At 59.6% G+C, this 42,375-nt stretch carries 36 protein-coding genes, 1 tRNA gene and 1 pseudogene; 18 read left to right on the top strand and 20 right to left on the bottom strand.

What is annotated here, in order from left to right:
* Both EXQ56_08515 and hpnH read right to left on the bottom strand, forming a co-directional pair.
* The coding region (locus tag EXQ56_08515) for an NAD-dependent epimerase/dehydratase family protein (protein MSO20492.1) at positions 1–402 on the bottom strand (402 nt) is incomplete at its 3' end.
* A gap of 152 nt (positions 403–554) precedes the next feature.
* Complete coding sequence (gene hpnH / locus EXQ56_08510; protein MSO20491.1) at positions 555–1,559, bottom strand: adenosyl-hopene transferase HpnH; 1,005 nt, start codon at positions 1,557–1,559, stop codon at positions 555–557.
* Positions 1,560–1,818: 259 nt separating this feature from the next.
* On the opposite strand from hpnH, the gene EXQ56_08505 reads away from it, so the two are divergent.
* Both EXQ56_08505 and EXQ56_08500 read left to right on the top strand, forming a co-directional pair.
* Positions 1,819–2,052: an acyl carrier protein gene (locus tag EXQ56_08505; protein ID MSO20490.1), complete on the top strand. Its 234-nt coding sequence runs from the start codon at positions 1,819–1,821 to the stop codon at positions 2,050–2,052.
* A 38-nt stretch (positions 2,053–2,090) separates the two neighbouring features.
* On the top strand, positions 2,091–3,026 hold the full coding sequence (locus tag EXQ56_08500) for a ketoacyl-ACP synthase III (protein MSO20489.1): 936 nt from the start codon (positions 2,091–2,093) through the stop codon (positions 3,024–3,026).
* Between the two features lie 60 nt (positions 3,027–3,086).
* Here the strand turns inward: EXQ56_08500 and EXQ56_08495 are convergent, their stop codons facing one another.
* From EXQ56_08495 to EXQ56_08470, 6 genes are all read right to left on the bottom strand, one after another.
* Positions 3,087–4,274: a hypothetical protein gene (locus EXQ56_08495; GenBank protein MSO20488.1), complete on the bottom strand. Its 1,188-nt coding sequence runs from the start codon at positions 4,272–4,274 to the stop codon at positions 3,087–3,089.
* A 14-nt stretch (positions 4,275–4,288) separates the two neighbouring features.
* Complete coding sequence (locus tag EXQ56_08490) at positions 4,289–5,767, bottom strand: MBOAT family protein (protein MSO20487.1); 1,479 nt, start codon at positions 5,765–5,767, stop codon at positions 4,289–4,291.
* The gene (locus EXQ56_08485) at positions 5,768–6,298 is read right to left on the bottom strand and encodes a hypothetical protein (protein ID MSO20486.1); all 531 of its coding nucleotides are present in this window, start codon (positions 6,296–6,298) and stop codon (positions 5,768–5,770) included.
* 9 nt (positions 6,299–6,307) lie between these two features.
* Positions 6,308–6,997, bottom strand: a complete 690-nt coding sequence (locus EXQ56_08480) for a hypothetical protein (protein ID MSO20485.1) — start codon at positions 6,995–6,997, stop codon at positions 6,308–6,310.
* Positions 6,998–7,112: 115 nt separating this feature from the next.
* A complete protein-coding gene (locus EXQ56_08475) occupies positions 7,113–7,472 on the bottom strand; it encodes a cupin (protein MSO20484.1) in 360 nt (119 codons plus the stop codon).
* 237 nt (positions 7,473–7,709) lie between these two features.
* Entirely contained in the window at positions 7,710–8,756 is a 1,047-nt protein-coding gene (locus tag EXQ56_08470; protein ID MSO20483.1) for a radical SAM protein, read from the bottom strand.
* Between the two features lie 184 nt (positions 8,757–8,940).
* Here EXQ56_08470 and EXQ56_08465 point away from each other — a divergent pair, with 184 nt between their 5' ends.
* Positions 8,941–10,116 carry a tetratricopeptide repeat protein gene (locus EXQ56_08465; GenBank protein ID MSO20482.1) on the top strand — a complete coding sequence of 392 codons (1,176 nt, stop codon included), beginning with the start codon at positions 8,941–8,943 and terminating at the stop codon, positions 10,114–10,116.
* Positions 10,117–10,137: 21 nt separating this feature from the next.
* On the opposite strand, the gene EXQ56_08460 is transcribed toward EXQ56_08465, so the two are convergent.
* Positions 10,138–12,471 (bottom strand): LPS-assembly protein LptD, encoded by a 2,334-nt coding sequence (locus EXQ56_08460; protein MSO20481.1) that lies wholly within the window; start codon positions 12,469–12,471, stop codon positions 10,138–10,140.
* Positions 12,472–12,607: 136 nt separating this feature from the next.
* Here EXQ56_08460 and EXQ56_08455 point away from each other — a divergent pair, with 136 nt between their 5' ends.
* Together EXQ56_08455 and EXQ56_08450 are read left to right on the top strand one after the other, a co-directional pair.
* On the top strand, positions 12,608–13,729 hold the full coding sequence (locus tag EXQ56_08455) for an RDD family protein (protein ID MSO20480.1): 1,122 nt from the start codon (positions 12,608–12,610) through the stop codon (positions 13,727–13,729).
* A 52-nt stretch (positions 13,730–13,781) separates the two neighbouring features.
* Positions 13,782–15,998, top strand: coding sequence for a glycoside hydrolase (locus EXQ56_08450; protein MSO20479.1), 2,217 nt, complete (start codon positions 13,782–13,784; stop codon positions 15,996–15,998).
* Positions 15,999–16,016: 18 nt separating this feature from the next.
* On the opposite strand, the gene EXQ56_08445 is transcribed toward EXQ56_08450, so the two are convergent.
* Together EXQ56_08445 and EXQ56_08440 are read right to left on the bottom strand one after the other, a co-directional pair.
* Positions 16,017–17,210, bottom strand: a complete 1,194-nt coding sequence (locus EXQ56_08445; protein MSO20478.1) for a hypothetical protein — start codon at positions 17,208–17,210, stop codon at positions 16,017–16,019.
* A 110-nt stretch (positions 17,211–17,320) separates the two neighbouring features.
* On the bottom strand, positions 17,321–17,599 hold the full coding sequence (locus EXQ56_08440) for a hypothetical protein (protein ID MSO20477.1): 279 nt from the start codon (positions 17,597–17,599) through the stop codon (positions 17,321–17,323).
* 299 nt (positions 17,600–17,898) lie between these two features.
* Between EXQ56_08440 and EXQ56_08435 the strand changes: the two genes are divergently transcribed.
* The 10 genes and pseudogenes from EXQ56_08435 to EXQ56_08390 all read left to right on the top strand — a co-directional run bounded on the left by EXQ56_08435 (position 17,899) and on the right by EXQ56_08390 (position 29,478).
* Positions 17,899–20,301 (top strand): hypothetical protein, encoded by a 2,403-nt coding sequence (locus EXQ56_08435; protein MSO20476.1) that lies wholly within the window; start codon positions 17,899–17,901, stop codon positions 20,299–20,301.
* The gene (locus tag EXQ56_08430; protein ID MSO20475.1) at positions 20,286–21,449 is read left to right on the top strand and encodes an NAD-dependent epimerase/dehydratase family protein; all 1,164 of its coding nucleotides are present in this window, start codon (positions 20,286–20,288) and stop codon (positions 21,447–21,449) included. The genes EXQ56_08435 and EXQ56_08430 overlap by 16 nt, the downstream gene beginning before the upstream one ends.
* Entirely contained in the window at positions 21,446–22,861 is a 1,416-nt protein-coding gene (locus tag EXQ56_08425; protein ID MSO20474.1) for a hypothetical protein, read from the top strand. Before EXQ56_08430 ends, EXQ56_08425 begins: the two co-directional genes overlap by 4 nt.
* Positions 22,858–24,519 carry a hypothetical protein gene (locus EXQ56_08420; protein MSO20473.1) on the top strand — a complete coding sequence of 554 codons (1,662 nt, stop codon included), beginning with the start codon at positions 22,858–22,860 and terminating at the stop codon, positions 24,517–24,519. Before EXQ56_08425 ends, EXQ56_08420 begins: the two co-directional genes overlap by 4 nt.
* Positions 24,516–25,316 (top strand): enoyl-CoA hydratase/isomerase family protein, encoded by an 801-nt coding sequence (locus EXQ56_08415; protein MSO20472.1) that lies wholly within the window; start codon positions 24,516–24,518, stop codon positions 25,314–25,316. Before EXQ56_08420 ends, EXQ56_08415 begins: the two co-directional genes overlap by 4 nt.
* 67 nt (positions 25,317–25,383) lie before the next feature.
* Positions 25,384–25,629 (top strand): acyl carrier protein, encoded by a 246-nt coding sequence (locus tag EXQ56_08410; protein ID MSO20471.1) that lies wholly within the window; start codon positions 25,384–25,386, stop codon positions 25,627–25,629.
* Positions 25,630–25,657: 28 nt separating this feature from the next.
* Positions 25,658–26,028, top strand: a pseudogene (locus EXQ56_08405) (GxxExxY protein).
* Between the two features lie 42 nt (positions 26,029–26,070).
* Positions 26,071–27,783 (top strand): hypothetical protein, encoded by a 1,713-nt coding sequence (locus EXQ56_08400; GenBank protein ID MSO20470.1) that lies wholly within the window; start codon positions 26,071–26,073, stop codon positions 27,781–27,783.
* Between the two features lie 26 nt (positions 27,784–27,809).
* Positions 27,810–28,718 (top strand): YegS/Rv2252/BmrU family lipid kinase, encoded by a 909-nt coding sequence (locus tag EXQ56_08395; GenBank protein MSO20469.1) that lies wholly within the window; start codon positions 27,810–27,812, stop codon positions 28,716–28,718.
* Positions 28,705–29,478, top strand: a complete 774-nt coding sequence (locus tag EXQ56_08390) for a 1-acyl-sn-glycerol-3-phosphate acyltransferase (GenBank protein ID MSO20468.1) — start codon at positions 28,705–28,707, stop codon at positions 29,476–29,478. Before EXQ56_08395 ends, EXQ56_08390 begins: the two co-directional genes overlap by 14 nt.
* Positions 29,479–29,568: 90 nt before the next feature.
* On the opposite strand, the gene EXQ56_08385 is transcribed toward EXQ56_08390, so the two are convergent.
* Together EXQ56_08385 and EXQ56_08380 are read right to left on the bottom strand one after the other, a co-directional pair.
* Entirely contained in the window at positions 29,569–31,140 is a 1,572-nt protein-coding gene (locus EXQ56_08385) for an FAD-dependent thymidylate synthase (protein MSO20467.1), read from the bottom strand.
* Positions 31,141–31,249: 109 nt separating this feature from the next.
* On the bottom strand, positions 31,250–31,477 hold the full coding sequence (locus EXQ56_08380; protein ID MSO20466.1) for a 50S ribosomal protein L31: 228 nt from the start codon (positions 31,475–31,477) through the stop codon (positions 31,250–31,252).
* A 136-nt stretch (positions 31,478–31,613) separates the two neighbouring features.
* Here EXQ56_08380 and EXQ56_08375 point away from each other — a divergent pair, with 136 nt between their 5' ends.
* Complete coding sequence (locus EXQ56_08375) at positions 31,614–33,029, top strand: aspartate kinase (GenBank protein MSO20465.1); 1,416 nt, start codon at positions 31,614–31,616, stop codon at positions 33,027–33,029.
* A gap of 167 nt (positions 33,030–33,196) precedes the next feature.
* On the opposite strand, the gene EXQ56_08370 is transcribed toward EXQ56_08375, so the two are convergent.
* The 3 genes from EXQ56_08370 to EXQ56_08360 form a co-directional block, all read right to left on the bottom strand.
* A complete protein-coding gene (locus tag EXQ56_08370; protein MSO20464.1) occupies positions 33,197–33,784 on the bottom strand; it encodes a hypothetical protein in 588 nt (195 codons plus the stop codon).
* 140 nt (positions 33,785–33,924) lie between these two features.
* A complete protein-coding gene (locus tag EXQ56_08365) occupies positions 33,925–35,169 on the bottom strand; it encodes a tyrosine--tRNA ligase (protein MSO20463.1) in 1,245 nt (414 codons plus the stop codon).
* 140 nt (positions 35,170–35,309) lie between these two features.
* A complete protein-coding gene (locus EXQ56_08360) occupies positions 35,310–36,047 on the bottom strand; it encodes a rhomboid family intramembrane serine protease (GenBank protein MSO20462.1) in 738 nt (245 codons plus the stop codon).
* On the opposite strand from EXQ56_08360, the gene EXQ56_08355 reads away from it, so the two are divergent.
* Positions 36,032–36,907: an ATP-binding cassette domain-containing protein gene (locus EXQ56_08355; GenBank protein MSO20461.1), complete on the top strand. Its 876-nt coding sequence runs from the start codon at positions 36,032–36,034 to the stop codon at positions 36,905–36,907. The two genes, EXQ56_08360 and EXQ56_08355, sit on opposite strands and share 16 nt — an antisense overlap.
* Before the next feature lie 16 nt (positions 36,908–36,923).
* Here the strand turns inward: EXQ56_08355 and EXQ56_08350 are convergent, their stop codons facing one another.
* Positions 36,924–39,158: an isocitrate lyase family protein gene (locus tag EXQ56_08350; protein MSO20460.1), complete on the bottom strand. Its 2,235-nt coding sequence runs from the start codon at positions 39,156–39,158 to the stop codon at positions 36,924–36,926.
* A 140-nt stretch (positions 39,159–39,298) separates the two neighbouring features.
* Positions 39,299–40,981 (bottom strand): malate synthase A, encoded by a 1,683-nt coding sequence (aceB, locus tag EXQ56_08345; protein ID MSO20459.1) that lies wholly within the window; start codon positions 40,979–40,981, stop codon positions 39,299–39,301.
* A gap of 307 nt (positions 40,982–41,288) precedes the next feature.
* Between aceB and EXQ56_08340 the strand changes: the two genes are divergently transcribed.
* Positions 41,289–41,362, top strand: a tRNA-Gln gene (locus EXQ56_08340).
* A 378-nt stretch (positions 41,363–41,740) separates the two neighbouring features.
* Here EXQ56_08340 and EXQ56_08335 read toward each other — a convergent pair.
* Positions 41,741–42,163, bottom strand: a complete 423-nt coding sequence (locus tag EXQ56_08335) for a hypothetical protein (GenBank protein ID MSO20458.1) — start codon at positions 42,161–42,163, stop codon at positions 41,741–41,743.
* Between the two features lie 92 nt (positions 42,164–42,255).
* Positions 42,256–42,375 (bottom strand): IS3 family transposase (locus EXQ56_08330; protein ID MSO20457.1); only part of this gene is annotated, 120 nt, incomplete at its 5' end.

The raw sequence follows: 42,375 nt of genomic DNA, 5'->3' as shown, positions 1-42,375 counted from the left end.
TGTCGCGACGTCGTTCTCCGCAGCGGGTCGACCGTCTTCCGTAAAGCGCAACGTGCCTACGGTACTGGTGTAAACGAATCGCTCGACATTCGCCTCGCCTGCGACTTGTAAAAGATTTTCAGTGCCATCCACGTTGTTGCGATAGAGATCCCGCGGATCGCGCGCCCAGAGGCGGTAATCGGCGGCCACGTGGAAGACAGAGGAGCAGCCGGAAACGGCGCGGCGCAGGGAGTCGACATCGCGCAAATCACCTTGCACAGTTTCGAGCGCAAGGCCCGCCAGCGCATCCGGTGAGCTGGTGGGTCGGGTGAGCGCGCGGACGGCGAAGCCCTCCTCACACAGACGGCGCGCCACATGGCTGCCGACAAACCCCGTGCCTCCAGTAACTAATATTTTGGGCATTGAAAGTCCGGACTAAGTGCGATGGTCGCGAGGATTCCGAAAAGAGTTGGGTGGAACATTCCGGCGTGCCGTGGACCGAAACGGAGCGGTTGCGTCCCTGACAATAACGAAAACGGCGAGACCGCTTCTTTCCGGTCGAGGCCTGCCAAAACCTACGAAGTGAGCGCCCAGGTCATCATCTTGAAAGTATCGCCCAACCGCGAGTTGACGCCGAGTGCCGCGCTTGGCTCATAGCCGCAATGGACCATGCAGTTTTCGCAGCGCGGGTCCTTGCCGTAGCCGTATTTCTCCCACGGCGTGTTGTCGATCAACTGTTGATAGGTTTCGTGATGCGCGTCGGTCATCAGATAGCATGGGCCTTTCCAACCTTGCGTGTTGTAAGTCGGATTGCCCCAAGCTGTACAGCTCAACTCACGATCACCCTTCAGAAATTCGAGATAAATGGGCGAACTGTTCAGTTTGTAACGGTTAAATAGGCGGTCGATATCACGGAACTTGTCGCGGATCATGGCGCGATCCATAAAAATTTCCTTGGTCTTCACGGCGCTGTACGAATAGGCCGGCGAGAGCATGTGTCCGTCGCAACCGAGCGATTGCAGATAATCAAGCATGGCTTCGATCTCGCCCATGTCAGTCTCGGCGTACACAGTGGTGTTGGTGCAAACCATGAAGCCAGCAGCCTTGGCCGCTTTGATGCCGGCGACAGCGGCCTTAAACACGCCTTCACGCTCGACACAGATGTCGTGCGTTTTTTCGAGCCCGTCAATGTGCACGTTGAAGAAAAAACGCGACGAGGGTTGGAACTCCTTCAGCCGCTTTTCGATGAACATGCCGTTGGTACAGAGGTAAACGAACTTCTTGCGGTTCATCAGCTCGGCCACCAGTTTGTCGAGAGGCTGCCAGATCATCGGCTCGCCGCCGCAGATGGAGACGATGGGCGCGCCACAGTCCTCCACCGCGCCTAGGCACTGCTCAACCGGTATCGTTTCCTTGATGGTCTCTTTGTATTCGCGGATGCGACCGCAGCCGGTGCAAGTAAGGTTGCAGGCGTGGAGCGGCTCCAGCATCAACACCAGCGGGAATTTCTCGCGCCCCATCAGCCGGTTCTTCATCACGTACTTGGACATCGTGAGCGTCATGCTCAACGGAAACGGCATGTGATCCTCACTTTTCTCTCCAACATCGGAAAGCCCCAATAATAACCAGCATATTACGGTCGAGACCCTCTTGAACAGTCAAAAGGTTTCCCGGAAAACCCGGTTGGGTTAAAGTGACCACCGAACATAAAGAAGTCCCTGCCAAATGAAGCCGCCTATCCATTTCGACAATAATGATGCCTGCTTCTGTTTACCTTTCGCGCTCGGTAAACCATGCACATCCGGATATAATTAATTCTTGGGAGAAACGAGTACGATTATGACAGACCGCGAGAAAATTCAGCAGATTCTTCAGGGCATATCCAAAACTGCGCTGCCCGCCCAACCCTCGGAGTCGTTGTTCGATGCTGGCGTGCTCGATTCGTTTTCGCTGGTGGATTTGGTGGCCGGGCTCGAGCAGGCCTTCAGCATTAAGATTCCTGACTCAGATTTGAATCCACGCCAATTCGATTCCATCGCGCACATTGAGAAATATCTCAACAGCCACCGCTAGAGCCGCCGCCAAGAGCGCCAAAAAAGTAGGTGCCTCCCGTGTCATTCATTCGAGCCTTCGGCGCATACCTGCCGGAAACTATGATCACCAACGACCAGCTTGCCTCGCGGCTCGGCTGCGAGGCCGAGTGGATTTTCACGGCCTCCGGCATTCGGGAACGACGGCAGGCGGGTGTGGATGAAACGCTCGTCGAGATGGCGGCGCGCGCAGGCCGCGCGTGTCTTGAACATGCGGACCTAAACCCGGATCAAATCGGAATGGTTATTATGTCCACCGGGTCCGCGCCGCGTCGCTTCCCCGGTCCAGTGGCGGAGACTGCTTCAAAATTAAGTTTGCCCGCTGGCGTGGCAACACTCGACGTGCCCATGGCCAGCGCTGGAACACTCTTCGCGATGGCGCTCGCCGATCAATTGGCGGTGCGCTATGGAAACATTCTGGTGCTCGGCGTGGAGAAGATGACTGAAATCGCGTGGCGCGAGCCAGCCGATCCCAACATGGCGATTCTTTTTGGCGATGGCGCGGGGGCGTGCCTGATCAGCCCTAATTCCGGCATCGCGGAAATCGTGGATCACACGCTGCAATCCGACGGCAGCTTCACCCGCGATCTGCGGCTGGAACACGACGGCACTCTATACATGGAAGGCCGCAGCGTGATCCTGCAAGCCTCGCGCAAAATTCCAGCGGCGATCATGCTGCTGCTGGAGCGCCATAAATGGTCTGCTGCCGAGATAAATGTCCTACTCATGCATCAAGCGAACCAGAATCTAATGAACCGCGTCGCGCAGGCTGTTGGCATGGCGCAGGATCGCGTCTTCAGCGTGATCGAGAAGACCGGCAACACCTCGTCAGCATCCATGCTAATCGCGGCAGCAGAGTGGACACAGGAGCAGACATCACTCTTGGGCAAGCGCATCGCCTTCGCTGCTTTCGGTGCCGGATTCCACTGGGGCGCACTGCTCGCACGCGGTGTCTAGGCCATATTTCGGGATTGTGTGTCAGAGCCCCGACTGCGAGGGAGGGGGCACGTTTGACAGTCACTTGTTGTCGTCAAACGTGCCCCCTCCCTCGCGGTCGGGGCTCTGATCGATTTGCTCGTGGATGTAAGTGGTGAACTGGTCGCCGCCTGCGTGGTTCAGGTGTACGGTATCGAAGAACATGCTGCAATCGGTGGGGAACTCAGGCAGCAGCGTTACGCCGGGAGACTGGGCGATGACGGCCATCAGCGTTTGCGCCAGCGCCGCGCGATACTCACTTGGGTAGGCGTCGAAATCGGGATCGAAGTAGGGAGCCTGTACCACGTAAACGCGCGGGACGCGGGCGGCGAGAAATTCCAGCAGGCGCGCCAGCCGCTCGGTCTCAAACCCATTCACCGCGAGCGGCTGATGCACGCGCGGCGCATAGCCCGCCCAGACACCCTCCAGGTCGGGCAGGCGCGTGCTCGTCGATTTACTATTAGAAAGCAGTGCGCGTTCGGCCGCGATGGTCTGCTGTAACTCGCGCAGCGCGCTGGCGTCGCAGACCGCGAAGGCACGGTCCGTCTCCAACGCCTCGGGCTGCTCGCCCGCCGTTTTCAACCAATTTTGCGTGATGATGATCTTCCGCACTCGCGGGACCATGTGTGTGAGCAGGTCTTTCAGGTCAGCGCTATACAGCGCTGGGCGCAATGCCAGCCGCGATGAATTTTCCAGGAATGCCGGGAACGATGGGCTGTGCCGCCACAGTCGCGCGTAGTCTTCCACCCCCAGCTCGGTCTTCAGCAGAGTGAGATCATTTAACAACGTATCGTAGCCTGGTCGCAGGCTCAGCGACTCCGGCGTCAGCATCAACAGCACGGCCCGTGGCTGCATCCCGCGCTGCAAGGACAGCGCGACAATCTTCTCGTAAAGATAGAAATGCGCGGACCCGATGCCCAGATTAAGCGCGCGGGCCTCCGGCGCAAGATCGTTGTAAGTGCTGGCGCGGAATCCCTCCGCGACCGTGGAGTTACCCACCACCAGCAAGCGCGCGTCCCGGTTCGCGTCGATAATTCTCATCGTCAATTCAACGGCGAACGATGCGCTTTCATCGACCAGCAGGTGGCGGTAGCCGCCGAAGTAAAACAGATAGGCACAGGAGGCAAAGAGCACGAAAAATATTCCGTATCCAAGCCACTGCGCTATGCCGCCGGTGACGCGCGAACTACCATCATGCACGGTCTCATTTTCGGGAAACTGTTCGGGCATTCCGCGGGCATCTCCTAAAACTTGAAGTAGAGGAACGGCACGGCGATCGACTGTTTGAAAGTGACGATGGCCAGTCCCAGCAACAACAGCAGCGACATGGCCCAGGGGTTCCACGGGCGGGCTTTCATGTAGTCGATCAGCGGATATCTCTGGTGAAGGAATTGCCCGAGCCAGAATAGCAGCAGCATTCCCGCCACCAACTTTTTATCAGAGCTTAACGCACTGAAGGCTCCGCCGAGTGAGTCCAGATTGAACAAGCCGCCAAGATAGACGCGCAGATCACCGATCTTTTCTATGCGAAACAAAACCCAACCAACCACCACCAGTTGCTGTACAAAAATGATTGCACAAAGATTGTGCAGCCAATCGGGCAACGCTTTCAGTCGTCGCCAGAAGGGCTGACCCGCGCGGTAAGCGGCCAGCAACGCGCCATGATAGAGGCCCCAGAGAAAGAATGTCCAGCCCGCGCCGTGCCACAGTCCGCACAGCGCCATGGTGATGAGCAGATTGCGACAGGGAGCCAAGAGCGAACCGGAGCGCAGCCCCGGCAGCGAGAAGTAAACGTAATCGCGCAGCCAGTGCGAGAGCGAGATGTGCCAACGGTTCCAAAAATCCGCCGCGCTGTTTGCAAGATATGGCCACCGGAAGTTGGCGGGCAAGCGCAATCCAAACAGCAGCGCGGCGCCGAGGGCAACGTCGGTGTAGCCGGAGAAGTCGCAGTAAATCTGCACCGCATAGGCATAGGTGGCCAGAAGTATCTGAGGCGACGACGCGCTGCCTAGCGCGCCGAACACTTCATTGACGTAGCCGGCCAGATTGTCGGCGATGACCAGCTTCTTGAACAGCCCGCAAGTGATCAGCAACAGGCTCTCCCACATGACCGGCGCGGCCAGACACGCGCGCTGGCGGAGTTGCGGCAGAAAGTCGGCGCTGCGCAGGATGGGCCCGGCGGTGAGGTGCGGGAAGAAGTTCAGGAACAGCGCGTAGTCAAGGAAGGTGGCGCCCTCGGGAGCCTGGCGGCGGTAACAATCGATTACGTATCCGATGGCCTGGAAAATATAGTAGCTGATGCCCAGCGGCAGGATGAACTGCGCCGCCTCATTTTGCAGGCCGGGGACAATTTCTGCAAAGCGCAGTCCGGCGCGGCCCATCAGGCTGGCGTATTTGAAGATGGCCAGACAGAGCACGCTCGAGCCGACGCCCAGCCACAGCAGTCGCTGGCGCAGTTCCGGCAACGCGGCGCGCTGAATGCCTGCGCCAATCAGGTAAGTAAACGCGGTGACGATCAGCAGCAGGACTGCGAAAACTGGTTGGGCCAGATAATAGAAGACGAATCCCGCCGCGGCCAGCACCACGCGGCGATACACCGCGCTGGGCGAGAGCATCCACAGCGCCCAGACCGCCGCGAGAAAAATCCAGAATAGAATCGCGTCAAAAGGCATGGTTGGGTCCGGGGTTGGGGATTCGGGGTTCGGGGTTAGGTAGAAGGACACTCATTTATTTTTCCCGCCCGCCTTCCCGCTCGGCGTCCCTCCAGCCGCAAGTGCGGCCTCGATGTGCTCGCGCAGGAACGCGCTGAAAATTTCTCCGCCATGCAGATTGAGGTGAACGGTGTCCATCATCATGCTGCAATCGGGGCTGAGGTATGGAAGCACGGCGACTCCAGGGACTTCGGCTGCAAGCTGGTTCAGCGCTCGCGCGAACTCCACGCGAAACTCTGGTGGGATCTGCACATCGGTGGGATCGTAAAAAGGCGCGGGGACTAAAAATACGCGCGGGACCCGGCTGGTGAAGCGGGCGAGCAGCTTGCGCATCCGGCCCATCTCAAATTTATCCACGCGCAGCGCGGCGGCCGTTCCGATGCGGTCCTGATATGTCCTTAGCGTGCGCTCCAGATCGACGAGGCGCGTGCTTTCAGGATGCTGTCGCTCGGCCACGACCAGTTGCTCGAGCTGGTCGAGCGGCTCGACCGCACAAATCGCGAATGCATTGTTGGGTTCCGGAAAAGCCTCCGGCGTGGTCATTGAATTCAGTCAGCCATCGACAATTTCCGCGTCCTTCAAACGTTGCACGGGACGAAAGGAAAAATCCAGCAGGTCGCCGCTAAACAGCGCGGGCCGGAGCAGAGTGAGTCCGGCATGATTGGCCAGGTTGCTCAGGGCAGGAGTATGCAGGGGCAGGCGCAGGAGATCGCCGAGATTCAATTCCACCTTCAGCACGTTCAGGTCGTTGGTCAGATAGTCGTAGTAGGGCGAGCTGCTGAAACTCAACGATTCTGGCGTCAGCACGATGGCGACGTTGTCCGGCCGAAGGCCGCGATCGAGCGCCATGTGTAACATCTTCTCGAACAGAAACATGTGCGCCGAGGGCACGCACAGGTTGATAGCGGGGCCGCTGGCGCTGAGGACGCGATTGTACACGCTAGCGTGAAAACCCTCGGCGGCGGCGGAGTTGCCGATCACCAGCGTGCGCGCCGCGCGCGAGACCTCGAGCTTGCGGCGGATCAACTCGATGGTGGAGGACGAGCTGCTGTTGGCGATCAGCGGCCGGTAGCCGTGAAGGTAAAAGAGATATGCGAAGCTGCTCAGCAGCGCAAGAAACACAAACCAACCGGCGATGCGCAGGACCGAGTAGCGCCGCTGTGGATGCGGCTCGGGAGGCGGCGAAGCGGGGTCCGCAGCGGGAGGCGCGGGCATGATGTCCTCGGGCACATTGCGCGGCATAGTACGCAGACTAACAGCTTGCGGTCAGCAGTTCAACTTGCGGCAATATTCGGTGGAGTCGTCACTCCAATCACTACAACATCCCACTCCCACGCCGGACTATATCAGCCATCCGCTACGGCGTGTCGCGATGCACCGTAGCGGGCGAAAACGCCGGCAGGCATACCGCGATGTACTCGGTGTCCACGCGCGTGGAGTATTGCACCCACTCGCCCGGCTTGGTGATGACAGCCTGACCGGCGGCCACCTCCATCACGCCGTCGCGATGGCGCACGGTCAGAGTGCCCTTCAAGACGATGGTGAACTCGTCGAACGCGGGCGTCTGTCCCGGCTCTTCCCACCCGGCGGGGCTGCGCATATGCGCGACGCTGGCCGCTTCGGTCTTGCTGTTCACGCGTCCGATGTATTCGTCAATGATCTTGGGCTTGGTGCCCGCGGCCTCGATGCGCGTGGGCGCGGCAACTAAAGTTGGCACGGTTTTCTCCTGAGTCTTAATGCACCCACCGCGTGACAGTGCCGCGCGTGAGCAAGCGGGCCGACGGAACACCATGCCCCGGACAACACTTCGAGTTTTACAGTATCACCTGTACGCGGTCGAGGTAACCCGTCGGCGCTCGGGACGTGTTTTTTCCATCGACCCGCTTGCTCACGCGCGCGGCACTGTCACGCGGTGGGCGCGGTTGGCGGTTTTTTTTCAATTGATCGAACCGCCCTACGACTGCACCAGATGGCCCGCCGCAGGCTCTGCCGACGCTGGCTGCGAGGCGCGCGCGTCGGGACGCGTCTGCGGATCGCGCCAGTTGTCCACGATGGAAATCTGCTGGACGCAGTTCACGGTGCAGAACGGCGCGCAATCCTTCTTGGTCCCGTATTCGCGGCGGATGTCCGCCACGGAATACTTCGCCAATGGAATGCCGGGATAGCCGCGCTGCTGCGAGCAGTAATGCACGAGGCCCTCCTCGCAAATGTAGAGATAGCGCGCGCCGGCGCGGCAGCGCCAATTATGCGGACGACCGTAGGCGATGTTCTCCTGAAATTCAATGAAGCGCGCGAAGCGCCGCTTGCCCCACTTCTTGGTCGCCTCGTAAACGTTGCGGTCGGCCTCGCCGATGGGCTTCAACTGCCCCGAGCCGTCATGGATGATGCCCAGCGTGGTGGTGAAACCCAGCGCCAGGGCGCGCTCGGCGATGTGTATGGCGTCTTCAGGGTTGGCCACGCCACTACCCACCACCGAATTGATGTTCACGGCGAAGTCGGCGTGCTCGGCGAGCATCTCGAGTTTCTTGTCCAGGACTTTAAGACTCTTCTTGGAAACATCGTCGGGCTGCACGTTGTCGATGCTGATCTGCAAATACTCAAGCCCGGCGCGGTTCAGTCGCTCGATGCGCTCGGGCATTAAGAGGTAGCCGTTGGTGATCATGCCGGCGATGATGCCGTGGTAGCGCATGCGCGCGATGACCTCGTCAAGCTGCGGGTGCAGCAGAGGCTCACCGCCGCTGATGGTGATGACGGAGGTCCCCAGCGCGGCCAGTTGATCGACGCGTCGCAGCATTTCCTCGAGCGGCACGGGCGGAGAAAAATCGTCAAACTCGTTGCAGTAGGTGCAAGCCAGATTGCAGCGGCGCTGCGGAATGATGTGCACCAGCAGCGGATGATCCTTGTGTACAAGCCCCCAGGCCACGCGCGACCACATGCGATAGACGCGGTGCGCGGCCAGCGCGCGGCGTTTAATTCGAGTGGTGAGTTTGATCGAAGCCATAATTCAGAACGCCCAGATGTCCTGCCCGCACTCTGCGGCGGGCTCCGCAGGAACCACTATAATAGCACCTCGCACGCGCCGCCGATGCGCCGCAGATGTTAGCTGACCAACTCCAGATTGCGCCCATAGCGGGTTCAAGAAAGGACGGCATACTGTTAACTCGATTGAGGCCCAGTGAGGCGGCGTGATTCAGGCAGAGACGCCGAGCACTGCTTGTGATAGCCTTGCAGACAAGATGCGGCCTATACGATTTACACGAATTACACGAACACGATCCATTGATCAGGCACAAGATGCCGTAGCACATTTTCTGTTGCTCTGTCTGCTGGGATTGGCGCTGGGTGCCACACCGGCCCGCGCGCAGCAAGCGCAGTGGGAAGCGCTGAATCAACAGCTCTCCGAACTGTACGGTAAAGGCCGTTATCAGGAGGCGCTGCCGGTGGCCGAGCGTGCGCTTTCAGTGGCTGAGCAAACTTTCGGGACCACTCACTTCAACGTCGCCAGCAGTCTCAATAATCTCGCCGAGATTTACCGCCTGCTGGACCGGACGGATGAGGCCGAGCCTCTCTATCAGCGCGCCATGCGCGTTGCCGAGCGCAGCATGGGCAACGAAAACACTCTACTGGCCGCCACGCTGAATAACCTGGGTGAGCTCTATCGCACGCGGAAGGATTACCCGGCAGCGGAGCCGCTTTATCGCCGCTCGATCCAGATTCGCGAGAAAACGCTGGGCGCGGAATCCGCCGACTTGGCGCAGGCGCTGAACAACCTCGCGTTGCTGCACGCCGATCAGAACAAGTGGGAAGAGGCTGAGCCCCTCTATCAGCGCGCGCTGGCTATCTACAAGAAATCCTATGGCGAGCAGAGCGCGCTAGTGGGGGCCACCTCCGGTAACCTCGCCGAGCTGTACCGCCATCAGGAAAAATTCAAAGAAGCTGAGCCGCTTTACGCGGCAGCCATCGCCATCGCCGGAAAGCTGAATGGCGCGCAGCATTCTAGTACTGCGTCGCTGCGCAACAATCTGGCGTTACTCTACAGCGCGCAGAAGAAATATAAAGAGGCCGAGCGCAGCTTCCAGCAGGCGCTGCTCATTCAGGAGAAAGCCTACGGGCGCGACGGCTCAACGGTGGGCACCACGCTGATGAACATGGCCAGCATGTACGATGACATGGGCGAGTTATCGAAGGCCGAGACCGCCTGGATCCGCGTGCTGGGCATCGCTGAAAAGGTCTACGGCAAGAACCATTCCGCGCTGTCCACGCCCCTGAACGCACTCGCTGATATCTACAAGAAGCAAAACAAAACCCCGCAAGCCGAAGAAATGGCCGCCCGCGTGGCAAACCTCTCAGCGCAAAAATAGATTCACCATTCTTCCAATTGCTCAGAACAGGCGTTCCTGCTTTTTCAGGGTACCGAAGGTGCCGATGTTGGCCAACGAGAAGGCTACGCGGAATTGATTTTCGTTTCGCGCCGGGCCAAGGGCGAAGCGACGGAATTCAAGGCTGATGCCGCAGCAATCGTTATTGTAACTGCCTTGAAAGGCCGTGTATTGCAGATAGCCCGCGCGCACGTCGAGTGCTCCGGCCACCACTGCGTTCCATCCGACGCGGGTCATGTTGCCGTGGCCCAACGAGAAGCCCAGTTGATTGGCGGCCGCGGCCAGCGTTGGCGTGGTCCGGACAAAAGAATGGCTGAGCGAGAGGAAGTCTTCGCCGAATCTCACGCTGCTCACCAGACCGCCGTGCGTGAAGCGGTGCAGCTCCGGATCGTAGTCCTCGCGCACCTCCAGCTCCAGGTGGCTGGCGGGGCGGAAGCGCAGATAGGATATAAGAGGCGAGAAGCGCCGTGGGCGGTCGAGAAAGGCCGAGGCAGTCAGCATCAGTGGCGAGAAGAACACGTTGCGGCGCCCGAGTTCGAGCGCGCCGCCAAAATCGTTATCAAAGTAATATTGCTGCTTGATCTCCAGGGACAATATTTCGTCCATGCTGCCAGCCCCGCCAGGACCCCGGCGTGTGAGTATCCGATTATTGATGGAGTATTCCAACTCCCGCGTATTGGTCACCAAATCCTGCTCGTCAAAGACCAGAATTTCCCGGAAGTCTCCGGCTCCATTCACCAGACGGAAATCCACCCGGGGCTCGATCACATGCCGTACCGCGGACTGACTCAACCAAGTACTTGAGTACGTTCGGGAAATATAGGGAAGATTCCATTGCAGCGAGAGACTAGTTACTCCCCGCGTCAATGTTTCTGAGTCCAGAGAAGATACCGCGCGGCGATTGCCATAGTGAGTCGCACGAAACCCCAGTTCCGTATTCAATGACGAGCCGCCGGCGCGCAACGGTAGCGATAGGCGTGGATATAACTCCAGCCTTTCAAACAGCGAACTGCGCAGACCACTCCCGGTCCGCACGGAGGGCTCGCTGCGGCTGACCAGACCCGCTGAAAGATCCCAGCCAAGCCGAAACGGCAAGTGTCGCCAAAGTTGCTGGTCGAGGCGACGATAATCCAGGCGAGGCAGAGCGCGCAAACGTACGGCATCATTCGGTTGCAGACTTTGGAAGTTCTCCGTGCGCGAGAGAAATAAGTTCAATTGGTGCGGGCCCTGGTTGTGTGAGAGAAATCCGAAGCTATGTATCTCGGAACTCACCGCCTCGGTGTACGTCTGCGAAAACGCCTCACGGAACGTCAGAGAGCTAAGGTAATTAAAATCCACAACGCCACGTATATTGGACCCGATCCGAGTGACTCCCTCGGCGCGGGCGGATCGCCCTCCCTGATCCACTTTGTTGGGCCCGAAGCCACGATCTTCCACGCCATAATAAGTAAGTCGCAAACTGGAGGAGGCATTCAGCACCGAGCGGAAGCTGGCTTGCTGCGACCAGCCACGCGCGCTCAGGTATTCGCCGCCCAGCTCGGCATCCATGCTGCGATTGATCGCCCAGTAGAATGCCTCGCCGACAACGAAGCCAAAGCGCGAATTATTGCCCACCGAGGGCGCCAAAAATCCAGAGTTGCGCGGTCGAACACCCAGCGAGCGATAGAGGATCGGCAGATAGAGTACCGGAACTTTCAAGACGCGTAGCGTGGCACTGTGAATGACCGCATCTGAATCCGGACGGATAGTCGAGCGCGGCGCGGAGAACGTCCAAGTGGGATCAGCGGGATCGCATACAGTAATTTCGGCGTCGAAGACGCGGTACTCGCCAGATTCGTCGCGCTCAGCGCGGCGGGCATTGAAATAAATGGGATTAGTGGTTACCAGAAGTGACGCAGAGGAACGCGCCAGCCCGCCGAGACTGCCCTCCACGTTGTGAAAGTTGGCGGCCCCGGTATGAAGATTGTATTCGGCGCGCTCCGCCTGCATCTGCTCATTGCGACCCAATTGGCTGAAGCGGACATTCCCGGTGGCGATGGCGGCGCCGCTCACGGCGTTGTAGTCCACGCGGTCGGCGGTGAGACGCATGTCATCGCGAGTGATCTCGACGTTGCCCGTCAAAGTATAAAGATCGCCAACTTTCTCCTGCGCGTCGGCCTTCATGTCCACTGGAGAAGTGGCGGAAATGGCATGGGGGACAGCGAGGATAGTGGGAGCGGGAGTGGAATGTAGCTCTGGAGGCACCTGCCCTAATAACGGGCGCGGACAAATTAGAGGCTGCAATACCAGCAGGGCTATGGTAACTAAGTATTTCAGCGCCTTCGCGATGGTCCCCAAGCAAGCTCCTGACGGGTGATGCTTTCAGCGGCCCAAGTCGGCCACCAGCCGAAAAGTAGCATGTGGCCACGGCGTATTGCAAGGCGATGACGTGAATAGGATTTTGTAACGGCAACACCTTCCGGAGCGGCCTGCCATGGCGCAAGCATTTGCGCAACTCAATCCCCAACATACTAACCAAGAGCCGGCCCCTCTTCGTCTGCAGCGCGACTGCCCAACTTGTGGATTTCACAATCTGGGGATGGATGTCCGCTGCCAGAAATGCGGGCGGAGGCTGCCGCCTAAGGTGAGCGCATCTCCGTTAACTGCAGCACGCGAATCCACAGTGGCGGGGACTGCGGAAGATTCGGCGTCCCATCACGCGGTGGCAAGTATTTCTGCTTTGAACATCGCCCCTGCAGCGCCGCCGCGTCCGGTGATGCCGGATCATGTGCGCCGCGAAATACACTCTAAAGTGGAGCGGTTCAGGGCGCGCCGCCAGGGGCAAACTCTGCCCCTACCCTTCGACCAGCCTGTCCTGGTGGAGGCGGAGAACTTAGTTCCGTTCCCCACGTCAGAAGAGGCTCCTGAGCAAAAAATTGGGCGACAGCGCAACTATCGAGAGCCTCAGATAGCGCATATGGAGACGATCCCGCCGATTCAGCAAGTAGTCCTGGCACCTGCGGAGCAAGGCCTCGCCGGAGATATAGCGGAGACCATTGCGCACAGCGATGGGGCACCCGCTGCGCAACCGCTGGGAGAGGTCCCCCCAGCAAACGTTGCGCCGCCGCTCGTAAATCATTACCCACCACAGGCGCCGTTGTTCTTTGGCGCGCAAGAGACCGTGTGGCAGCAGTGGCAGGCGTTGCCGATCGCGCCGCTGAGCCGCCGCATGGCCGGACACGGGCGCGATCTGGCATACATACTATGCGGAATCGCGCTATTCGCCGCCCCTTTCTATTGGATCGGGGGCCAGCCCCCGCTGAAACTTTTCTTGCTGGCTGGCATGCTTTGTGGTTCCCTGTTACTTGCCTTACTGTACGGCGCACTATTCTTGGGCGTAGTCGGCGAAACGCCGGGCATGCGCGCCGCGGGCATACGGGTGGTCAGCTTTGACGGTCGCCCGGCAAGCCGCCAGCAGCGGTTGATTCGGGTGGCAGGTGCGCTGGTTAGCGCAGGATCATTCCTGTTCGGTTTTATCTGGGCTCTGGTGGATGAAGAAAAGCTCTACTGGCATGATCATATCTCCAAAACATTTCTCACCGACTCCGTGGACTGATGCCGCCCCCGGCTGCACAGACTCTCCGCCGGATTTTACCCCAGCTTGAAACATGCCTTCACTCAACCACAAAATTCGCCTCTGTCTGCTGTGGCACATGCACCAGCCGTATTACAAGGACTTGTTCACCGGCGTCTATCGGTTGCCGTGGACGCGCATGCACGCCCTAAAGGATTACTACGGCATGGTGGCGCTGTTCGAGGAGTTCCCCACTGTCCATGCCACGTTCAACCTAGTGCCTTCGCTGCTAACTCAGCTCGAAGAGTACGCCGTGGACCAAGCCAATGAACCGGTCCAACAGATTGCCTACAAGCCTGCCGACGAGTTGCGCATGGAGGACCACGTCGCCGCGTTGAACTCGCTGTTTCAAGCCAACGTGGATCACCTGATCTCGCGCTACCCGCGCTATCGCGAACTCTACGATCGCTACGCGGCGGCACAGTTCAGCGCCGAGCGTGCGCTGCCCTTTTTCCAGAAATCGGATTTTGCGGATTTGCAGGTGCTCTCGCAACTCGCATGGTTCGACGAGTTCTATCATGACCACGACCCCGCCATCCAAGCGCTTACTGCCAAGGGTCGCGGCTACACGGTGGAGGATCAAGCGCTGCTGCGCGAGCGCCAGCAGCATCTTCTGCGGCAGATCATCCCGGCCTACCGCCGGGCCGCCGAGCGCGGGCAGATCGAAATATCGACCTCACCCTTCTATCACCCCATCCTGCCGCTGTTGTGCGACACCGATTGCGCGCGCGAGCCGCATCCCGGCGTGCCGCTTCCGCGTCAACGCTTCATGCGCCCCGAGGACGCACGCACGCAACTCGATCGGGCCATCGCGCTACACACCCGAATGTTTGGGAGCAAACCGGCGGGCGTGTGGCCATCGGAGGGATCGGTCTCGCCACAGGTGGCCGAGCTGTGCGCGTCGCTCGGTTTCCGCTGGATGGCCACGGACCAGCGCATCCTGGGCAACTCGCTCGGCATGCCGTTCTATCGCAATGAGTCTGGCGAGTTGATCAACGCCCATCATCTCTATCAGCCCTATCGTTATGACACGCCATCGGGCGCGGTGGACTTCCTTTTTCGTGATCAGGAGTTTTCTGATTTGATCGGCTTTGTGTATTCGCGCATGGATGCGCAGGCCGCGGCCGCCGATCTGGTGGGACGGATTCAGCAATCGGCCGCGCCGGTGCTGCGGCAGGGGCAGGACGCCTTGGTACCGGTGATCCTCGACGGCGAAAATGCGTGGGAATACTATCCACGAAGCGGACGCGAATTTCTGCGCGCGCTCTACGGGCGACTCGCTTCTGATACAGGTATCGAGTGCCTGACCGTCTCGGAGGCTCTCCACCATCACGGTGCGCCGGAAAAATTGCCTCGGTTGGCGACAGGGTCATGGATCGGCGCTAACTTCGATATCTGGATTGGAGCAGATGAGGACAATCAGGCCTGGAACCTGCTTCACGCCGCTCGAGAGTTCTTCGACCAGCACGCGGCAGACGCCTCGGCGAAAAATCAGGAACTGGCGCTCGAAGAATTATTGATCGCCGAAGGCAGCGACTGGTGCTGGTGGTACGGCCCGGAGCATTCCACCGCAAATGATGCGGACTTCGACTCGCTGTTCCGCGCGCATCTGGCGAATGTTTACCGCAGCCTCGGCGGACGTGTGCCGGACGCGCTGGCGCAACCCATCGCGCACATCGGACACGCCTTCGTTTTTCAGCCGCCTACCGCGCTCATTCGCCCGCAAATTGATGGTCGCGTCACCAGCTATTTCGAGTGGATGGGTTCCGGAATCTACATCCCGGACCTGCGCGCCACCACCATGCACGGCCACCCGTCGGTGATGCGCGAGGTGCACTTTGGACGTAGCGACAGCTCGTTCTATCTGCGTGTGAATTTCGCCGAGCCAGCGCTTGCTGAATCATTACGGCAACATCTGCACCAGCACGCGTTACGCGTGAATCTCCGCCAGGGGGGGGTATCCACCGGCGTCCGAGTGGACCTGGCGCTGAATGCGGCGGGCAAAACGGAAGCTGAGCAATGGAGTTGTGCTCTACTGAGCAGCGGCGATTCTCCGAGCGACTCCACGTCGCTGGGAAAGGCTGCGTGCAAGCAGGTGTTCGAACTTAGCATCTCGCTTGCTGCCTTGCTGATGGACCCCACCGAGCCATTCGAGTTCCAAATTTCGCTGTGGCAGGACAGCCTTCCCGTGGAATCGCTACCACTCGATGGCTGGCTCGTTGCACCTGCAAATCCGCAGGAGATCATGTAGGCTCACCCACCAAACAATCTACCGAACAACGGGAACGCGCATGACCGCGATGTCGCGCGGAGACTGCCCCAACGGAATCTTGGTTACCAACGTCGGGACGTTGGGATCGATCACCGCCAAATCGTTGGAGGCGGGCCCTAGCACCAGCAGATAGCGACCGCCTGGACTGACGGCCATCGCGCCAGGACGCGTGCCCAGCGCCACGGTGGGCAGGCGCTGGCGATTGGCGATGCTGACGAAAGAGACGGCATCGGACTCGGCGGTCGCGTAGAACAGCAGTAAACCAGTCGCGTTTGTGATCACTCGTTGCGGGTTGCGGCCGGCGATAAGCGACTGAGAAACTTCGTCAGTATAGGTGTTGATAATGGTGATGGACTCCGCGCCAGTATTGGAGACGAATAGTTCACCACCGTCAGGTTTCATGGCCATGTAACTGGGGCCTCTGCCGACCTCAATGTGCGCGATGACGCCACGCGAGAGCAAATCTACGGCGGAGACCGTGCCGTCGCCCGCGTTGGCCACAAAGGCTTGCTGACCATCGGGCCGGATTGCTACAGGGCCGGGCTGACTGCCCACGGCTATTTCGTCCAGAACCTTCGGAGTCGCGTCGGCAGTGGCGCCAATATCCGCCTGAGTTGCAATCAGCGTCAGCGTGTTGCTGTTGCGGTTCGAGACAATTAGAGTCGCTCCATCCGGCGTCAACTGCGCAAATTCCGGGTGCTGGCCCACGGCGACTGTCGCTCTAACTTTGCGCGACCGCAGATCAATCACGGAAACATTGTTGGACCCCGCGTTGACAACATAGGCCGTTCCACCGTCACCGGAAAGCGCGATGAATTGCGGCGATGCGCCTGTGCGAACCGTGCCCTCCACGGCCAGTGTTGCGGCATTCAATATGGTGAGAGTTCCCGCCAAGGAACTAAGAACATAGAGTTCACCGCGCGGGAGGTTGGCGAATAGGCGGTACGGCGTATCGCGCAGAGGCACCGTTCTGGTGATGCGCAATGTGCCAAGATCGACGACGCTCAGAGTACGGCTGGCCTCATTACCAATGAACGCCAGGGAGCGCGCAGCGTCCGCATCCGCCGTAGCCGGTAGGTGATTACATGAGCTAGTCAGCAGGAGAGCGACCGTAAGCAGCGAAGCCAGCACGCAGCTTCGCAGCTTGGCCGTATTGGCGCAATCCGCGCGCTGGGTGAACCTGAATGTCATACCATCAGATTCGCACTTCGTCCCGTTCAACACAATGCCTGTCCGAACACACCACCAGCTATGCGGATGCGTACTGGCATCCAGGGGTGACGATCACGCTTACGTTGGCTTCAAAGAATTGTGGGGGCCTGGAAACTCTGATAGACCCACACTCCGCCCAGCGCCATTAGTAGAATACCGGAGGCCAACGCAACACCTTTTATTATCGGCTCGATTTTGTTGAGCTGTACCACCAGTTCCGCCTGTTCGCGGGCCATGGAGTTTTCGCCCGCGCTAAGGAACAACTGGTCGTCTTCGTGATTTACCAGAGTAGCCCTATAAATCATTAGCACGACCAGAATACCGGTCAACACGCTCCAGACGATCAAACCTATCATGATCCCTGACATGTCCTATCCCTCCTGATCCCGGGACTTCGCCCAGATGCCGGAAGTCCAATTTGAGTGCATTCTACGCCCTCTGAGTGGCCTGGTAACAACTATTTAGTGGAATAATTCAGGAGGGTTTCCAGGGTGGGAAAATGACCCATAAACGCTTATGCTATCCCAGTCTAGGGTGAGATGGGTAGCACTTTCCAGGACTATCTCAGGTTGCATTCCCAGTTTCTGGTCGCATAGAATGATATATGTCGATTTGTGTCTGGCCGGGCCTTCAAGCCGGATAGCAGACAGTAGGTTGGAGCTTTATATTGAATAAGTTAGACGACATGTCTTCCGTCGCAGCAGGTCTTCCTCCAGGTCCTGTGGCGGGAGCGGGGCCGGATATTTTCTGGCGCGTGGAAGGCAGCCTACTGGACTTGGGTGCGGTTCGACCCGTGGCTTTTTTCACCAGCAACGCCCAGAGCTTCTTCGAGCGGTCTCTGCGCCGGCTGGCCTTGGCTGTGGTAGTCCTGCTGCGTCCACTGCTCTACCTCATGGATCGCGAGTGGGCCACGCGCGTGTTGCATGCCTTACTGCGCCACATCAGCCAGGACCGGCTGGACCTGCTCGGCGAGGAATATTTCGAATACCAACTGAAGCCTCGCATGAAGCAGCGCGGCATGTCCCGCTTGCTGGCTACGGTGGATCAGGTCCGCCGGATGAACGGACGGGTGATACTGGTCAGCCAGGGGCTGGACCACGTCATGCGACCGCTGGCACGACATTTTGGTGTCGAGCATCTAATCGCCAACCGCCTCGAGTTTCGCGACGGGCTGGCCACGGGTCGGCTGATTGGCCCGGTGGTCCCGCCGCGGCGGAGCCTGGCACCCTTGATTGGTCGCAAGCCCGATGGCCGCACACCGCGCGAATGGGTTTTGAGCGAACTCCAGCTACAGAAAAACCCGGAGTTGCTGCTGGCTTCCGTCGCCACCACGGAGCGCCCTTTCGTGAAGCTCACTCATCCGGTGGTCCACTTCGATGGCCGTCATCATAAGAACCCACCCGAAGCACCCCTCTCGGTTCACGTGGCGCTGGCGGGCAAACACATTCTGCTCATCGGTGTTACCGGCTTCATCGCCAAAGTCTGGCTGATCCACCTGCTGACAAAGCTGCCGGAGATCGGGCGCATCTATCTGCTGATCCGCCGCCAGGGCAAGAAGAGCGGCCTGGATCGATTCGAGCAGATCATCAGGGAATCACCCGCCTTCGACCCGCTGGTGGAAAAGCATGGGGACGGCTTCGCTGCGTTCCTGCGTGACAAAGTGGTGGTGGTGGAGGGTGACATTACCCAACCTGACTTGGGCCTCGACGCGGAAACCAAGGCTCGCTTGTTGCCGCGACTCGACCTGATCGCCAACAGCGCCGGACTCACCGACTTCAACCCAGACCTGCGCGACGCGCTGTCCACTAACGTGGATTCGGCGGACCATCTCATCAATTTGCAGCGCCAGTGCGACCATGCCGCCATGCTCCATTTATCCACCTGCTACGTGGTGGGTGCGCGCGACGGTCGCGTGAACGAAGTGGAGACGCCCAACTATACGCCGCTGCACATCGCGGACTTTAATTCAGAAAAGGAATGGCAGGCACTGCGCGAGCAGGTCCGCCAGATCGAGGAGCGCGCGGAGACCCCCGCCGTAACCGAAGAGCTGAGGCTGCTGGTTCTCTCGAAAAAGTCCGACGGCCAAGTGGTCAAGGGCAATGTGCTGGAAAAGCAAATCGATAAGGAACGTAAGCGTTGGCTGCGCAATCGGCTCACCACGGCTGGCATCAAGCGCGCTAAGGCGCTCGGCTGGCCGAACACCTACACACTTACCAAGAGCCTTGGCGAGGCACTGATCGCGAGCCGAGGGAAAAACTTGCCCATCGCCGTGGTGCGCCCCTCCATCGTGGAATCCTCCGTCGAGGAACCCTTTCGGGGCTGGAACGAAGGCATCAACACCTCGGCTCCGTTGTCGTATCTGCTGGGAACTTACTTCAGACAGTTGCCTACCAATGAGCGCAAATGCCTGGATGTCATTCCGGTGGATCTGGTCTGCCGCGGCATGACGCTGATTTCGGCGGCACTCATGGAGAGGCGTCATCATCGCCTGTATCACCTCGCTTCGTCGGCCACCAACCCCTGCGACATGCGCCGCTCCATCGAGCTGACCGGTCTGGCGCATCGCAAATTCTATCGCGCCCAGAAGGACTTCGACTCCTGGTTGCGCCTGCGCTTCGACACCATCCCTGTATCGAAAAAACGCTATCAGGCCTTCTCCGCGCCACAGCAGCGCAAGCTGATCCGCGCAATCCAGAAGACTACGCCGCCGCTGGCGTTCATGAAGTCGCGGTTTGCGCGGCGCGAGAGAAATCTCGACCGTGTCGAGAAAATTATCGAGCTCTACGAGCCGTTTATTCTGCTCAACGAGCATGTTTTCGAGGCGGACAACGTGGAGTTACACTCGCACGCTTTGCCCGCCGCCGAGCAGCGCGACTTCAGCTATGACCCACGCTCGGTGGATTGGTGGGAGTACTGGATCAACATCCACGTTCCGGCACAGCGCCGCTGGTCGTATCCGCTGATCGAGGGCCGTCCGCTGGAATCGCGTCCCAGCCGTGAATTTCACATGCTGGAGCCAGCCGTCGGCTCCCTGCCAGAGAGGCCCGTGCCGACATGGCCATCTTCCTAACCGGTTCCACTGGATTCGTCGGCTCGCACATCGCCGCAGGACTGCTCGATCGCTCGAGCGAGCCACTGAATCTGCTGGTGCGCGCGCGCGATGACCATGACGCCGAACTCCGTCTTTGGCGCTCCTTCCAGGCTCATTTTGATTTTCCGCGCTTTCACAATCATCTGCGCAGCCGCATCACCATATTCCGCGGCAGCCTCACCGATAAGTATTTTGGTCTGGCCCCGGAGATGTACCGATATCTGGTGGAATCTACTGGCTCCGTGATCCACTGCGCGGCTTCGCTCAATCGCAAATCCGAGAAGGCCTGCCTGAACACCAATCTGCGCGGCACGCTGGAAGTGGCTCAACTCTCTGCCCGCGCCCACGCCCACCACGGGCTGCGGCGCTTCAGTCACGTCTCCACCGTGGCCGTGGCCGGCGTACGCTCAAACGAAATGGTCCAGGAAGACCGCGCCGTCGAGTGGGACCGCAACGATTACGATCCGTACGCGCGCACCAAAAAATTCTGCGAGCACATGGTCCGCGAGTTGCTCCCTGAGGTCTCGCGCACCATCTTCCGCCCCAGCATCGTGCTGGGCAACAGCCGCCATGGCGAGACCACGCAATTTGACATGGCCCGCGCGTTCGTCATCCTCGCCGGACTGCGCGTGCTGCCCTTCCAGCCGACGGCCCGACTGGACATCGTGCCCGTGGATTTCGTGGCCGACTCCGTGGTCGCCATCCATCTGATGGAGCGACCTCGGCATGAGATCTACCACCTTTCCTCCGGCGCAGGTTCGCTGAACTTCCGGCAGATCACTGACCATCTGGCGCGCGCGCGCCACCGCAGGCCGCCACTTTATTTGCCGTGGCTGCAGCAACCGTTCTCGGGCACGATCCATGCGCTCACGCACCTCGGCGGCGGCATCGGCTTCGGCGCAACGCTGCTGAAAGTGTTCCTGCCGTATCTGGTCTGGAATACTGTTTTTGATAACTCGCGCGTGGTCGAAGAAACGGGCCGCACGCCTGAACCATTCACCAATTACTGCCTGCCGCTGTTGCAGTTCAGCCGCGAGCATCATTTCACTTACCCATACCGTGATTGGCCTGGTTCGACCCAGACGCCCGCACCGGGTTCGCACTTGGCCGGAGCCTCACCTCGATGATGGATCAACTGCTGGAAGCCTGGGTGAGCGGCCTGATCGAGACCGCCAAACTCAGGTGGATGATGGGCGCGGGCGCCAGTTGGCGGCCCGGCGAAAAATTGAAGTTGTTGTTTGCCGGATACAACGGCACACGCAACACGGGCGCCGACGTGCGCGTCGAGGAGATGATGCGCCAGATCCGTCGCATCCTCGGCCCCGAGCGCGTCGAGATGAGCGTACTCAGCCAGAATTTCCAACTCTCGCGCGGCTACTTTGGCGATGCCAGGCAAGTCTTGCTCCCGGACATTTTCCCGCCATTCCTGTCTCGCGAAATTCCTTGTTACGACGGCGTGGTGGCCTGCGAAGGCTCCATGTTCAAGAGCAAGTTCGCCAATGCGCTGACCACCATGATGATTGGGTCGCTGGGCCTCGCCGCCGCGCAAAACCGTCTCTCCGTGGGCTACGGCGCGGAGGCCGGACATATGGACCCGCTGCTGGCGCGCATGTGCAGCCGCTACTGCCGTGATTCGCTCGTCATCACGCGCAATGAGGAGTCGCGCAACGTGCTGCGTGAACTGGGCATCGCCAGCGAACTTGGAACGGATACGGCATGGACATTTGAGCCGCATCCACCGGCATACGCCGAGAAGGTTTTGCGCTCCTCCGGCTGGGATGGCACGATGCCACTGTTGGCCCTGTGCCCCATCAATCCGTTCTGGTGGCCCGTGCGCGCGTCTCTTGCCAAAGGCGTGGCGCGCACCCTCACCGGCTCGTTCAAGAAGAGCCATTACCGCTCCATCTATTTTCACAACGCCGGACCCAGCGTGGACGCAGCCTACCAACGCTATCTAACCGCATTCGCGCGCGCTATCGAGATGTTTCGCAAGGACTACCCGGTCTTCCCCGTGCTGGTCTCAATGGAGCGCCTGGATGCCGACGCGTGCCATCGCGTGGCGGCGATACTCGGCGGCGGCGCGCCCGTTTTCCGCGCCGATGCCTATGACATGTATCAGATGGTCAGCGTCCTGCGCCGCTGCGACATGATGGTCTCTTCGCGCTTCCACGGCATCGTTACTTCCATGCCGGGTCTCGTCGCCTCGGCCGGGATTACCATGGACGAGCGCATCCGCAATCTGATGCGCGAACGCGGCCAGCCCGAATTATTGCTGGAAGTCGATGACCCGGACCTGGAAGAGAAGCTGGGACACATCCTGCGCCGTCTGGTGCGCGAACGCGAGTCCATTCAGGACGCGATTGGCAAAACAGTCGTTACCAATTTGAAGACAATGGCTCGCATGGGCGTCTATTTTGAAGAGCACGTGCAGCGCCGCTACCCGGAGTTCCCCGTGCGAACCGGCATCTACGGCTGGGAGGATTACCTCCCGCCGCTCAGTCCAAATTTACAGCGGTTGGCGGAAAATTACGGCGCATGAACTTTCTCGACAACATCTTCGCCCGGCTGGAGGCTGCGACGGCGCAGCCCGTCCTGCAAGAGGTGCGCGGCGAGAACCTTGTTACGGCGACAGGCGACGAACTGTTGACAATGATTCGCCGCGCTCGCTCGTTTCTCCGTACTGCCGGACTGCACAAGGGCGACCGCTGTGCGCTGCTCGCGCCCAATAGCATTCAATGGGCCGCGCTCGATTTGGCCATCATGGCCGAGGGCGGCATCGCCGTGCCACTTTACTCGCGCCAGGCACCCGGTGAACTGGTGGGCATGATTCAGGATTGCGCACCCGCGCTCCTAATATGCGGCGACGAAAAGCTGCTGGGCGAGATCGCGCCGCTTCTTTCTTCGGGCGCAGCGGCTCCGCGCATGGGTTTAGTGGATGAAGTGCTGGGCGCAACGACGGAGGAAAAGACCGCGCCATGCAGCCTAAGCGATGCCGACACCATAACCATCATTTACACGTCGGGCACCTCCGGCGAGCCCAAGGGCGTGATGTTGACCACCGGCAACGTGAATCACATGCTGCGCTGCACGGGCAGCCGCCTCGATCTGCTGATGGGCCAGCACGAAGATACTGAAAAGGTATTTCATTACCTGCCATTTTGCTTTGCAGGCTCGTGGATTCTCCTGCTGAGCTGTTTGTCGCGCAATAGCCTGCTGACTCTTTCCACTGACTTGAACAAACTGACCAACGAAATGCGCCTAGCCGCGCCGGAATACTTCCTGAACGTGCCCATTCTTCTGGAAAGGATGCGGGCTAATATAGAAGAGCAGATGGAACAGCGTGGCGGCCCCCTGCTGATCCTATTTCGCCGCGCAAGGCAGTTCTGGATGGCGCGCCACAACAACGGGGCGGCGGGCGGTAGTTTCTGGCCGAGGATGTCACTGATGCTGGCGCAGAAACTTTTATTCCCCGCGATTCACAGGAAGGTCGGGGCAAATCTGCGCGCGCTGATTTGCGGCTCGGCGGCTCTGTCGAAGGAAACGCAACTTTTTTTTATGATGCTCGGTATCCCCATCTTGCAGGTTTACGGACTCACAGAGACCACCGCCATCTGTACCATGGATTATCCCCATCAGATCGCTCCGGGTCGCGTGGGTCCGGCCATTGATGGCATCGAGATGATGGTTGGAGAGAACGACGAAGTGCTGGCGCGCGGCCCGCACATCTTCGCAGGCTATTGGAATCGTCCGGAGGCGACGGCGCATGCCATGCGCGACAGATGGTTCCACACTGGAGACCAGGGAACCGTGGACGCAAGCGGGAACTGGAACATCACCGGTCGGCTAAAGAATCTGATCGTGCTGGCCTCCGGCCACAATATTGCGCCCGAGCCCATTGAGGAGGGACTTCAGCGAGCAATCCCCGGCGTGCAACAAGTCGTCCTCATGGGCCACGGCCGCAGCTACCTGACTGCGCTTTTCACCGGCAATGTGCAACGCACCGATATAAATCATGCGCTCGCCGAGATGAACGAGCCACAGCCCCATTACAAACGCATCTACGCCTACACTGTGTCCGACGAGCCGTTTACCATCGAGAATGGCATGCTCACGGCAAATGGAAAGTTGAAACGCGATGCCATCGCCGAGCGGCACTGCGATATGATTGCAGCGCTCTATAAAAAGCAGGAAGCATGAATCGATATCAGGGCAAAACACTTTCCTGGGAACTCTCCGGCAGCGTAATCGAGCTGGCGCTGCACCGCCTTCCGTGCAATGAAATCGGCACGGAGACGCTCGCCGATCTGGAACAGTTTGTGAGTTGCCTAGCCCAGCTAAGCGACGCGTCGGCCTTGATTATCTATAGCAAACAGCCCGCCGGTTTTTGTGCTGGCGCGGACCTGCGGGAACTCTATGCAGGCTCGCTCAAGATGGGACTGGAGGAGCGCGTGGCAGGCGTGCGCAGTTTTCTGGAGCGCATACATGCGGTGATGAATGCCATCGACGCCGCGCCCATCACCACCATCGCAGCGGTGCAAGGCGTTACCTTCGGTGGCGGCTTCGAGCTGGCGCTGGCCTGTGATCTGATCATTGCCGACAAGACCGGGCGCTTCTGTTTTCCAGAATTGCGTCTCGGCATCATCCCGGGGTTCGGCGGCATTCCGCGATTGAAACGTGATCTGGGCAACGCAGTGGTGCGCGACATCCTGCTCACTGGCCGCAGCATCAATGCCGCCAAAGCGCAGGCCGTCGGCCTGGTGAGTCAAGTGGTGGGAGAGGGCGAAGCTCTGCGCGTGGCGCGAGCCACCGCCGCGCAGGTCAGCAAATTCGACCGCCTCACCAGCGCGCACGCCAAGAAGTTCATCAAGCCGATCCCGCGCGCGGAACTGAAAATGGAGATCGATATTTTCTGCGAACTGTTTCGCCGCCCCGTGGTACAGGATGCGCTGCGCAAATTCGTGGAGAGCACGGACGCGCTGCCCTACTTGCCTTGACGAAAGAATGGCCACGGAGACACAGAGTTTACAAGAGAAGTCACCAAACAGATGAACCGGAGTACGAATGATGCCGACGATCGATAAGACCATTGAGGAGATACTGACACTGGCCGCCGCGCACTTCAACGTGCCGCGCGAAGGACTTTCTCCGGACGACGACTTTTTCAAGAAGCTCGGTATCAACAGCCTGCAGGCGCTCGACCTGTTGACGAAACTCGAAAGTCACTTCCGTATCGAGCTGCCGGATTACGAGTTACAAGGAGTCAGTGACTTTCGCACCTTGGCCGATCGCATCCAGTCCCGCCTGTAATTGCCACGGAGACACAGAGGCACGGAGATTGGAAAAGTTAAACTTACTGACAGAAAGAATTATTGGATGCGCGATCGAGGTTCATCGCCATCTTGGTCCAAGCCTTTTGGAATCGACTTATGAGGCAGCTTTGTGCTTTAAATTTGATTTAGGCGGAATTAAGTATCGACGACAGCCTCCGTTTCCTGTTGTTTATAAAGAAAAATCGGTTGGCGAGTATCGCCTGGATTTGCTGGTCGAAGAAGTTGTCGTTGTGGAGATCAAGAGTGTGCGCGTATGGACCCCATTTTTGATGTGCAGGTGCTGACTTACCTCCGCGTGACCGGTGCCAAGATTGGTCTTTTAATCAATTTCGACTCGCGCCTTGTGAAGGATGGGATAAAGCGCTTTGTTCTTTAGCCATTCAAATCTCCGTGCCTCTGTGCCTCCGTGGCAAATTCCATGATGAAGGATCTCAGCCAATATCCGTCGCTTGGTGCTGCTCTGCGCGATGCGCTGGCGGAGTGGGCCAATGAAACGTGTCTCATTGAAGCCGACCGTGAGCGGGAGAACTGCCGCCTGACGTACCAACAGTTTGGCGATGTCGCGCTGCCGCTGGCGCGTGCATTGCAGGACACAGGCTTCGTGGAAGGCTCTCGCGGCGCGATCATCATGACCAATCAGTCCAAGTGGCTGATCTCCGCCTACGCCATCCTGCATTCCGGCGGAGTCATCGTTCCTCTTGATTACAAACTAACTGCGCCGGAGCACTTACAACTACTCACTCACTGCAAGGCGCGCGTACTTATTATTGAGTATCACTTGTGGCGCGCCATTACCCAGTCGCCGGAATTCAAAGAATGGAAGATGCCGACGGTGCTGGTTACTGAAGCGCCTGCCAAAACGGACCTCGCTGGAGCGAGCCGTTGGGAAGAGGCTCACGGCGACGGCGAACCCGCCTTCGTCGCCCGCGCGCGCAAAGACTGGGCAGCCATCGTCTATTCCTCCGGTACCGGCGGACGCCCCAAGGGCTGCGTTTTGACGCACGAGAATTATCTCGAGCAGTGTGTTGCGCTGACTTCGCTCTACCCTTTCTGGCCCGGCGTGCGTTACCTAAGCATTCTGCCCACCAATCACGCCATCGACTTCATGGTCGGCTTCATTGGTCCGTTTGTGTGCGGCGCGACGGTGGTGCATCTGCGCTCGTTGCGGCCCGAGTTCATTCGCGAGGCGTTCACCAGATACAAGATCACCTACATGGCGCTGGTGCCCATGGTGCTCAAGAATTTGGAGATTGGATTACGCGCGCGCTTTGCCGCACTGCCGCCCATGAAGCGTGGGATGTTGAATTTCCTGATCGCGTTGAATCGACTGCTCACCCGCAGCCAGCCCAACGCGCAGCTCAGCCGCATGCTGCTGAAGCAGGTACACAGCGCCTTCGGTGGAGAGTTGCGGGGCCTGTTCGTAGGCGGCGCTTTCACTGAGGCCACCACCCTGCAATTTTTCTACGACCTGGGTATACCCGTGGCCAATGGTTATGGGCTGACGGAAGCGGGCACGGCTATCACGCTGAACGACATGCGCCCGTTTCGCGCCGACACCGTCGGCAAGCCGCTGCCCGGAGTCGAACTGCGCATTGCCAATCCCGATGCCGAGAGCGTCGGCGAAGTTACCGTACGCAGCAGGATGGTCATGTCCCATTATCTTGATGATCCCGAGCTGACGGACGAAACCATCGTCAACGGCTGGCTGATGACGGGCGATCTGGGCCACATCGACTCGAGCGGGCACCTGCAACTTTCCGGGCGCAAAAAGAACATGATCGTCACCGAAGGCGGAAAGAACATCTATCCCGAGGACATCGAGAATTCATTCGAGGGGCTGCCCATCAAGGAGTTCTGCATCTTCGCCACGAACTACCTTTGGCCCCAGCGCACCCTGTCCGGCGAGCAGCTGGTGCTGGCCGTTCATCTCGAACCTGGCAAAACCATTAACGATGAGCTGCTCCAGCAGATCGCCGAGCGCAACCGCCGCCTGCCGGACTTCAAGCGTGTTCATGGCTATATTTTTTGGGAGAGTGATTTCCCGCGCACCGCGTCGATGAAGATCAAACGGAATATGCTGGCCGAGCAGATTCGTGAACAGATCGAGCGGTCTGCGATTCAGTCCTTGTAGATCAACAGACAGGAAACCGACTGGCGATGATTCAACCAGACACATTCTTCGCGGTGCTGAACCCCGCCGCCGGCGCGGGCCGTTGCGGGAAGCTCGCAGGCCCTGCGCTGAATGAACTACGTCGCGCGGGCATTGCGATTGAAGTTGCCGAGACTCGACATTCCGGCGATGGCATCGCGTTGGCGCGCCAGGCGTATCAGGCCGGATATCGCCGCTTTCTTGCCGTGGGCGGCGATGGAACTTCCTACGAGATCATCAACGGATTATTCCCCGAGGCACTGAACGGCGAACCTCCGACTCTGGGCTTCCTGCCTCTGGGAACCGGCAACTCCTTCCTGCGCGACTTCAGCGACCGCGGCGCGGCGTACGCGACGGAGTCTCTGCTGGCTGGTAAACGCCGGCCCTGCGATGTGCTGCAACTAACCTATCGAGGTGGCACTCTCTACTACATCAACCTGCTCAGTATCGGCTTTCCCGCCGACGTCGCCACTCTTACCAACCGCAGCTTCAAGCCGCTTGGCCCCGCGGGATATCTGCTGGGAATTTTGGTCTCGCTGCTCCGGTTACGTCGCCGCGCATTCCCGCTGCGTACCGATGGCGATGCGCAAATGGACCAGCGCCGATGCCTGTTCCTCACATTCAACAATTCTCAGTTTACCGGCGGGACCATGCACATCGCGCCGCAGGCCAATAGCGGCGACGGACTAATCGAGTTGGTGCGCTGGGGACCGATTAGCCGCATCGGGCTGCTCGCCAATCTGCATCGCCTGTATGACGGCTCGCACGTGCATCATCCACTAGCCGAGCGACGGGCTGTGCGCCGCGTGGAGTTTGCGCTGGATGCCCCGATCGATATGATGGTGGATGGTGAAGTGATCACAGCGCAATGCGAGCGGATTGAAGTGCTGCCCGCGGCGCTAAATGTTATTGCCTGATGCAGGGTCTGGAATTCCCGGAAAACCCATGAAGCGAATCTATCTCATCCTGCGCTGCATATTCATCTGGCTTATCAGTTGGGCGCACTTTGTGGTGGCAGTGCCCACGTTGATCGTGGTGGCTCTGTTCATCGACCCAAGAAAGTCTGATCCATTCCAGCGCTTCTTCGCGCGCAATATTGTGCGGCTGACGGGCGTGGATCTCGTCGTGAAGCGCTCGCCTGGATTTGATCCCACGCGCACCTCCATCTTCATCGGCAACCACGTTAACCTGTTCGACCCATTCATTCTGTATTCATCGATTCCGCAATATTTTCGCGGCTGGGAACTGGAGTCGCATTTCCGCATACCTTTTTATGGTTGGCTGATGAAACGCTTTGGCAACATTCCTGTCGCCGACCAGCGCACGCCTGGCAGCATGCGCCGCCTCGTGCTGCAGACGCGGGAGGCATTGGCCAGCGGCGTCAGCCTCATCGTGTTTCCTGAAGGACGCCGCACGCTCGATGGGCGAGTGGGCCCCTTTCAGAATGGAATCTTTCGTTTGTTGCGCGATCTGGAAGTTCCCATCGTGCCCATCAGCGTCGTCGGCTCCTTTGAATTCAATCGCAAGAACAGTCTGATGCTGAATCCGGCGACCATCACCGTGCATCTGCATGAGACCATCGACACCGCGAATCTATCCGAGACGGAGCGCGCCGCACTGGCCAGCCGCGTTTATGGGATTGTTTCCCGACCCATCAATGAGCATTACGAACGCTAACAGAGCCGCGACCGTGAAGGAGCGGGGGTTCGCTTGGCGGCAACGACCAACCCAACCCCCGCTCCTTCACGGTCGCGGCTCTGCTAAAAATCAAAGCAGGCGTTGCGCGTGCGGGAAGTTTTCCCACACTTTCACGCCGCAGAAATGACTGCCTTCTGTACAAACAGGATATGCGTTGCCTTTGCGCACCACGCAGGGCGGACCCACATAGCGCATCAGCCTAGGATGCGCGGCGCGAATCTGATCCAGCTCTTCCATCGAAGCGAAATAAATTTCCTCCTGCGCGTTGAAGCAGGTGCGCATGGTCCACTTGTGTAGAAGATGCAGCAGGCTGCCGCTCTCCACCAGGCGTACCGCCGTAGCGTTAGGCAGCACATACACAGCGAACTCTTTGGGCACTCCCAGAGCGAGCAGCTTGTTCTTGGCGGCCCACGCCTCCTCCATCGCCTGGGTATAAAGCGGCTCGACCTCGGCGTTGCCACGGATCAGCATCGGCGTCAAATAATCCGGCTCAGGGCAATCCGTGGCGGCAAGAAGGGGACGCGATGCCGGCACCATGCGATGCCGCTGGTCCTGCGAGTCGGCGGTGTGGCTGATCTTTTTCTGGAATGTGTACTGAACGTGCTCCAACGCGCGCATCATGGGCGAGTGCATGGAGACGTTCAGAGTCTCCAGCCGATAGCGGTTGCGTGCCGGGTTCAGCAGTTCGTCGAGCGCGCAATCGTCATCCATCTCCGATTCACTCAGGCCCAACACATAGCGCACCGCCTGCGCGGCCACACGCTCGGCATTGGCATCGATGGAGATCACCTTGGACGTGCGTCCGCCCAGCGCGCTGTCAAACTCATTGCGCGAGCGGCGAGGATCCGCGCTAACCGCCAGCCGAGTTTCAGGAATCTTGTCTTCCTCCAGCGGGCCTGAGCCGATGCGATCGAAGAACTCCGGCTCGACCTCCTTCACGCGCGCCACCATTTGGTCCATCACCAGCGCGGTCTCGTGCGGCGTATCTCCGGAGTGCCTCATGCGCGACATCCGGTGCAGCACGATGCCGGAGACGGTATGCACCAACGTGGTGTGCGCCGCGAGCGGAAGCACATAGCGCGCAACCTCAATGGCCTTCTTCTCCACCTGCTGCTCGATGCGGCGGCGGCGCCTATCGTCGGTATTCGGACCGATCTTCCAAACTTGATAAAGCGTCTCACGCGTGCGCGGGATCAGCTTGGCGGAGAGTTCGCGATAGCGCTCCCAGGCGCGCTCAATGGCCTGCGCATACACCGCGCGTGCCTCACCGATGAGCGGTGGCAGGAAAGCATGTGCGCGATCCAGGCGAACGTAGCGCTGGCTCTGCTGCTCGGAGTTGTAAAACGGATGCGAGTGCAAAAAGTTCCAGACGAATTGGCGTGACACATTCTCCAGACCGAACTCAAAGTGCGCATGCTGATAAACGGTGTGATGTCCGCCATTGAACGTGGCCGGGCCGATGCTGACGCGCTGCTTCTCGCTGATTTCGTCGGGGGTGATGAGGCGCGTGGCGTAGCAGGTGCGGGCCGCCGCGATAGCCGAATCATACGCGTGCGGAAAATAGTTGCGCAGGGTTACCCGCGGTGCGGCAGAGGAATCGCCGGCGAGGGCGGAGAGGGATGGAGTTTCGGCGGCACTCATGCGGGCATTCTACTCCAAAAACACGCACGGCCCGAGAAGAACTCCCGGGCCGCGCAAAAATAATTGTCCGAACCAGACTCGAACCAGACTCGAAGAAGACGAGGCACAGCTAATTCGAAGCTGCTACGTCCTTGATTTTCTTGGCGGAGCGTTTGTTGAAGCGCTCGACGCGCCCGGTGGTGTCAATCAACTTCTGCTTGCCGGTGAAGAACGGATGGCATTGCGAGCAGATTTCCACGCGGATCATGCCTTTGTGCGTGGAGCCGGTCTTGAACACGCTCCCGCAGGCACAGTGTACGGTTACTTCTTCGTAGTGCGGATGTATCTCAGCTTTCATAACTCTTCTCACTTCCCCTGCCGCTAAAGCGGCGAACTATAAGGATACCGCAACCGGTGGTCACAGGCAAGCCCCCGCCCATTGCAGCGAACAGGCTACTCGATAGATACTATTATTTTCACATTCCGCGTTCAGGATGGCACACATGTTAGTGATGAAGTTTGGCGGCACCTCAGTGGGCAGCGCCGAGGCAATCCGCGGCGTAAGACAAATCGTGGCGCAAGCGCGCGAGAAGCATGCCCCCGTGGTCGTGGTGGTCTCGGCAATGAGCACGATCACCGAAACATTGCTGGCCGCCGCGCGCAGTTCCGTCTCAGGAGATGCGCAGACCGCTGCCGAGAAGCTTACGCACCTGGAACAGAAGCATCTGGATACCGTCGAAGCCCTCTTCGCCGGACCGCGCAAGGACGCCGCGAGAAAGATTGTGAAGGAAATCACCGGCGAGTTCCGCCGCATCTGCTCCGGCATGGAGATGCTGGGCGAGATGCCGCCGCGCGCCATGGACGCCGGCCTCTCCGTCGGCGAGCGCCTCTCGGCGCATCTGCTGGCTTTGTTTCTGGAGCAGGAAGGCATCGCCGCCGATGCCGTGGACACCGGCAAATGCGTCGTAACCGATGACAACTTCGGCAGCGCGCGCCTGCTGATGGAACCCACCCGCGAGGCCACTCGATCGCTCATCCTACCCATTGCAAAAGCGGGACGCGTGCCGGTCGTTACCGGCTTTCTCGGCGCCACCCGCGATGGGATTCGCACCACGCTGGGCCGCGGCGGCTCGGATTACTCCGGCGCGATTCTCGCCGCCGCGCTGGATGCCGATGAACTCTGGATATGGACCGATGTCGATGGCGTGCTCAGCGCCGACCCCAAGGCGGTCAGCGGCGCGCGCATCCTCGACGAAATCACTTACGAGGAAGCCTCCGAACTTTCTCACTTCGGCGCGAAAGTTCTGCATCACAAGACGCTCGCGCCGCTGGCTTCGCGCATGATCCCGGTGTGGATCAAGAACACCTTCGCTCCGGAGAAACCAGGCACGCGCATCGGCGCGCCGCATCCGGTAATTCCTCTCGGTCCCAAGGCGGTTACTTCGCTCGCGCCCGTTACCATGTTCACGCTGCGCAGCAACGGCACGCCCGGCACCACGGAGTTGTTCGCGCGCACCTTCACCGCGCTACATCATGCGTCCATCGAGATACTGATGGTAACGCAATCGTCCTATCAGGATAATTTCTGCCTGCTGGTGCGCCAGGATGTCTCCGAGGCCGCGCTGGCCGCGCTCGAAACAGCATTTCGTCTGGAGCTGAATCACGGCTACGTCGATCCCATCACGCGGCAGGATGTCGCCGCCATCGCGCTGATCGGCGAAGGCATGCGCGGCACGCCGGGCATCGCCTCGCAGATGTTCGGCGCGCTGGCCAGTCAGAAGATCAACATCATCGCCATCGCCCAAGGATCATCCGAGACGAACATCTCTCTCACCGTGGCCACCGCCGACCGCGCCGCCGCTCTCAAAGCCATTCACGACGGCTGCATCACACCGTATCTGAAGCCGTGACAGTGCCGCGCGCGTTAGCAAGCGGGCCGATGGAACACAATGCCCCGGACGGCGAAGTTTGAATTCCACAATAACGTATTGCTCGTTCATGGGGGAAGCAACGGCAACCGGGGCGTGGGTTTTCCAATGGCCCGCTCGCTCACGGTCGCGGCACTGTCACGCGTTGTCTAGCGGCGAGTCAGCAACTCAATTTTCTCGGGGCGGAGGCGTTCCAGGCGCTCACCGGCGGACTTGGGCTTCATCAGCGGCAGCAGAGCACGGAAGGCTTCGTGGGAAGATACATCCAACTCGAGCACATAAACATCGGCCTGGTCGGCGTAGGAGTAATCAGCGTAGCGCAGGCCACTCCCTGCAAATCGCAACAACTCATCCCAGAAACTCTTCGCCGCAAACAGGCCCTTGCGCTCCGCCGTCTCGCGCGGCAGCGAGAGCACTTCCACGCCTCGGCTGAAGCGTATCGCGACACACTTCCCCGCGTCGAAGGGACGCTGCGGCTCGGCGCGGGGATATCCAGCCAACACGTTCTCAATCTGCGCCGCATCCTCTTCGCGGCCTTCCCAGCGAAAGCGGTATTCCCCATTGGAAAGCCCGCCCACACGCAGAATCTGGCGGATGCGCTCGGCGTCGCGGCCCACCACGGGCAGCATCGCGCCGATCAGCTCGTGTAGCGTGTAATCGCGATGAATGATGGGCGTGATGGACACATACTCCGCCGCCTCACTCACCAGCTTCACACGAATGGATTCGTTGGACATAAGATCACTGGCCGCCCTAACAGAGCCGCGACCTCAGAGAGCGGGGGTTGGGGTTTGCTTTTGATTCCGTTCCCCGCGTTCCGACAACGGCGTATTCATGGCGAGAGTGCAACCCCCGCTCCCTCACGGTGGCGGCTCTGTTAATTCCCGGCGACAACTTTCTTAAATTGCCTGCCGACGCGCAACAGTAAATCACTTCCGCTGGCGACCTGAAAAGTCTGCTGCGGGTCCCGGCACTTCTCGCCGTTAACCGTTACCGCGCCTTCCTTCACCTTGCGCGTGGCCTCGCTGACAGATTCCGCTAGTCCGGCGGAGGCCAGGAGACGATTCAGTTTTTCAGCTCGTGCCGAGAGCACTATGGTCTCGACCTCCTTTGGCTGCTCACGATTCTGGAAGACTCGGCGGAAGCCATCTTCGGCCTGCTGCGCCGCGTCGCTCGAATGGAAGTCTGTGATAATGCGTTTGGCCAGCGCAATTTTCGTCTCCATGGGATGCAGAGCGCCTGCGGCCACTTGAGCGCGCAGCGCGGCGATCTCGGCGGCGCTCATGTCGGTGAGCAGCTCGTAGTAGCGGTACATCATTTCGTCGGAGATGGACATCAGCTTGCCGAACATCTCCGGCGGCGCTTCTTTCACTCCGATCCAGTTGCCGAGCGACTTGCTCATCTTGTTCACGCCGTCGGTGCCTTCGAGGATCGGCATGGTCATTACGACCTGCGACGGCTGGCCGTACTCCCGCTGCAAATCGCGGCCCACGAGCAGGTTGAATTTCTGATCCGTCCCGCCCATCTCCACGTCGGCGCGCAGTGCCACCGAATCGTAACCTTGAAAGAGCGGATACAGCAGTTCGTGTACGCTGATCGGATGTCCGCCCTGATAGCGCTTGGAAAAATCATCGCGCTCCAGCAGCCGCGCTATGGTGTAATTCGAGCAGAGTTTGACGAAGTCGGCGGTTGAGAAGGTGCCCAGCCACTTGCTGTTGAACTCGACGACGGTTTTCTCCGGGTCCAGTATCTTGAACACCTGTTCTTTATACGTCTCGGCGTTCGAGGCCACGTCGGCTTCGCTGAGCGGGGGACGAGTGGCGTTGCGGCCCGTGGGGTCGCCGATGCGTCCGGTGAAATCGCCAATCAGGAAGATCACCGTGTGGCCGAGGTCCTGAAAGTGTTTAAGCTTGCGCAGCAGCACGGTGTGGCCGAGATGCAGATCGGGCGCGGTGGGATCGAATCCGGCCTTCACGCGCAGCGGAGTTTTTTTGTCGCGCGCGGCGATCAGTTTCTGGCGCAACTCCTCTTCGCGGATAATCTCCGCCGTGCCCTTGCGCAGATAGTCGAGTTGCCGCTCGATCTCTGGATCATCGGCGGTTGTTTTTTGATCGTCGCTCATATCGGCTGATTATAGCATTCGGGGATTGGCCGTGGTTTGGTAGCCACGGTGAGTGCTTTTCTCGCAGTGGGCTTTCCCTCCCGCGCTGGAACGCAAGAACCCACGGCGAGAAAAGCACTCACCGTGGCTACCAAACCTGACTAATTCACCCAGCGGTCTGGGCGGCCTTCTTCGTGGTCTTTTTTCCCTTGATAAACTTTGAATTTGCGCTGCAAACGTTGGCGGCGCCAACGGTAGTATTCGTTGCGCCAGTTGAACCAGCGTCCCCGGCCGCGCAGGTAAATGAATCCGATGACCAGGCCGCCGAGATGCGCGACATGGCTCACCGTGTCGCCCGGCATCGACAGCGCGGAGAGAAATGCGATGCCGCCGAGGATCATCACGAAATATTTCGCGGGGATGGGAAAAATCATGAAGAAAAGAATCCTGCGGTCTGGGTAGAGCAGGCCGAACGCGAGAAGGATTCCGTAGATGGCGCCGGAAGCGCCCAGCGTGGCCACCAGCGAATTCGGGTTCACCAGCACGACGCACAATCCCGCGCCGATGCCAGTAAGGAAATAAAAGGTGAGGAATCGGCGCGTTCCCCACTGGCGCTCCAGGTCGCAACCGAACATCCACAGCGTGAGCATATTGAACAGAATATGGAAGAAGCCGCCGTGCAGAAATAGATAAGTAACCGGCTGCCACAGCGCGAAGGAGTGCGTTACCGAGTAGGGCGTCAGCATCAGCACGCGCACCGGCATGCCCAGCCCCGCAGCCTGCAAGAGCGTCGCCGCAACAAAGGCCGCCACGTTGGCGATGAGCAGCTTCTTCACGGCGGGCGTGGTGCCGCCGCCAAATCCCAGACTGATCGTAGAGCCGTATGAGCGGAAGGCCATGCCAAACTCAGAATAGTGGATGCCGCCGCCAATGTCCAGAATGGCCGGAGCTTTCGACCGTGTTACGCCCCATGTTAGGATTGTTGCGTATCGACGGAAATTTCCACATGGACCATTACATTGATTTCCAGCATGTGTCGAAGGCCTTTGGGGACCGTGAGGTTCTGAGGGATGTGAGTTTCTTTGTGGACCCCGGCGAGACGCTGGCCATCATGGGCCGCAGCGGCGTGGGAAAGTCGGTCTCGCTGCAACACATCATGGGATTTCTGAAGCCGGATGCGGGACGCATCTGGGTGGCCGGCGAAGACATCACGGACTATGCGGAGAGCGAGTTGCAGCGCATCCGCAAAAAAGTAACGATGGTGTTTCAGTCCGGGGCGCTGTTTGACTCGCTCAGCATCTTCGAGAATGTGGCGTTTCCGCTACGCGAGCAGAGCGATTGGGGCGATGATCAAATCCGCGAGATTGTTGTCGGATTGCTGGAGATGTTGGAAATCTCCGAGTTGGCCGAGCAGTTCCCCTCTGAGTTGAGCACCGGGATGAAGCGCGCCGCGGCCATCGCGCGCGCACTGTCGGCGCGACCGGAGGCCGTGTTATTTGACGAGCCCACGACCATGGTCGATCCGCTGATGTCGCGGCACATCGCCTCGCTGATCGCCAAGCTGAAGCTCCAGCTCAAGCTCACCTCCGTGGTGGTAACGCACGACACGCGTCTGGCCCGGCAACTGGGCGACCGCATCATGGTGCTGGAGGGCGGCCACGCCATCTTCTTCGGCTCGCCCGCCGAACTCGCTGCCTCGCGCGACCCCTTCATCCACGAGTTTCTAGCCGAGGATGAATTCTCGCCCGTCGCGAAATGACCGGCTTTCCTTCCCGCTATGACTTCCTTTTTTTGAAGATCAGATTTTTCAACGCTGCCTGATCCGCCGCCAGAAGTTCCTTGACGCGGTCCGGGTTGACCGTGGCCGTGATAATGTCGCCGATCTCGGTGGAGACATTCTTGTAGATGCCCATGTCGCGCATGCCCCGGCTCTGCTTCTGATTGTCTTCGGTGGGATTCACGTAAAACACCGAATCGCTCTTGTAGCGGTGGATGAGAAACAGGTGCAGCAGCGTCATCAGGCGCTTCTGCCGTAGATGAACACTGAAGGTATTGTGGTCGCGGAAGGTCAGAATATTCTTGCCGCGCAGGTCGTGAATGTAGGAAAACACCGCGTTGGCAACCTTCTCATTTTTCTCGCTGAGAATATTCAGCTCCAGCAATTCGGCGGCTGACTTGTGAGGACGCAACTGGACGCGCAGGCCCTGTCCAACACGATAATACTTCGCCCACATTTCAAGCCAACTTTCCAGCAAGCGCGGCGGAACCTCCGTCTGCACAAGATGCTGGTACTGCGTGGAACCTTTGCCCATCGCCTTGGTGGTGGCCGTGCGACCCGATGTCGCTTCCAGCGCGCCATCGCCGCGCGGGCCGCCGACAAGTGTTTGCGGCGTCTTGTAGGGCGAATCGAGCAGGCGCAACTTTCGCTGCAGCCGGGCGAGCGCCAACATGCCATCTTCCATTAACGAGTTGGCGAACTCCTCCGATGCGAGACCGTCGACCTGGTGGCCTCCATACGTGATGAAGTTAAAGACAAATCCCAGCTTGCCCAACTCCTTCGGATACGCCGCCATATCGCTCTCGCTCATGCCCGCGGTGTCCCAGTTGAACGATGGCGAGAGATTGTAGGCCAGCATCTTGTCGGGAAATTCGGCGTGAATGGCCTCGGCGAATTCGCGCGCTTCATGCAGGTCGGCGGTCGCGGTCTCCATCCACAGCAAATCGGCGAACGGGGCCACGGCCAGCGACTTGGCGATGGCGTACGCAATGCCGCCTTTCACCTGATAGTAACCCTCCGGCGTTCTCGACAGCTCGCAATCCCACACAGCCTCAATGCCCATCGATCGGGCCTTCTCCCGAGCGTCATGGAACGAAGCCTTGCTGGCGAACGCGAGCCACTCGGCCGCGCTCATCTCCGGCTGGCGTCCCTCCTCGAGCTGGAACTTCAGCAGATCGGCCACCGCCGCCGCGTACGTCTTCAGGTCGGACTCGGCCTCCCAGGTCTCCACAAACTTCGACGCCGCGTTGTCCAACGGCTGTGTGATACTACGGCTGCGGCCCTGCACAATGACGGCGATGTTGCCATCGATCACGGCCATCAGTCCCGTCTGCTCAAACCAATCGAATGCGGCCTTGTACTCCGCGCTGGAAATTTTATACAGCAGATGCCCATTCACATCCTTCACGCCCTTGTCGTAAAAGCGTTTCAGGATGGCCAAATAGCAGGTCTTATAACTGGGCAGGTGAGTCTTGGTCGCGCCTAGCACAAACGGATGATCGCGCTCGTCGCCGCGCCCGTCCAGCAGGTTGGCAGCCTCGGCATCCGTGCGCGCCACGATGATGCCGGCCACGTTCATCAGGTCGAGCTGAAAACGCGCGGCGTTCAACCGCTTGATCTGCTCGTCCATCGGCACCAACACTTTGCCGCCTTGATGCCCGCACTTTTTCGTCCCCGGCTTCTGATCTTCAATGTGATAACCGGCGACGCCTACCTCGACAAAACGGCGAATCAGATTTCGCACATGCGGATCGCCGCCGTGCCCCGTGTCCGCGTCTGCGATGATCCACGGACGATAGTCCACTTTGCGCGATGCCTTCAGTTCCTTCTCGGTCATCTTCGAGCGCAAGTAGCGTTGATTCTTATCCGCCGAGAGCAGCGCGCGAATCAGCGTGGCAGCCTCGTCCGGCACCTGGCTCAACGGATAGCTGGCCAGGTCCGGCCCGGGGTCCTCGTTGATGGAGCCCTTGGCCGAGGTCGCCCAGCCGCCCAGATAGATGCCTTCGATGCCCGCCCGCTTGATCATCACGGCCTGCCCCGGCGAGTAGGGGCCAAACGTGGTGATCTGCTCGCCGCGCGCGAACAGCTCGCGCAGACGCGCGTAGAACTCCTCCGCCGCGGTCTTCGCTACCAGATATTCGGTCTCGATTGTCCCGCGATGCTGCACCACCTGCCCGGCGGAATACAGCCGCGTGATTCCCGTGAAGCGCGGGCACGCGAACCACTTCTTCATTTCACGCGCCTCCGCGTCCAACGCGGTGAGCTCCGCCGCCGCCGATGATTTCACCGGCCTCGTAGTCCGCGCGGTTCTGGAAACAACTCCGTCAGATGTTTTTTTCGCGATGCCCATTTCTATTCAACTCCGTTCACTTCTTAGTCCAGATGCTCATAGGCCGGCAGCGTCAGGAACGGCACGAACTCATCCTGCGTGCTGATCTGCTCGAATAACTCACGCGCCAACGTGAACTTGCTGGTCGCGTAGCGATCTGCGCCGAGCGCGGCGCGAAACTGCGCCATCTCCTCGTCCAGCATCTTGCGCGCCATCTCCCGCGTGATGACGCGCCCGTCCGGCAGCTTCGCGGCGTGGCGAATCCACTGCCACACTTGCGCGCGCGAAATCTCCGCCGTGGCCGCGTCTTCCATTAAGTTATAGAGCGGCACGCAGCCCGCGCCGCGCAGCCACGCCTCCAGATATTGCACGCCGACGCGCAAATTCGTGCGCAGACCTGATTCGGTGATGGTCCCGCGCGGAACTTTCAGCAAGTCCGCCGCGCTTACCTGCACATCATCGCGCTGGCGGCTCACCTGATTGGCGACGGGCATCTCCTGATTGAACACTTCCAGCGCCACCGGCACCAGCCCCGGATGCGCGACCCATGTCCCGTCGTGGCCGTCGGCGGCCTCGCGCTCCTTGTCGTCATACACTTTGGCGATGGCCTGCGCATTGGCCTCCACATCGTTCTTAATGGGAATTTGCGCGGCCATGCCGCCGATGGCGTGCGCCCCGCGGCGGTGGCACGTCTTGATGACCAGCAGCGAATAGCTGCGCAGGAAGTGCCGCGTCATGGACACCTGAGCGCGATCCGGCAGCACGAACGCGGGGTGTTTTTTAAATTTCTTGATGAACGAAAAGATGTAATCCCAGCGCCCGCAGTTCAGCCCAGTGGAGTGCTCGCGCAACTCGTAAAGTATTTCGTCCATCTCGAACGCGGCGAGAATGGTCTCGATCAGCACCGTCGCCTTGATGGTCCCCTGCGCGATGCCCAGCTCGCGCTGCGCGTGGATGAACACATCGTTCCACAGCCGCGCCTCGAGGTGGCTCTCCAGCTTCGGCAGGTAGAAATAGGGTGCCGTCCCGCGCTCCAGCCGAGCCTTGGCATTGTGGAAGAAGTAGAGGCCGAAGTCGCACAGAGACGCCGACATCGCCTGCCCATCCACCTGGATGTGCTTCTCGGTCAGATGCCAGCCGCGCGGCCTTACCAGCAGCGTGGCGACCGTCGGCTTCAGCTTGTACACCGCGCCATCCGGGTTCGTAAACTCGATGCTGCCGCACACGGCGTCGCGCAGATTCGCCTGACCTTGAATGGTCGCTTCCCACGTCGGCGCGTGCGCATCCTCCAAGTCCGCCATGAAGACCTTCGCGCCGGAGTTCAGCGCGTTGATCACCATCTTGCGATCCACCGGCCCGGTAATCTCCACGCGGCGGTCCTGTAAATCGGCCGGCGCGGGCGTCACGGTCCATGCGGCATCGCGAATGGATTTTGTTTCGGGAAGAAAATCAGGAAACTGCCCGGCATCGAGCGCGCGCTGCCGCTCGACGCGACGCGCCAGCAACTCGCGCCGCCGCGCGCCGAACTTGCGTTCGAGGTCGGCCACGAAGCGCAGCGCATTCGGCGTGAGTATCTCGGCGAAGGCTGCGCAGGCTTTGTCCGTCGCCTTCTCTATTGGTGGCCAGACGCATTCAATGCCTTCCGCGACCAGCTTGCCAATGGCCTCCGGCGCGTTCGCGACCACTCCGGCCGACTTGTCCCCCGACTTGTCTGATGAAGTGTGCATAGTATTTCCCCCAGCCAATTGCGTTACCCGTGCCACCCGAACGGTGCGCCATTAAGTATGGTGCTGAACTCTTCATCATGCCACGCCAGCCGCCATTTGTCATTCCTCGAGTGGCTTCCCTGTGGCGGGGGGCAGCATCTCACAGAGCCGCAACCAACATCCGGAAAGATTTCCAAGTGCCTGCCTCTGTGTACCTCTGCGTCCTCTGTGGTCCAATCTTTTCCGCCCGCGCGACCGGCCGCAATCTTGACAACACCCCTGCAATGCCGCACAATGAGCCTATAAACATTGCATTTCAGCGGCCGATTGGGAGGTCGTCTAACGGTAAGACTGCGGACTCTGACTCCGCCTATCGGGGTTCGAATCCCTGCCTCCCAGCCACTCCTTCCCGGCATTTTCCCGCCTTTATCAACGCGTGTCTTCCCGACTTATATATTCCAATGTAGCCACACAGCACCGTTCTCAGCCCCGTAGAGGCGGCATAAAGTAGCCCAAGGCGCAAGCCGTGGGTTACTATCTATCGCCCCCCACAGGGGCTCGGTCGGGTTGCGGAGACTCTATAGCAATTGTAAAAACGGCATCGAATTGGTTTGCGCGTCATCGCACGTCGTGGACGCTCCTGAACGCCATCAATATGGCGTTCAGGAGCGCGGCTCGGATACGCAAAAGCCGGACCAAAAAGAAGTGGGGCCCCTTGCGGGGCCCCACGGTTAAGGTTAAGTTGACTTGCGGCTAGCAGAGCAGGTACAGGAGTCGAGCTTACAGACCCTTGTGCGCCTGCTGGTTACCGTTCTGGATGTCAGCGCCGTTCTTCGGCCAGTTCTTGTCATCCACTGCGCCGGCACCGGTAATATCCAGGCCCTTGCCGTTCGGGACGATAGCATCGCGCTGCGCCGGAGTCAGCAAGGAGTTCATGGTGTTGTGTCCAGCATCCCAGTCGCCGCCGACACGCAGCACTTCATTCGCCGGGCTTACGCTGCCGACATAGACCACGACCCAGATTTCGTCGCGATCCTTGCCAGGCTCGCCAGCGTCGGTGAGCATGAAGTGAATAATCGCATCGTTGACGTTGTTGAACCGTCCAGTACCCCAAGCCTCGTAGGTGTCCACCGGTGAATTGGGTGACTCCTCGTCGATGCCGCCGGTTTGGAAGTTGTTTGGTCCGTTACCGTTGTTCTTCAAGCGTCCACCGACCACGTCATCACTGCAAGCAGCTGCGGTCAGGGAGCCGGGGTGACCCGCCCTAGATTTTGTACCAATCCTTGTGAGAGAGTTTACATCACAACCTGAGGCCGAGAAACTGGGTTTTTGACAGGGCTATAGGCCCCCGGCGCCGGGGGCCTATAGCCGAGCGCCGAGTGCGGCCTGCGGGTGTTGTACTGCTGCCGCCACTG

The sequence above is a fragment of the Acidobacteriota bacterium genome, assembly GCA_009691245.1.
Classification (GTDB): domain Bacteria; phylum Acidobacteriota; class Terriglobia; order 2-12-FULL-54-10; family 2-12-FULL-54-10; genus SHUM01.
The sequence above is the reverse complement of the archived record's forward strand: the minus strand, read 5'-3'. Positions and strand labels throughout refer to the sequence as shown.

Excerpts from the sequence above, each read along its gene's own strand:
- hpnH (MSO20491.1), bottom strand. The coding sequence starts at position 1,559 with ATGCCGTTTCCGTTGAGCATGACGCTCACGATGTCCAAGTACGTGATG.
- EXQ56_08505 (MSO20490.1), top strand. The coding sequence starts at position 1,819 with ATGACAGACCGCGAGAAAATTCAGCAGATTCTTCAGGGCATATCCAAA.
- EXQ56_08495 (MSO20488.1), bottom strand. The coding sequence starts at position 4,274 with ATGCCCGAACAGTTTCCCGAAAATGAGACCGTGCATGATGGTAGTTCG.
- EXQ56_08485 (MSO20486.1), bottom strand. The coding sequence starts at position 6,298 with ATGACCACGCCGGAGGCTTTTCCGGAACCCAACAATGCATTCGCGATT.
- EXQ56_08480 (MSO20485.1), bottom strand. The coding sequence starts at position 6,997 with ATGCCGCGCAATGTGCCCGAGGACATCATGCCCGCGCCTCCCGCTGCG.
- EXQ56_08470 (MSO20483.1), bottom strand. The coding sequence starts at position 8,756 with ATGGCTTCGATCAAACTCACCACTCGAATTAAACGCCGCGCGCTGGCC.
- EXQ56_08455 (MSO20480.1), top strand. The coding sequence starts at position 12,608 with ATGGCGCAAGCATTTGCGCAACTCAATCCCCAACATACTAACCAAGAG.
- EXQ56_08450 (MSO20479.1), top strand. The coding sequence starts at position 13,782 with ATGCCTTCACTCAACCACAAAATTCGCCTCTGTCTGCTGTGGCACATG.
- EXQ56_08445 (MSO20478.1), bottom strand. The coding sequence starts at position 17,210 with ATGACATTCAGGTTCACCCAGCGCGCGGATTGCGCCAATACGGCCAAG.
- EXQ56_08440 (MSO20477.1), bottom strand. The coding sequence starts at position 17,599 with ATGTCAGGGATCATGATAGGTTTGATCGTCTGGAGCGTGTTGACCGGT.
- EXQ56_08430 (MSO20475.1), top strand. The coding sequence starts at position 20,286 with ATGGCCATCTTCCTAACCGGTTCCACTGGATTCGTCGGCTCGCACATC.
- EXQ56_08425 (MSO20474.1), top strand. The coding sequence starts at position 21,446 with ATGATGGATCAACTGCTGGAAGCCTGGGTGAGCGGCCTGATCGAGACC.
- EXQ56_08420 (MSO20473.1), top strand. The coding sequence starts at position 22,858 with ATGAACTTTCTCGACAACATCTTCGCCCGGCTGGAGGCTGCGACGGCG.
- EXQ56_08415 (MSO20472.1), top strand. The coding sequence starts at position 24,516 with ATGAATCGATATCAGGGCAAAACACTTTCCTGGGAACTCTCCGGCAGC.
- EXQ56_08410 (MSO20471.1), top strand. The coding sequence starts at position 25,384 with ATGATGCCGACGATCGATAAGACCATTGAGGAGATACTGACACTGGCC.
- EXQ56_08400 (MSO20470.1), top strand. The coding sequence starts at position 26,071 with ATGATGAAGGATCTCAGCCAATATCCGTCGCTTGGTGCTGCTCTGCGC.
- EXQ56_08395 (MSO20469.1), top strand. The coding sequence starts at position 27,810 with ATGATTCAACCAGACACATTCTTCGCGGTGCTGAACCCCGCCGCCGGC.
- EXQ56_08390 (MSO20468.1), top strand. The coding sequence starts at position 28,705 with ATGTTATTGCCTGATGCAGGGTCTGGAATTCCCGGAAAACCCATGAAG.
- EXQ56_08385 (MSO20467.1), bottom strand. The coding sequence starts at position 31,140 with ATGAGTGCCGCCGAAACTCCATCCCTCTCCGCCCTCGCCGGCGATTCC.
- EXQ56_08380 (MSO20466.1), bottom strand. The coding sequence starts at position 31,477 with ATGAAAGCTGAGATACATCCGCACTACGAAGAAGTAACCGTACACTGT.
- EXQ56_08375 (MSO20465.1), top strand. The coding sequence starts at position 31,614 with ATGGCACACATGTTAGTGATGAAGTTTGGCGGCACCTCAGTGGGCAGC.
- EXQ56_08370 (MSO20464.1), bottom strand. The coding sequence starts at position 33,784 with ATGTCCAACGAATCCATTCGTGTGAAGCTGGTGAGTGAGGCGGCGGAG.
- EXQ56_08365 (MSO20463.1), bottom strand. The coding sequence starts at position 35,169 with ATGAGCGACGATCAAAAAACAACCGCCGATGATCCAGAGATCGAGCGG.
- EXQ56_08355 (MSO20461.1), top strand. The coding sequence starts at position 36,032 with ATGAGCGGAAGGCCATGCCAAACTCAGAATAGTGGATGCCGCCGCCAA.
- EXQ56_08360 (MSO20462.1), bottom strand. The coding sequence starts at position 36,047 with ATGGCCTTCCGCTCATACGGCTCTACGATCAGTCTGGGATTTGGCGGC.
- EXQ56_08350 (MSO20460.1), bottom strand. The coding sequence starts at position 39,158 with ATGAAGAAGTGGTTCGCGTGCCCGCGCTTCACGGGAATCACGCGGCTG.
- aceB (MSO20459.1), bottom strand. The coding sequence starts at position 40,981 with ATGCACACTTCATCAGACAAGTCGGGGGACAAGTCGGCCGGAGTGGTC.